We start from the raw sequence: 57,671 nt of genomic DNA, 5'->3' as shown, positions 1-57,671 counted from the left end.
AAGCCGCGGTTTTTGCAGATTAAAACAATAAATTTGCGTTTTACGCTGTTTTTGCACATGAAGAAGTTGTATGTTGTTTTCGCGTTGATGCTTGCCCTTACGGCATGTAAAAAAGCGGCTATAGACAGGACGGCCTATTTTGCGCAAATCGGTATAGACAGTGATAAAATCAGGGCTTACCTCATCGCCAATAAAATACCGATAAAAAAAGTAGGCGATACCATTGGTGTTTATTACCAGATTTTAGATTCGGGTAATGTGGCCAGTCTTTACACACAATCTACTTTGGTTACAGTTGGTGCTTCGGCAAAAATATTAGGCGCAAAAGATACACTGACTAAACCAAGCATTTTCCATCCGTCTTATACTTTGGGAAGTGTGATCCGTGGCTGGCAGGTTGGCATCCCGTTAATCAAAAAAAACGGCAGGATACGACTTTTTGTGCCTTCGCGTTATGCTTATGGCATGTACGATCATCAAAACCCGTATATCCCGGCCAATTCCTGTCTCGATTTTGATATTACATTATATAACGTTACCAATTAAAATTAAAAATTACCTATAATGAAGCAACTTGCTTTCGCCTTTTTATCCGTACTTGCTTTAGCCATGTTTTCCTGTAAAAAGGAGTACGACCAGATTCAAACAGTTGACAACAATACCATACAAAGCTATATTTCTGCCAATGGTTTAAAAATGATGCCCGGCGACAGCGGCATTTACTATCAAATTATCAAGCCCGGCGATACCGGAAACCCGATAACCGATTCGGATGTGATTTTTTACGCTTATTCTGTTAAAACTTTGGATGGAAAAGTTGTTTCTACCGATACCGTTTTAAACCGCGTCAGCAATTACGCAGGGCTTAACCTGTTTAATTACCGTTATTATAGCACTACCACCATGGCTCCAACCACTGCATTTTTCCCGCTGCCTGTTGGCTTGCAGTTTAGCATCAAAAAGTACCTGCAAAAGCGCAACGGTATCATCCGTATGCTTATCCCTTCCAGTCAGGCTTATGGTTTGGCCGGTTATACATTTCCGGATTTAAGGGTTAAAATCCCGGGAAATGAATCTTTGGATTATACCGTTTACCTCTACAATGTGGACAGTCAGTTAGCTTATGATACGGTACAAATCAGAAATTACATCAAAAATAACAACCTGACAGGGTTCCAAAAAACACCTTCCGGTTTGTATTACAAAATTGTTGACCCTGGTTCTGGCACAGACCAGATTTACAGTACTTCAACCGTTACAATTACTTATACAAAGCGTTTGTTGCTAAGCGGAATTGTTACCGAAAATAAAAGTTTAGATGCTGCTGCCTTAGGAGGTTACATTGCCGGCTGGCAGGAAGGTTTACAGAAAATTAATTCCGGAGGGAAAATACGCTTGCTGGTTCCTTCAGGTTTGGCTTATGGTGCTATACCAACATCTACAGTAGAAGGCCAAAGCACTTACAATGTCCCGCCAAACTCTATTATGGATTATGATATTAATGTAACCGCAGTAACAAACTAATTTTTAGGTGATAAAAGAAGCATTAGGAAAGTTGTAAGTTGTAAGTTTTTGACGATAAAAGAAGCATTGTGCTGTCATCCTAAATTTATTTCAAGATCTCTCATGAAAAGTAGAACTAATTTTGCGTAGGCCGAAACAAGTCCGGCATGACAAAAACAAGAACGCACTAATTTTTAGGTGGTAAAAGAAGTATCGCCCTAAACGTTATCCGTTCAGTGCTTTTTTAAATGCTGCCAAACATCGTTCCCGCGCTTCTTTATGATCTACGATTCGTGCTGGATATTTAAATGGATCAAGATATTCGGGCACCCATTTTTTAATGTATTCAAATTTTGGGTCGAAGCGTTTGGTTTGTGCTTCTGGGCTAAATATCCTGAAAAACGGAGATGCATCGGCACCAGTCCCTGCGGCCCATTGCCAGCCGCCTACATTGCTGGCCAAATCATAATCCAGCAGTTTTCGGGCAAAATAATGTTCGCCCCAACGCCAGTCAATCAATAAATGCTTGCATAAAAAACTGGCCGCAACCATGCGCACGCGGTTGTGCATCCAGCCCAAAGCATGCAATTGCCGCATCCCGGCATCCACAATCGGGTAGCCGGTTTCGCCTTTGCACCAGGCTTCAAACTCCTGCTCGTTGTTGCGCCATTGGATTTTATCAAATTCGGGTTTGTAAGCATGGTTGGCTGTTTGCGGGAAATGCCAGATAATCATGGCATAAAAATCTCGCCAGATCAGTTCATTCAGCCAGGTTTTTTCTACTTGTTTATTGGCTTCAGTTGCCAGTTCGCGAATGCTGACCGTGCCAAACCGCAAATGGACGCTGATCCGTGAAGTGCCTTCCAGCCCCGGGAAATCTCGCGTTTTGGCATAATCGGCAATGATGGATTTGTATTCGTTTTTAGGGACTTGGATCGAACTTTTTTCAAAACCAATATCATGTAATGTAGGGAAAGTAAGCTGGGTTTGATACAGGTTTTGCAGGTATTTTTCTACCGGATAAGGCTTTAGGTAAAAATCGTTCAACTTTTCTTTCCATTTGCGCGAATACGGGGTAAAAACAGTGTACGGGCTACCGTCGGGTTTCATCACTTCGTTCCGGTCGAAAATAACATGGTCTTTATAAGTGCAAAATTTGCTGTTTTTAGCTGCTAAAATTTGGGCGATTTCTGTATCGCGCTCTTTGGCGTACGGTTCGTAATCGTGGTTGGTAAAAACAGTATCAACTGCATATTCATTCAAAATTTCGGCAAATGCTTCTTTTGGCGATGTATTTTTAACGAGCATCGAACTGCCCAACCGCTTCAGTTCCTCGTTCATGTTAACAAGCGATTGGTGGATAAAAGTAACGCGCGAATCATCTTTGTCTTCCAGCTTGTCCAGAATTTCGGTATCAAAAATAAACATTGGTAAAACCGGTTTGCCACTTTTGAGCGCGTGGTAAAAACCGGCGTTATCGGTCAGCCTTAAATCGCGGCGGAACCAAAACAAGTTGATGCTTTTTTTATCGGGCATAAATTTCGCGGATGGCTTCTTTTATTGTTGGATATTTAAATACAAAACCGGCTTGTTCTGTTTTTGCTGCCGATACCTTTGTGCTGGCTAAAACCACGGCACTCATTTCGCTCAAAGCTAATTTCAAAGCAAACGCCGGAACTTTGGGCAACCATAATGGTCGGTTTAATTGTTTTGCTGCGGTGATGGTAAGTTTGGCATTGGTTGCCGGGTTTGGCGCAACCATATTATAAACACCGGTCAGCTCTTTTTCAATCCCAAAAAGGTATAAATCAATGGCATCTTGCAAATGGATCCAGGGAACCCATTGCTTGCCTAAATCAAGGATTGTGCCAAAACCAAATTTGATGGGCAAGGCCAATTGTTTCAAAGCACCGCCTTCATCGGTCAAAACCACGCCCGTTCTTAATTTCAAAATTTCCAAACCTAAAGCTGCACCTTCGTCCACCGCTTTTTCCCAAACTACACAGCATTGGCCTAAAAAATCTTTTGCAGAAGGTGAAGTTTCTGTTACCATCTCATTCCCGCAATCACCGTAAAAACCCGTTGCCGAAGCAGAAACTACTTTTTTAATTTGGTGCGGATGCTGTTTCAACAAGTTATAAATCAGTTCAATGGATTTCGTCCGGCTGCTGATGATCTCTTGTTTCCGCTCGTCCGTCCAACGTTTATCGGCCACGCCTGCGCCTGCTAAATGGATGATCAAATCTACACCGTTGATACAATTGGCATCAATACTGCCTTTGGCCACATCCCACAAAAAGGTTTTTACTTTTGAGTTGATGCCTGTTTTTCGGCTCAAATGGCTTACGGTGTAGCCTTTTTCGAGTAGAAGGCTGGTAAGGTGTTTGCCAACCAACCCGGTTCCGCCGGTAATTAAAATATGCTTGCCCATTGGGCTGATTAACTTTTTTTAAAGCTTTAAGTTTGCCGGAACTGAACTTTCATTTTTAGGCCGATGCTTCTTTTAACACATAAAAAAAGAGGGCCGGTAATTAAACTAGCCCTCTTTTAATGTTTTAAAATTAAAACGAAGAACTACATTTTCATCGTAGTATCTTTTTTCATTTTCATTTTTTTGCCCATTTTGCCATGTTTCATTTTGCTTTTTTTCATGGAATCTTGGGTCATGGCAGGAGTGCCTTTTACTGGGGCGGCATTTACAGTTAAACAAGTAGCAACCATCATTGCACCGGCCATCATCATTACTTTAAGAGCTGAAATTTTCATAGTTTTATTTTTAGTTTTTTAGTTTGCATAAATATAGACACATCTGTTTCAATTTATTTAATATTTTAAAAAATATTTTTCAACAAACCCATTATTTGCATTTGATATGAAAGAATTTTTAGAAGCGGCTTATGCCGAAGCTGCGGCCGGTTTTGCCGAAGGCGGTATCCCGATTGGTTCTGTGCTGGTGCATCAGGGCAAAATTATCGGCCGCGGACACAACCGGCGCGTACAAAAAGGCAGCGCAATTTTGCATGGCGAAATGGATGCCTTAGAAAATGCAGGACGCTTGCCTGCAGCTGTTTACCGCGAGTGCGAACTGTATACCACGCTTTCTCCCTGCCCCATGTGTTCCGGCACTATTTTACTGTATGGGATACCTAAAGTTATCATCGGCGAAAACAAAACTTTTATGGGCGAAGAAGAACTGTTGCGCAGCAAAGGCGTAAGTGTAACGGTGGTTGACGATAAGATGTGTTATGAATTGATGCAAAAGTTTATTGCAGAAAGCCCGGAACTTTGGAATGAAGATATTGGTGTGTAAACTGTTTTCACTAATGTAGTTGCTGATTTTAAGGGGATAAAAACAGTAGGGTTGGTTCTTCGGCTGTAATGCTTCTTTTACCCTATATTTTTTTACTTTAAATTTTACGGTTGCCGAGCACTAAATTTTATGTGCTAAAAGAAGCATTTGCTTTTCATTTTCCGGTTACAGCAATTTCAGTTAATGCCTTGTTGAACAAATATTAATTATTTGAATAGAAACAAAACCAAAAGGAAATAACTTCTTATAAAAGGCAATCCTAAGATAAGAAGGTAGGGTTTCTAAACCTCATTTTTTTAAAAAACACTTTGCCTAAACTTCCTCCAAACAAAGCCCACTAATTCTAAAACGAAAATGGAAAACAAAAATCAGCAAAACAGAACCGAAACCAACAAAAAGCTACAAGATCTGGAGCAGGATACTTCTTATTCCGACGGCCAGTTTTTAACCACCAACCAGGGCTTAAAAGTAAACGACGACCATAACTCGCTCAAAGCAGGCGACCGTGGCCCAACACTTTTAGAAGATTTTATCCTGCGGGAAAAAATCACCCATTTTGACCATGAACGCATCCCGGAAAGGGTAGTGCACGCTCGGGGCACCGGTGCGCATGGTTATTTCCAGGTTTACGAACCCATGGCCAAATACACCAAAGCCGGTTTTTTAAATGATCCTTCCCGCAAAACACCCATCTTCGCCCGTTTTTCTACCGTTGGCGGCTCGCGTGGTTCAACCGATCTGGCACGCGATGTCCGTGGTTTCGCAGTTAAATTTTATACCGAAGAAGGGATTTATGATTTTGTGGGAAACAATATACCTGTGTTTTTTATCCAGGATGCGATCAACTTCCCGGATTTGATCCATGCTGTAAAGCCCGAACCACACAACGAAATCCCTCAAGCTTCCTCTGCCCATGATACTTTTTACGATTTTATTTCGCTGATGCCAGAATCCATGCACATGATTATGTGGCTGATGAGCGACCGTGCCATTCCGCGCAGCTATCGTATGATGGAAGGTTTTGGTGTACATACTTTTCGGTTGATTAATGAAGAAGGCAAAGCAACCTTTGTAAAATTTCATTGGAAACCTTTGCAAGGCGTTTTTTCTGTTGCCTGGGACGAAGCACAGAAAATTTCAGGTAAAAACCCCGACTTCCACCGTATGGATTTGTGGGAAGCAATAGAAAACGGTGATTTCCCGGAATGGGAGCTGGGCGTGCAATTGATCTCCGAAGAAGACGAACACAAATTTGATTTTGATATTTTAGATTCGACCAAGATTGTACCAGAAGAATTAGTCCCTGTCCAACGTATTGGTAAAATGGTGCTAAACCGAAACCCGGACAGTTATTTTGCTGAAACAGAGCAAGTGGCTTTTCACCTTGGCCATATTGTCCCTGGTATGGATTTCACCAACGACCCATTGTTGCAAGGCCGCCTATTTTCCTACACGGATACCCAGTTGACACGTTTAGGCAGCCCAAACTTTCATGAAATCCCCATCAACCGTTCTATCGCGCCGGTTGTTAATAACCAACGCGAAGGCCATATGCGCCAAACGATCAACAGTGGCCGGGTGGCATACGAACCAAATAAAATTGCTGACGGTTTCCCAAAACAGGCCAAAGTTTCCGAAGGTGGTTTTACTTCTTACCAAGAACGGATTGATGCCAAAAAAATCAGGGCACGCAGTGATAGTTTCCGCGACCATTTTAGCCAGGCAACCTTGTTTTTTAACAGCATGTCAGAAATAGAGCAGAACCACATCATTGATGCTTTGCGTTTTGAATTGGGCAAAGTAGATATGGAAGAAATACGTATGCGAATGCTGGGTTTATTGTCTCAAATAGATGCAACTTTAGTAAGCAAAGTGGCCGAAGGTTTGGGCATGGCAGTCCCTTCAAAACCGGAATCGCCAATGAATTTTAGCCACGGCGCAGATGCAGACCCGGCAAAATCAGAATCTGTAAAAGGCAAATCGTCGATCAAAAAATCGGAAGCTTTAAGCATGGCCAAAGTGGTGAGCAAAAGCATCAAAACACGGCAAATTGCTTTTTTAGCGGCAAACGGCGTAGATGGCGATGCATTAAATGCCATGAAATCTGCGTTAAAAGCAGCAGGCGCAACGGTAAAAGTTATTGCCCCAAAATTAGGCAAAATCAAAGACAGCAAAGGCAATGCGATTAATGTTGACCAAAGCTTCCTGGTAGCTGCCTCTGTTTTGTTTGATGCGGTTTATATTCCCGGAGGAAAAGACAGCATTGCAGCTTTGGAAAAAGAAGGGGATGCTTTCCATTTTGTGGACGAAGCTTACCGCCATTGCAAACCAATTGCTGCGGATAAAGAAGCGATTGAACTGCTAAAAGGTTCTTATTTGGGCAAAAAGGTATTGGCAGGTACATCAGATGAATCGAAACTGGCAAAAATGGGTTTGGTTTTAAACCAATCGCCTGCTGTTTTCATTGATGCCATCAGCAAACACCGTTTCTGGGAGCGTGAAAAACCGGAAGAGAAGTTTCCGGCATAGTTAAAATTTAGGATACTGTTTTTATCGGTATAAAATCCGCGTTGCTGTTTGTGGCAACGCGGATTTTTTGTTGGTAAAAGAAGTATGTCTCGCGCTGTCATGCCGAACTTGTTTCGGCATGACAAAAACCAAAAAACCCGCGTTACAAACAGTAACGCGGGTTTTTACCGGATAAAATAAGCATACTTCTTTTATCCGGTAAAAATTGGATTACGCTTCCACGGCTTCCAATTCCGGGTGTTTTATTTCCACTTTTTCTTTTTTGCCAAACAACCTGTTTTTTAGGTTTACGCGGATAAGGTACATGCACGGAACCAGGATCAGGGTGATGATGGTTGCAAAGCCTAAACCGAAGATCATGGTCCAAGCAAGCGGTCCCCAAAAGGCAACGTTGTCGCCACCAAAGTAAATATGCGGTTGGAAGTGGGTAAACAAGCCAACAAAATCAATATTTAAACCTACGGCCAAAGGTATTAAACCTAAGATAGCGGCAGTGGCAGTTAACAGTACCGGTGTCATCCGGGTATGGCCGGCTTCTACCACGGCATCATGCACGTTGGTGCCTTGCTCTATCAGCATATCGGTAAACTCAACCAACAAAATCCCGTTCCGTACCACTACGCCTGCCAATGCGATGATCCCGATGCCGGTCATTACAATCGCCATCGTCATCCCGAAAATACTTACGCCAAGCAACACGCCAATGATACTAAAGAAGATTTCGCTGATGATGATAAAGGTTTTGCCGATGGAGTTAAACTGGATCATCAGGATGATCAGGATTAATCCAAAGGAAGTGGCCAAAGCACTGCCCAAAAAGGTAACGGCTTCCAACTGGTCTTCCTGACCGCCGCCCTGGCGGATGATCACGTCATCAGGTTTTTTAAAGTTGTCGATCGCTTTTAAAATATTGGCGTTTACTTCGTTGGCATTATAAGGTTTGATTACGCTTGAACCTAAAGTTAATACACGGCGTTGCTGTTTCCGTTTAATATTGCTGTAAGTATCGGTGTATCGGACATCCGTAAAAGCAGAGATAGGCACCTGCCGAATAATGCCGCCCGAACCCATATCGCGGTAAGTAATTTTCATATTGCGTATTTCGTCAATATTACCGCGTTGGTCCTGTAAGGCCCTCACTTTTATCTGGTAATCATCTTCTTTCGTATTCCTAAAATCACCGGCTTTTGCCCCGAAAACGGCCGTACCTAATGCCTGGCTGATTTGTGCCGTGTTTAAACCTTCCCGGTTTGCCCTTTCGCGGTCAATATCAAACACAATTTCTGGCTTGTCGTTTTGCACATCGGCAGTCAGGTTTTCAATGCCTGCAATATTTTGTTTCGCAATAAAGTTTTTTAGGCGGTTACTGGTTTTGACCAAAGTGTCCAGGTTATCGCCAATAATTTCAATACTGATATCCTTTTGTACCGGTGGCCCGCTGTTTTCCTGTGCCACGGCAATTTTAACACCCGGAATGCCTTGTACTGCATTGCGTATGTTTGTCAACACCTTTTTTGTATCCTTACCGTTGCGCTTGCCAAACTCCACAAAGGCAACTGTTATTTTGCCTTTATTTTCATAATCGCCCTGGTCTTCATCCGTTGGGTCAGTTACGCCTTTGGTAACGTTGGAGATGATAGACGATACAATGTTTTTGTCCGGCTCAACTACTTGTGCCACACGCTGCTCCAGCTTTTTGGTAATTTCGTTTGTGGTAGCCTGGTCTGTACCGATGGGCATGGTAATGTACACATAAGCAAAATTTGGATCGCCGGATGGGAAAAATACCGGTGTTTTGCCTAACACCACCATTAGCACGATAGCCAGTACAAATAAGCCAAAAGTCCCTAACAAAACGGTAACCGGCCTGTGTACAGCACGTTCCAGCCATTTGGCGTACCAGGCCTGGAATCTCGGCCATACATTTTTTTGGAACCTGTCAATTACTTTTAGCAAAAAGAAGTGGTTAAACAGGTACAAAACAATCATCACAACCATAAAATTTCCAAAGCCAATATTGATAAAGTAACCAACGGCAGTAGCTATGGCCAGATAAATAAGCGTACGTTTAACGCCTTTATCAAATTTGGGATGATCGTGTTCCCCTTCTACATGGGCTTTCATAAAATCAACCGCAAAAACAGGGTTCATGATATAAGCAACTACCAAAGAAGCCAGCAAAGTGATAATCAAAGTAATAGGCAAAAAGAACATGAAGTGGCCTATTAAACTGTTCCAGAAAGCCAAAGGGATAAACGGCGCAAGGGTAGTCATGGTGCCGGAAAACACAGGAAGAAAAACTTCGCCTGCCGCCATTTTTGCTGCTTCTTTTATCGGTACTTTTCCGTTATCAAAAATACGGTGTGTGTTTTCAATTACCACAATCGCATCATCCACCACAATACCCAAAGCAAGCAGGAACGAGAACAGCACAATCATGTTTAGCGTAAAGCCGATTGCAGGCATTACCAAAAATGCAATAAAGCAGGACAACGGAACTGATAATGCCACGAAAATAGCGTTGGTTGTACCCATAAAAAACATCAGGATAAGGGTAACCAATATAAAACCAATAATGATGGTGTTGATCAGGTCGTTCAAGGTAGTACGGGTTTTGTCCGATTGATCGCCAGTTACGGTAATGTTTAAGCCTTTTGGGAAAACTGTTTTTTCCTTTAGCTTAATCAGTTCGTTGATCTTATCCGATGCCTGGATCAAATTTTCGCCTGCCCTTTTACTTACGTTTAAGGTGATTACGTTTTTAAACTTCGGGTTATCGTTTGTTTTTAAACGGGCATAACTTTCCTGCTCCAAAAAAGCATCTTTTATTTCGGCAATGTCACGTAAATAAACTGTTTGGCCTTTTGGGTTCCTGATGGCCATGTCGGCTACTTCAGCCGCATTTTTAAAATCCTGTTTGATGTCTATGCTACGGCGTACACCGTCTGTTTTTACGGTGCCTGCTGTTGTTAAAATATTTTCTGAACCGATTGCCTGGATGACATCGCCAAAACTAACTTGTGCCGCGGCCATCTTGTTCAAGTCAACATTCACCTGGATTTCGGGCGTTAAGGCGCCTACTTCATCAACTTTAGAAATTTCCTTATAGCCTTCTATTTCATCTTTCAACAGATCGGCATATTCCTTTAACCGTTTTAAATCGTAGTCGCCAGAAATGTTGATGTATAAAATAGGCAAATCTGCAACGTTGATATCTGATATCACAGATTCTTTCAAGTTGTCATCATTCTGCGGCAAATCCTGTTTGGCTTTGTCCACCGCATCTTTTACATCAATTTTAGCATCTTTGATCTTAATGTTCGCCTGAAATTCCGCGGTGATAATTGATACGTTTTGAACCGAGTTGGACGTAACTTTTTTCAGCCCTTTCAAAGATTTTAATTGTTTTTCAATTTGCCTTGTTACCAAATTCTCAATATTTTGGGGCGATTGGCCGGCAAATGTGGTGGTAACAAACACCTTTGATTGCGCAATATCCGGAAAATTTTCTTTCGGCAAATTGTTATAACTGATTAGCCCTAATACCGTGATCAAAAAGATGAGCACGTAGATAGCCGTTTTGTTGTCAATGGCCCAGCTTGAGGGCGCAAATTCTTTTTTGAGATCTTTCATCATTAACAGATCAAGTGGTAAAATATATTAAGAGCCTGTTTAAATTTTATTCAGTTTATTTCTATGCTTCTTTTATCACATAAAAATCATTGGTTTATTATACTTTTTGTAAGGTCCAACATTTAAAAACAGAATTTACTGGCATAAAAGAAGCATTGTAAATTTTAACGATAAAAGTTTTGAATGCTTCTAATTGGCAGCGTTCAAAACTTTAATTTTATCGCCGTCTTCTATGTCTTCTGCACCTGCGGTTATCAACTGGTCGCCGGCATTTAGGCCCGATATTATTTCAGACTGGCCACCATAAGTAGCGCCAACTTTAACCGTTTTGCGTTTGGCCGTTCCGCTGTTGTTTACAAATACATAATCACCATCTTCTGATTTTTGGATGGCTTTGATCGGGACTGTAATGGCATTGGCTTTAGAATAATCGGCAATTTTTAAAATCGCAGTCATGTTTGGGCGAAGTGTTTTGCGTGTAGGCAATTTAATCTCGACTGCAAAACTGCGCGAAGTCGGGTCAATGGCTTTGGCCGCAAAAGTTACTTTGGTTACCAGCGAATCGTTGGCATCCGGCACTACAATTTTTACATTGTTGCCCGTTCCAACACTGGCAGAATAGGATTCGGGCACATCCGCCTTAACTTTTAAATTATCGGCGTTAACAATCCGGATGCCTGTAGTGCCGGGCTGTGCAACTTGGCCCAGTTTCAAATCCATTTGGTCAATCGTTCCGCTGATTGGCGAAGTTATACGGTACAATCTTGCCTGCTCGTTCAACGCTGCCACTTGTTTTTGGGCACTTTGCAAATTGGTCTGTGCCTGTAAAAACTGCACTTCGGTTCCGATTTTTTGGTCCCAAAGGTTTTTTTGGCGCTGAAACAACGTATTCAAAAGCGATACCTGCGATTGTGCCTGGGCAATTTGCTGCTTTAAAACACTGTTGTCTAATTGTGCCAGTACCTGCCCTCTGGATACGTGCTGGCCAACCCGTGCGTTAATTGCAATTATTGTTCCGGGTGCTTGCGGATAAGCGGTAACGTTGTCTTGCGCATCAATTTTACCCTGTATCTGTACGTAGTTGGTGAAATGGCCAGGTTTAACCTCAATTGTACTTACCTCTGTTGATTTGGTAGAATCTGTACTGCCGGTTTCAGCTTGCAGTTTTGTGATTTTCGAATTTATTTCAGACTGTTGTTTTTGCAAGTCCGCCAATTCTGTTTTTTTATCTTTTGGCTTATTAGAACATGCTGCTAAAAACAGTATGGCGGATAGGTATAATATTTTTTTCATTTTTGCTAAGAAGTTTAAAAAGTAATTTATTTAATTCTGCCGTAAGCCCTGTCAAGGTCAACTTTACTTACCAAGGCATCATACAAGCCTTGGATGTAATCGTTATCTGCCGTTTCAAGGGCCGTTTGTGCCTGGGTAACTTCAATACTCGAACCTACGCCTTGCTGATATTTTATTTTTGAAACACGCAACACTTCTTCTGCCAGTTCGCGGCTTTTTTTCTGGTTGTTTAGTGTTTGCAAGCCGTTAATAAAAATAATTTTAGCTTGGCTTGCCTGTAAACTTAATGCGTTCTTAAGGTTATCTAAGTTATTTCTATTTTTTTGCACAATAATTTGTGCTTGTCTGATTTGATTTATACGCTGCCCGCCAGTGTAAATTGGCAAGCTAAGAGATAGGCCAATGTAAGTAGTAGGAAAAGTAGTTCCGAATAAATTACCAAAATTATTATTTTGATAGGCCAATGCCGTACTTCCGTTAGCACTTAATTTAGGCAGATATTGACTTTTTAAGCGTTTTACATCGTACTCTGTTAACCGCAAATTGCTTTCCAATAAACCGTATTCAATCCTGTTACGGTAAAATGTAGTGTCAACATTCAGTTCTGCCAGATTATCATTAAGGTTAACGTCTGCCAGCTTATCTTTCAACGTTAAGTCGAATTCAATTGGCATCCCCATTTGAAACTTCAATAACTGATAATTTAATGCCAGTAAACGAAGTGTGTTTTCTCTGTTGGTAACCAGATTATTATATTGAACAGTAATCCTGTCAACATCTATCTTCTCTACAAAACCCTGTTTATTTTGGGCTACAGTTTGGTCAAGTTGTTGTTTAAGTTGGTTAATGTTGGCATCTAATAACCTGATTTGCTCATTGCTCACCAAAACCTGATAGTAAGCTTTAGTTACATTTACATCAGTTTGGATTTTTGTACGGGTATAACTGCGGTCAAAAAGTTCTTTGTAGGTTCGTCTCGCTTGTAATCCAACAAAGTAACTGGCATCAAATATAATTTGATTTAACGTTAGACCCAGGTTTGAATTATATTTTTGGGTAAAATTTACGGCCTGATAACCACCGGCACCGTCAGGAACAGTAGTTATTGTATTGCCTGTACCATTCTTCACTTTATTATCTATCAATACGCCATAAACTGCCGGTGTTATAAAATTGGGGAATAAAATTACCGGTGTTTTTAAATAGTCCTGAAAAGACGCTGCACCATTAATTTGGGGTAATCCCTGTGATATTATTTCTTTTACTCTGTAGTCGGCACTTTTAACATCTAATTTCGCGTTAAGGATCGAGTCTTGATGTTCATAAGCATAGTTCACACAATCAGTTATGCTAAAATTGTAGGTTTGATTAGGTGCCTGCGTTTGTGCAAACAGATGAAAACTGGTCAAAAAACAAATCAGCAGTGTAGTAATTTTTTTCATTTAATCGGGTTGGGTAAGGTGCTCTAATTTTTTGTAGTTTACAACTTATTTAATTGTTAATATTGATTTTATGCTGGTCCAATAACTGGTGCCCTTTCAACGTACAAACGCCATAATTAAAATGCTCCAGCAATTGGTATTGCACTTTCCAAGTGCTGAACTGGGAAAGCGGAAAAATAGTATGGTTAAAGCCCATTTCTACCTGGTGCACCCGCATTTTTGCCAAAACTTTAACATCCAAATCAGGCCGGATAAAACCTTGTTCTATGCCTTTGGTTAAAAGTTCTTCCAACGTTTTTATCAAAACGTTTGATTTAAACTTTTGAAACTCGCCCCAGGCCTCGGGATGATATTTTTGTATGTCATGGATTACAATTGGATTGATCCTTGAAAATATTTCTTCCGAACATTTCATCATGTTGATCATTTCGTCTATCACATTGGCCGAATCTTGTATAATCAGTTGCATCTGGCATTCGTCATCACGCAACTTTTTTTTGACCAATGCGATCACCAACTCGTTTTTGTCGCCAAAATAATGGTAAATGGTTTTTTTTGACATGCCCAAATGTTTGGCTATATCGTCCATCGTTACGCTTTTTATCCCGGCCTGCAAAAAAAGCTCGTCGCCGCCCTGCATTATTCTATCGATTTGACTAATTGACATGATAAGTCAAAACTAAAGAAACATTTTTAGGTTCCAAAGTTTCCTTTTCATTTTATTTTTTATTTACATTGTCCCTATTATTTCAGCTTTTACGGCAATGCTTCTTTTATCGCCTAAAAATTAGTTTTTTTATTTAGAGCCTGTTTAAATTTTATTCAATATATTTTCAATGCTTCTTTTATCCCCTAAAAATCATTGGTTTATTATACTTTTTGTATCGGCCAATCATTTAAAAACAGAATTTATAGGCATAAAAGAAGCATTGGAAACTTTTACTGATAGAAATTTAAACAGGCCCTTAATTATGAAAACCTGATTGAAAAAGTGTTTCCATTAGTCTAAAATAAACGGGTAATGTTACAGGCTTATAAATTATTTAAACCTTGCATTAAAATTTGAAGCAACAGCTTTTTTTGTGTATAAATGGTTTCCAATTGCACGGCATCCGGGAAAAAAGGCTGTTTTTGCTTATCGGAAGAATGCTGAACGCTGTCCAACGATTTAAAAACCAATTCGATGATTTCCTGCAGATCGTGTGTTTCGGCAAAAGTATCGCTCACCTGCTTGCGGTAAAGTGCCGTCAACAGGTTTATTTCAGTTTGATGGATTTCGCGTAAAACGTCCCAAATTACATCCGGAATGTTTTGCTGGTTCAACCTAAAATAATCAAAGAAGTTATAGTGGGAAGAGACAGTCCGGTGGATCCGTTGCAGGATAAAATAAAATGCATCGTTTATCGTGCAATTTTGGTCAACTTTATGTTGAAGCGCCAGAAGATATTCGGCAGAAAGTTTCCGGATAACACCGGTGTAAAGCTGGCTTTTATCCGGAAAATAATAATACAGCAATGCTTTTGACATGGACAAATCGCCGGCCAAATCGTTCATCGTGGTTTTAGAATAACCCAATTGCGAAAACCGTTTGTAAGCAGCCTCCAAAATTTGGTTTTTCTTGATTTCCTGCGGATCCGTAGCGTTTTCCATACGATTACTTTAAACGATAAAGCTCTTCTGGCAGTTACCAAAAGAGCTTAAAGATAAGCATACTGTTTTTACCGGCTAAATTTTAGTGTCAGTACTCCAGCAGAACATGCGGCCGGAAAGTATCTGTCCGTACTTCTGCTTTCAATTCATGCAAAATATTGTACAAACCAAAATTTGTACGGTTAACATAGATAAAATGTTTTACGCCGCGTGCTTGTTTAAACTCCGGCATCCGTGCAATTTTTTCTCCGAAAGAGTATAAACGGTCAAAAAATTCTGAATGGCTAAAATCAAAACTGTCCGTCATATAAGGTTTGGCAAAAAGCCCGATCATTTCTTTGTACGCCTGGTAATAAAACTCAATTTGCTGCGGACTGTCGTTCGGCAAAATCATTTCCAACTGGCGGAAAGCTTTGATCGTTTCCTCTTTATTCTGCAACAAATCCGAAGAAGTGGTGGAAAAGAACGGATAATAAAAATCGTCGGGCATTTCTTTGATGCAGCCAAAATCAATTACACCTAATTTGCCTTTCGGCGTGATCATGAAATTTCCAGGATGCGGATCGGCATGTACAGCGCGCAACTCGTGCTGCTGAAAATTGTAAAAATCCCACAACGCCTGGCCAATCAAATTCCGCTCTTCCTGCGAAGGGTTGGTTTGCATATATTCCTTCAAATGTTTGCCTTCCAGCCAGCTCATCGTAATAATGCGTTTCTTGGAAAGTTCGGGATAATAAGTTGGGAAAACCACATTTTTTAAACCGGCGCAAGCCTGCGTAAATTCGATGGAACGGCGCACTTCCAATTCATAATCGGTTTCTTCCAACAGGCGTTCTTCCACTTCGCGCATGTAAATATCCAGTTCCTTTTCGCTCATGCCCAACAAGCGGAAAGCGAAAGGTTTAACGAGTTTTAAATCCGAAGAAATAGAATCGCCAACGCCGGGATATTGTATTTTTACGGCCAGCTTTTGCCCGTTTAGTTCCGCTTCATGTACTTGTCCAATGGAAGCTGCATTGGTTGATTTTAGGTTGAACTTGTCAAAAATCTGGTCCGGCGATTTACCAAAATACTTTCTAAAGGTCTGCACAATCAGCGGGCCCGAAAGTGGCGGCGCATTGTACTGCGATTGCGAGAATTTATCCACATAAGCTGTCGGCAAAATATTTTTGTCCATGCTCAGCATTTGCGCCACTTTCAAGGCTGAACCTTTTAGTTCGCTCAACGATTCGTAAATATCCGCTGCGTTATCTTGGTTCAGCTCATCATTGTTCATGCCCGGGTTAAACAGCTTTTTCGAATAATGCTTTACGTAATTGCCACCAATTTTAAAACCCGTTTTTACAAACTTGGCAGATCGCTGTACTTTGGATGTTGGTATGCTGTTTTGTTCTTTATTTTCTTCGCTCATGCTGTTTTTATCGGCAAAAAATTGGTGTTGTTTTTGTTTTGGGCGTGCCTCTACGGGTCGGGCTATTCGTTCCAAGTCCTCGTTCGTGCCTCACTCCAGGCTTTCCACTACTATCCTTCACGCACCTGCAAGCGGCTCTACTAACGCAATTAATTATTTTCCTGCTTCAAATCACCCGTCTTGTTCCAATAGGATTTAGGAAATAAACCTTTTTGCTGGTTAAAGTATGCAACTACTTGTTCAGTAGTCATGTCTTTTGTTTCGTTATCTATTTGATCGCGAATTTTTCTTAATTGTGCAATCATGGATTCACTTTCTTGAACTTCAGTCTTCATATTCTAAAATTTCTCTTGGTGTCCTTATTTCTAAACTTTTGTGTCCCAACTTTGCATTTACTGCATTGTATCCACGTATTCTGTTCACGTTTACAATATGTTTAAAATTCCAACTAACTAATATATCTGCACGAGTAAGGGTTGCCAAAGCAATGTGGTTACAATCTGTTCTACTTGTGTGGCCAACTACATTTTCACTAAGATACAACTTAGCCAAATTGACTGCTTCAGCAGAATTTAGTATAAATTCTAAGCTATCCTTTGGTACACGTGAAATCAAGTTCTTTACTCTTTCAGGGGCAAGTTCTAACTCTAATTCATTAACTTGGGAATATAGGATTATATACTTCCCTTCTTTTATTTTATCAAACAACAACTTCGTCCAAAACTCAAATTCAACATCAAAGTAGCCGCCGAAAACAGAAGTATCAAGATAAAGCCGTTCCATTAAGTTAAAACTAAAACTTCATCTTTTCTTTAAACCCGCCGTTCTTCACCAAAAATTTGCCGTAATCCAGCAAATTATCAACCGGAGAACGTTGGAATAAATCGAAAGTAACATTTACGCCTTTTTCGATGGCTTCGTCTGTTTTCTCGAAACCTTTGGATTCATCGTTCACCCAAAAATTCAACACAAAACCAAATTGGATCCACAACGCATCTTTGTAACGATTGGCCAAAAATTTACGGTCGGCCAGTTCGCCGGTTTCGATGCCTTCCTGCAAAATCTGCACGCTAAAATTTTCAAATTCCTCTTTCAAACCCGTCCAAATCCTGGGCGTGCCCATGCCTTTGGCGGCGCGTTTGCTGCTGAAAACGGCAAAGCTTCTTTTACCTTTCAATAATTCAAAAAAGCTGTAGAAAAACGACAAAGCTTTTTCGCGCGATGAATATTGCGGCCAAACTTCCTGGGTTTTAATTTCGGCGATGGTTTTCAAGGCGAGGTCTGTCCAAATGCTCTGCTCTAAACCTTCAAACGAGCCAAAATGCTGGTAAAATTCTTCTTCGGAAAACTCGTGCTTTTTGGCAAAAATATAAACGGATTTCGGCTGCTCGCCTTCCGTTAAAACGTAATCAATATAATCGTTCTGGATTTTTTCTGTAGAAATCATAATTTTTATCGGATAAAAGAAGTATCTATTTCTGGTATGAATTTACGTATAATTTTTGGTGCCCAGGCCGCTGTTGTAAGCTTTGATGCTGTGCTGACAAATGCTTCTCTTTACTAAAAAAACATGGGTAAAAGAAGCATCAGTACAATTATTTAACTTGTAATTCTTCCGGAAATTTATCTGGTTTGGCGTAACTTAAACGCGCCAGTTTTTTGGTGGTATGATAAGAATCCAAACCGGAAGCCGTAACAGAACCTGCTTTTTCCAGGTCAACAAAACCATCTTCGCTTACAAACCCTTCATCAACCTTAACCCATTTAATTTCGCCAATGATAATGCTGGTTTCGTTTAAAGTTACCGGCATGATTTCTTTCAGTTCCAAACCGATGGACAAAGAAGATTCTGCAATATAAGGCGCTTTAAAACCAGCCACATAAGCTTCCGTAAAACCGCAATGTTTAAACTCGGAATCGCCGGAAGGATAACGCGCGCTGGCTTGATGTGCTTCCTTATAAAAATCAGCCAAAACGTTATTTAGCGTATAAAATCCAGTTGTTTTGATGTTTTTTAAAGTATCGTGCTGCGGACCGGGCGGCCGTGCAACCATACCAACCAGCGGCGGATTGGCACCGAGATGAAAAATCGAACTAAAAACAGAAAGGTTGGTATTTCCGGCTTCGTCAACCGTGCCCAGCAATTGCAAACTTTTAAACCCGCCCAAACTGTTGATGAACATGGCGCGGTATTGCTTTTCCATCTGCATCAACGCATCGTAATTGTAAATCATAGATTTAAAGTGGTTTTAAAGACGACAGGCCGCCATCTATGCCAATAATTTGTCCCGTAATCCACGAACTTTCATCCGACAATAAAAACCTGGCCGCGTTTGCCATATCGTCCGGCTGGCCGTATTTTCCTAACGGATGCCTTTTGGCCGAAGCTTCCTGCTTTTCTTCGGTGTTCAATAAATGTTGGGCAAGCGGCGTATTGGTCAACGAAGGCGCAATTGCATTGACGCGGATTTTGCTTGATACAAATTCTGCCGCTAAAGAAACCGCCAGACTTTCAATTGCGCCTTTGGAAGCCGCAATGCTGGTGTGGTAACTCATTCCGGTACGTGCTGCAACCGTGCTAAATAAAACCACCGAAGCCATTTCTGCATTTTTTAAAGCCTGAAGCGACTGCTGCACCAGCGTAACCGCGCCCAAAACATTCAGCGTAAAATCATTTAAAAAATCTTCGCGCTGCAAACGCTGAAAAGGTTTTAAATTGATGGAGCCGACCGAATAAACCAGCCCGTGTATTTTATCGGGCAATTGGCTGGCAAAAGCGGTATCCGCATTGGTAAAATCATGCGGGATATGCGTTACGCCCTCCGGCAGTTCTGTTCCTGCGTTCCTGGAAATTACAAAAACTTTGGCGCCTGCTGCAACCAGTTGTTTCACCAAAGCCAGTCCGATGCCCGAACTTCCGCCGGCAACAACCATGTTTTTTTGTTCTAAACCCATACTTCTTTTATCGGCTAAATTTTGTTAGCAGTTGTAAAGTAACATAACTTGTATTTGTTTGTTCATTGATAGTTTAGCTTTCCTTCGGTTAAATTTGCAGATGCCCGAAACCAAAAAATACACCAAAGCCAACCTGCCAGTTAAAATTTGTGTGCAATGCGGCCGTCCTTTTGCGTGGCGAAAAAAGTGGGAGAAATGTTGGGAAGAAGTAAAATATTGCAGCGAACGTTGTCGCCGAGCTAAATAAAGATCACCATAAATAACCATTTTATGCTTAATTTGTACTAAATATATGAGCGGCAAAACGATTTTAGTTTGGTTTAGAAACGATCTTCGGGTTCAGGACAATGAGGTTTTAACAGAGGCCGTGAACAAGGCAGACACTGTTTTGCCGGTTTATTGTTTTGACCCGTTTTATTACCGCAATACTTCTTTTGGCACACAAAAAACAGGGAACTTCAGGGCACGTTTTATCAACGAATCTGTGGCGGATTTGCGTCAGACATTAAAAAATTTAGGCGGAGAATTGCTAATCCGCGTTGGCGATCCGGCTGTGATCATTCCCGAACTGGCGCAGCAATATCAGGTTTCCGAAGTTTATCACCACCGCGAAGTGGCTTTTGAAGAAACCGGTATTTCGGCCAAAGTAGAAGCTGCGTTGTGGAAACAGAAACTGAATCTGAAGCATTTTATCGGCCACACGCTGTACAACAAAGAAGATTTGCCGTTCCCGATCAAAGATATCCCGGATGCTTTTGCTGTTTTCCGCAAAAAAGTAGAACGCGATAGTCAGGTTCGGCGTTGTGCCGTTTCTCCCGAAAAAATAACCACGCCGGAAATTGCCGATGCAGGCGAAATCCCGACTTTGGCCGACTTAGGTTTGACCGAACCTTTTGATGATGAACGTGCCGTAATGCGTTTTGTAGGCGGAGAATCGGAAGGTTTAAAACGCTTGCATAATTTTTCTAAGGCAGAAAATCAGGAAAAAGCCGCACAGGTTGGTGCCGATTTTGCCAATACCATGTCGGTTTGGTTGTCGATGGGCTGTATTTCGCCCCGGCAAATTTATTGGGAAGTGCAGCAGTACGAAAAACTGCATGGCAGCAACGCGACAACCCATGCCATTGTGCTGGAGCTGCTGTGGCGGGATTATTACCGGTTTATGTTTAAAAAGCATGGCGACCAGTTTTTTCAGAAAGAAGGCTTTAAAGGCCAGGCCCCGCCGGAAGCTGCCAACCAGGACGAACTTTTTGAAAAATGGAAAACCGGGCAAACCGGCGTTCCTTTTATTGATGCCGTAATGCGCGAAATCAACGCAACAGGTTATACCAGCATCCGCGGCAGGTACAATGCGGCCAGCTTTTTAGCGAAGGATTTGCAAGTAAACTGGACTTGCGGCGCTGCTTATTTTGAAGAAAAACTAATTGATTACAGCCCGGCAACCAATTGGGGCAATTGGGCTTCCATTGCCGGTGTAGGCAATGATTCGAAGGAAAACCGGGCTTTAAATGTAGTTAAGCAAGCCGGAGAAATTGACCCGAAAGGGCAATACGTAAAGGTTTGGGTGCCAGAGTTAAGCGGTATTTCCGGCAAGCAAATTCATACACCATTTTTTTTAACACCTTCTGAATTAGCTGTTTATGGCATCCAATTGGGGCGCGATTACCCGAAGTTGGTTATCGAACCTAAATGGCAGAAATTGACGGATAAGAATGCGAGTATTTTTTAGGAGGTTTAAGCTTTTGACAATTAGCGAGTTGTACGTGGCTCTAAACAACATCTGACACCTATTTGAACATCCATGATTTTGATAATCATCTATTAAAACTATGTTTGAGACATTCCGAAAATATTTAGAAGACAAGATCGCTTTAACCGATCAGGATTATGAGTTGATCAAATCCGTTTCGTCATTTAAAAAGCTTCGGAAACGTCAATACCTTTTACAGGCAGGGGATGTGTGCCGGTTTAATGCGTTTGTATGCAAGGGTTTTCTGCGCTATTATTATGCGGACGAAAAAGGGCAGGAACATATTATGCAGTTTGTTCCTGAAAATTACTGGACAGGAGACAGGGAAAGCATGGACTCAGGCCTGCCTTCAAAATATAATATTGATGCCATCGAAGACAGCGAAATTTTATTGCTGAAGAAAGAAGATTTTGAAATGATCCGCAAGACAATTCCAGCTTTTAATAATTTTGTAAATGACACGCTTAGAAAAAATATTGTGGTCCTGCAAGAGCGCATTCATGTCAGCATATCTTTTTCTGCCGAAGAAAAATACAGCAACTTTATTCTAAAGTATCCTTCTATTGGCAATCGTGTGCCATTGCACATGATTGCATCTTACCTCGGCGTATCTGCTGAAACTTTAAGCAGGGTAAGAAGTCAATCCACGAAAAAGTAATCAATCTTTATTGACTGCCTTTGACATTTGTCAAGGTTTTTTTCCTTCAAATGTCATTGGAGAAGGGCGGTTCATGCCTGCATCTTTGCATTGTTAAATAATCAAATAAAATGAAAAAAACAATTGGAATTATTGGGGCAGGAAACATCGGGAAAACTGTTGCTGCCCATTTATTAAAAAATAATATCCCTGTTATTATCAGTAATAGCAAGGGACCTGAAACATTGGAAAATACCATATCACAATTAGGGAAAGGGGCAAAAGCGGCAACGACGGCCGAGGCTGCCGATGCCGATATTGTACTATTGGCCTTACCATGGTCAAAAGTCAAAAACCTAACTCCAGTTAGAGATTGGGAAGGCAAAATTATAATTGATGCCACCAACCACTTTACCCCTGATTATCAGGTGGAGGATTTAGGCGGCAGGGCTTCCAGCCAAGTAGTGCAGGATCATCTTCCGGGGGCAAGAATAGTGAAAGCTTTTAATACGCTTGCCGCTAAAGTGCTGGCAGCAGACCCCGTAATGGAAAATGGGCATCGTGTGCTTTTTGTTTCCGGAGACGACAAAGAAGCAAAAGCAGCGGTAAGCGAAATGATAAAGGCTATTGGCTTTGCCCCGGTTGACTTAGGCGAATTAGCTGCCGGCGGTAAACTTCAAGAGGCGAAAGGCCTTTTATCACTTCAAAATTTGATTAAACTCTAATTTAAAACAATAAGTAAACAAAATGAAAAAGAATAAAATCATCTACTGGACAGCTACAGGAATAATTGGAGCTATGATGCTCTTTAGTGCCTTTAGTTACTTAACGAACCAAGAAATGAAAGCTGCTTTTGTACATCTTGGCTTTCCAAATTACTTTAGAATTGAACTCGCAATAGCAAAAATCATCGGTGTTATAGTTTTGTTGCTGCCATTTATCCCGAAGGAAATAAAGGATATGGCTTATGTGGGATTTGGAATAACATTTATTTCAGCGTTTATTGCCCACACATCAAGCGGCGACCCAATATTAGTTGCCATAATGCCATTGATATTTCTGGGTATCCTTGTAGTGTCATTTACTTATAGCAAGAAATATCTAGCTATTAGAAATGTCAGTAGTAATAATCCCTCTAAAGAAATCTTTAGTTTTAAATAAAAAAGCAATGAATACAAAAGCTCAAAGAAAAATAAAAAGAACCTGGAAGGTTTCACTGAAAAAAAACAGTGATATCCATTCGGCAGGTTTAGTGTTACCGTCAGGAAACCTGCAAGAATTTGACCCTTTTTTAATAATGGCAGAGGACGTATTTCAAAAAAATGCTTTTGACTTTCACCCGCACCGCGGAATGGAGACTGTAACGTATATCATTGACGGCGTATTAGAACACTCGGATAATAAAGGGGGAACGGGCATTTTAAAACCGGGAGACGCACAATGGATGACAGCAGGAAGCGGCATTATACACCTGGAAGCGCCACCTGAAAACGTTACCACACATCTCCTTCAATTATGGGTAAACTTACCAAAAGCCAACAAAATGGCAGCACCCCGTTATCAGGACATTTTAAGCAGCAATGTCCCTGTACGAAAAGAAGAAGGCGTTCATTATCGTGTAATTTCCGGTAATTCAGGCAATGTTGTATCAGCAACAAAAAACTATGTTCCGGTAACTTATGTAGAAATAAATATTGATCCCGGCCATACGGCAAAACAGGATTTGCCTTCCGACTACAACGGTTTTATGTATATCCTGGAAGGTTCGGGAACGTTCGGAGACAACCAGGTAAAAGCCGGGAAAGGAGACGTTTTATTATTGGACAATGTAAAAGAAAAAGCCGGAACAAGCGAAACAGTGATTAAAGCCGATGAAAAATTGCGGGTAATCTTTATCGCAGGAAAACCACTGAACGAACCTGTTGTAGCGCGTGGCCCTTTTGTTATGAACACTGAAGAAGAAATTAAGCAGGCATATACAGATTTCAGAAGTGGTAAATTTTAAGCTGTAAAAAATAGCCGATTGCGAAGTCCAACCCTTTTTGCCACACAGAAAACCCAATTGAATAAACTTAAAGCCTGTTTAAATTTGTACAAGCAAAAATTATAATGCTTCTTTTACCGTATAAAAATTGGGGTCTGTGTAGGTTGCCAAACATTATGGCGCTGCTAAAGTTATTGTTACCGGACGAAATGCGAACTCTTTGAAAAAACTAATGGGATTAGGTGCTGACCACATTGTTTCACTTCAACAAAATGATGAATCAATCATTAAACAATTAAAAGAAATCAATAAGGACAGTCCGATTGACATTGTGGTTGATTATTATGGGAACATCCAATAGAGGTAATTATTAAGTCATTATTGGGTGAAAGTATAAGCCTGTTTAATCATCCTGTACGTATAGTAGCTGTTGGCGATATGGCGGGCGAAAGTATTAACATGGCATCGGGAATATTAAGAAGTTCGCCTATTGAAATTTTGGGTTCGGGTTTAGGAAGCTTTTCACAAAACGATTTGATAGCATTTAATAGCCAAATATTGCCTGAATTGTTTCAATTGGCAGCAGACAGAAAACTAATCATAGAAACACAGGTTGAAAAATTAGCTGATATAGAAACAGTTTGGAATAAAGAGATGGAGGCTGGAAAAAGATTAGTTATTAGCATAAATTGATTGAACAGTGCAGACTTCAAACAGATTTTGCTTTGAACAAGCAGTATGATAAAGTAGTTTATAAATCATTGAAAAGTTTACGATTAATTTTGGGCGATCAGCTCATCAGTACACATTCCTGGTTTCAGCAGCAAGAACCTGAAACGGTTTATGTGCTGATGGAAATGATGCAGGAACAGACGTATGTAAAGCACCACATCCAAAAAATCCTGGCGTTTTTTGCGGCCATGCGCAACTTTGCTTTTCAGTTGGAAAAAGCCGGGCACGAAATTATTTACCTCAAATTGGATGATCCGGAAAACGAGCAAACGTTAAACGGCAACCTTCAAAAAATCATAGATAAAAGAAGCATTGAACAATTTGAATATTTGCTGCCGGACGAATATCGGCTGGACGAGCAACTGAAAACGTTTTGCAAATCTTTAACCATCGCCACCAAAGTTTACGATACCGAACATTTTTTTACCTCGCGGGAAGAAGTGGGCGATTTTTTCTCTGGCAAAAACCAATTGATCATGGAGAGCTTTTACCGGCACATGCGGCAAAAGCACGAGCTGTTGATGAACGGAAACGAGCCCATTGGCGGCCAGTGGAACTTCGACCATGACAACCGGAACAAGTTCGACCATAAAGTTTCTTTGCCCGAACCTTTGGTTTTTGAACATGATTTAAGCGAGATCAAAAGCATGATTGACCGCCTCAATGTTCCTTATTTTGGAAATGTAGAAGCCGGAAAAGTTGCTCTTCCGCTTTCCCGGAAAGAAGGTTTAAAGCTGATTGATTACTTCTGCCAAAACCTGTTGCCGCATTTTGGAACTTACGAAGATGCGATGTTGCAGGAACATAAATCGCTTTTTCATTCGCGCTTATCGTTTGCGTTGAATGTTAAATTGATCTCGCCAAAAGAAGTCATCTACCAAGCAATTTTAACCTGGCAGCAAAACCAAAAAGAAATCAGTTTACCGCAAATAGAAGGTTTTACACGGCAAATTTTGGGCTGGCGCGAATACATGCGCGGTTTGTATTGGGCCAAAATGCCGGACTTCGCGGAGAAGAATTTCTTCAACCACCGGGCAAAACTACCGCAATGGTTTTACACCGGCGAAACCAAAATGAACTGTTTAAAACATTGCATCGGCCAATCGTTGGATTTGGCCTGGGCGCACCACATCCAGCGATTGATGGTGATCGGCAATTTCGCCCTGCTTTCGGGTACAAATCCGCACGAGGTGGATGATTGGTATTTGGGCGTTTACATTGATGCCATGCAATGGGTGCAATTGCCCAACACGCACGGCATGAGCCAGTTTGCCGATGGCGGTATCGTTGGCACAAAACCGTATGTGGCTTCGGCGGCCTACATCAACAAAATGAGCAATTATTGCGGCAACTGTTTTTACGACCCTAAAAAAAAGTATGGCGAAAAAGCATGCCCCTACAACAGTTTGTATTGGGATTTTTTCTTCCGGAACGAACATTTGCTTGCTAATAACCAGCGCTTAAAAATGATTTATGGCAATCTGCACCGTTTAAAACCGGATGATTTGGAAAAGATTTTGGAACAGGCGGCAGTTTATAAAAGTAAGGTTGATGAGTTGTAGGTGTGAGGCAATGCTTTGTCTATCATTAAACGACTAGAGAGCGTAAAAGAGTTTTCGGAAAAATATTTTGGAGAAGCAGGTTTTGTACTATTATCAGTTTAAAACAGCAATAGGATGATGTTGAAAGCGTTTTTGCAAGGGCTGATTATTCTTATATTTGCTGCATGAAAAAGCCGCATTCTTTACCGGTTACATTTATTCTGGATTATGACAAAGAGTCCGGATATTATGCTTCTCAAATTAAAGAATATCCGCATGTAATTTCCCAAGGTAAAACAAAAGAAGAAGCAGTGGAAAATGCAATTGACGCATTTATGGAATTTGTTGAAATGTATAAACAAAAACCTATTGGCCGTGTCCGTTCTTCAAAAACACGTATTGTTTTACCGTCAAATCTACTCATTCATGCTTAATACGTGGTAAAGTACAAAGACTTTATTACACATTTAAAAGCTAACGGTTGCATTTTTTTGCGGCAAGGGAGCAAGCACGAAATTTGGGAAAAAGGAACGAAGCAAACTTCTGTACCGCGGCACCCTTCCATCAACAAACTCACTTGTTGGGCAATTTGTAAACAACTGGAAATTCCTAAATATCCGGTTAGATAATGCTGCTTAAACCGCTTTTGAAAACATATTTGAGCGGCAAAAATTTTATAAACAACCTGAATTTATACCGATAAAAGAAGCATCACCCATAAAACCATCCACCAAAACCACAACCCAAATTTTTGCCGACAAAAGAAGCATTAACTATTCAGCACTTGTTTCCCATTTGCATAGCCGATAGCTGATAGCCTCCAATTAATTAACCCACAAAACTAATCAGTTTCTCTATTAAATTCTTACTTTTGTGGTGTTTCACTGATTGGATTTTCCATGAATACTCTTTCGTACCTAAACAACGCTAACGCAGCGTACATAGATTCACTTTATCAAAGTTACCAGCAAGACCCGGAATCGGTTGACTTTGGCTGGCAAAAGTTTTTCGAAGGGTTTGATTTCGGCCGTTCGGAGCAACCTGCGCCATTAGATGATGCAACGGCTGCCCTGACATCAGCAGACAACACGCACTTTTTGAAAGAAATTAATGTGCTCAACATGATTGACGGTTATCGTACCCGCGGCCATTTGTTCACCAAAACCAACCCCGTTCGCGAACGCCGCAAATACAAACCGGGCAAAGAACTGGCAACTTTTGGCTTGAGCGATGCCGATTTGGATACGGTTTTTAACGCCGGTGTTGAAGTTGGCTTAGGGCCGGCAAAACTGCGCGACATCCGCGATTTGTTGGAGCAAACTTACTGCCAGTCCATCGGTGCCGAGTACCGCTATTTGCGCGACCCAGATAAAATCACTTGGTTTGAAGAACGAATGGAAAGAAGCCGCAACACGCCGCATTTTTCTATTGATGAAAAAAAACAGTTGTTAAAAAAGCTAAACGAAGCGGTTGTTTTTGAAAGCTTTTTGGGGACAAAATTTTTAGGACAAAAACGTTTTTCTTTAGAAGGCGCTGAATCTTTAATCCCGGCTTTGGATTCTGTGATCGAAAAAGGATCGAAGTTGGGCATCGAAGAATTTGTGATCGGTATGGCACACCGCGGCCGTTTAAACGTGCTGGTCAACATCCTCAAAAAATCGTATAAAAGTATTTTTTCTGAGTTTGAAGGAAAAGGTTTCGACGAGCACGAATCTTTCAGCGGCGACGTAAAATATCACTTGGGTTTTTCTACCGATGTAGAAACTTCAAACGGAAAAACGGTGCATTTAAGCCTTTGTCCAAACCCGTCTCATTTGGAAGCGGTTGACCCGGTTGTTGAAGGTTTAACGCGTTCTAAAATAGATTTTAAATATGGCGGCAATGACAAACGCATTGCGCCAATTTTAATCCACGGCGATGCTTCAGTTGCCGGTCAAGGCATTATTTATGAAGTTTTGCAGATGTCGAAATTGGAAGGTTACCGTACTGGCGGAACCGTTCATTTGGTCATCAACAATCAAATTGGTTTCACCACCAATTATAAAGATGCACGTTCCAGCACGTATTGCACGGATATTGCAAAAACGGTTTTGTCGCCGGTTTTTCACGTAAACGGCGATGATGTAGAGGCTTTAACTTACGCCATTAATTTGGCGATGGAATACCGGCAGGCTTTCCACAAAGATGTTTTTATTGATATTTTGTGTTACAGAAGGTTTGGCCACAACGAATCCGACGAGCCAAAATTTACGCAGCCGCTGTTGTACAAAGCGATTGAAAGCCATCCAAACCCAAAAGAAATTTACAATCAAAAGCTGGTTGCCGAAGGAAGTGTGGATGCAGAATTTGCCAAGCAGTTGGAAAAAGATTTCCGCGCCATGTTGCAGGAAAAACTGAACGAATCTAAATCCGACGAGCAGTTTTCGGAAGTAAAACCGGTTTTTGCAGGTGCCTGGAAAGGGCTGCGCATGGCATCAGAAAAAGATTTTCTGGCTTCGCCGAATACTTCGGTTTCTGCGGAAGAATTTGAAATGATCGGCCAGAAAATCACGGAATTGCCCCAAGGAAAGCAGTTTTTTAAAAAGATCGAAAAGCTGTTTCAAGACCGCCAGAAAATGGTGAATGAAACCAAAACTTTTGATTGGGCCATGGGCGAACTGATGGCTTACGGCACGTTGCTGAACGAAGGCCACGTGGTCCGTTTAAGCGGAGAAGACGTAAAAAGAGGGACATTTTCGCACCGTCATGCTGTTTTAACCTTAGAAGATTCGGAAGAAGAATACGTGCCTTTGCGCAATATTTCTGCTCAGCAGGCGGATTTTAAAATCTACAATTCGCACCTTTCCGAATATGGTGTTTTAGGTTTTGATTATGGTTATGCTTTAGCTAATCCAAACGCTTTAACCATTTGGGAAGCACAGTTTGGCGATTTTGCAAACGGTGCGCAAATTATTATTGACCAATATATTGCCAGTGCCGAAACCAAATGGCAGCGTGGCAATGGTTTGGTAATGTTGCTACCGCATGGTTACGAAGGACAAGGGCCGGAACATTCATCGGCAAGGATCGAACGTTTTATGGAACTTTGTGCGGAGAACAATATTCAGGTTGCGGATTGTACAACGCCGGCCAACTTTTTCCATATTTTACGCCGGCAAATCAAAAATGAATTCCGTAAACCGCTGGTGGTTTTTACGCCAAAAAGTTTGCTGCGTAATCCGCAGTGCGTTTCTAACATCACGGAATTTACAGAAGGAAAATTCCAGGAAGTGATTGATGACAAGTTTGCAGATGCAGCCGAAGTAAAACGCGTGTTGTTTTGCACGGGGAAAATCTATTACGATTTGTTGGAAAAACAGCAAACCGACCAGCGTAAAGATGTGGCGGTTATCCGGTTAGAGCAGTTGTACCCAACGCCAATTGTTCAAATGCAAAAAATAAAAGCGAAATACAACCAAGCCGAAAGCTGGATTTGGGTTCAGGAAGAACCGGAAAACATGGGCGCTTGGCCGTATTTATGCCGGAAATTGCGCCATACCGAACTGGAATTTGATGTGATTTCGCGCAAAGAAGGCAGCAGCACGGCAACCGGCTATGCCAAACAGCATACGGCACAACAGTTGTACATTGTAAGCAAAGCTTTTGAAGCGCCGGCCGGAAAAGCAGTGAAACAAGAAGTGGAAGAAACAACAGCGCATATGGCCAACGCCGGTGCTGATTAAACATAAAAATTTTTATAAAAATATGAGTTTAGAGATTAAAGTTCCGCCGGTGGGCGAATCCATTTCTGAAGTTACCTTATCAAACTGGGTAAAAAATGATGGTGACCATGTAGAAATGGATGATGTGATTGCCGAACTGGAATCAGACAAAGCTACGTTTGAATTAACTGCCGAAGCAGCCGGAACACTTCGGACCACTGCCAAAGAAGGCGATGTACTGGCAATTGGCGCTGTGGTTTGCAGCATTGATTCTGGTGATGGCGAAACCGTTGCCGCACCTGTTGCCGAAAAAGTATCGGTAAAAGAAGCATCAGCAGACACAACCAAAACGGTAGCTGCGGAAACAGCAGTAGCACCGAAAGCGGAACCTGCAAAGGCAGAAACATCAGCTTCCACAGAAATTGAAATCCATATTCCGCCGGTTGGCGAATCCATTCAAGAAGTTACGTTGACCAATTGGATTAAAAAAGACGGCGAGCAGGTAGAAATGGACGAGCCGATTGCCGAACTGGAATCAGACAAAGCTACATTTGAACTGAACGCCGAAAGTGCAGGAACGCTTCAAACTTTGGTTAAAGAAGGCGATGTTTTGCCAATCGGCACTTTGGTTGCTAAAATTAAAGCCGGTGCCGGTGCACCGCAAACTGAAAAAACACCGGTAAAAGAAGTAGAGGAACATGCAGCAATTTCTGCCGATGGTGCCAATCAACCTAAAACGTATGCTTCAGGCGTTCCTTCGCCAGCGGCAGCAAAAATTTTGGCTGAAAGAGGATTAGATCCGAAAAACATCAACGGAAACGGTGTTGCCGGAAGGATCACGAAAGAAGACGCCTTAAAAGCAGAAGCCCCAAAACCAGTTGCAAAAACAGAAAGCAAACCAGTTGCGCCGGCCCAGGCAAAACCTGTTGTTCAGGCACAGCCAGCAGTTGCCGGAAGCAGGGGAGAACGTCGTGAGAAAATGTCATCACTGCGCAAAACAGTTGCTAAACGATTGGTTTCTGTAAAAAATGAAACGGCCATGCTCACTACTTTTAACGAGGTAGATATGCAGCCGATCATGGAGTTACGTTCTAAATACAAGGATAAATTCAAAGAAAAGTACGGTGTTGGTTTAGGCTTTATGTCGTTTTTTACGAAAGCCGTAACCGAAGCTTTGAAAGATTGGCCGGCAGTTGGCGCACGCATCGAAGGCGAAGAAGTAGTTTACAACGATTTTGCCGATATTTCCATCGCGGTTTCTGCGCCAAAAGGTTTGGTTGTGCCGATCATTCGCAATGCTGATGCCATGAGTTTGGCAGAAATTGAAAAAGCGATTGTGGTACTGGCTGGCAAAGCGCGCGAAAGCAAATTAACGATTGATGAAATGACTGGCGGAACCTTTACCATCACCAACGGCGGTGTTTTTGGTTCGATGTTATCTACACCGATTATCAATTCGCCGCAATCTGCTATTTTAGGGATGCACAATATTATTGAGCGGCCAGTGGCGGTAAACGGGCAAGTGGTTATCCGCCCAATGATGTACCTGGCTTTGTCCTACGATCACCGGATTGTGGACGGACGAGAATCGGTAAGTTTCTTAGTCCGCGTAAAACAATTGCTGGAAGACCCGGCAAGATTGCTGCTTGGCGTATAGAACGAAATTTTAACAGTGATAAAAGAGGCCCGAAAAATTTGGGCCTCTTTTTATATATGCTTCTTTTATAGGCAAAAATTTAGCGAAATGATTTGTTATATTTCCTGTAATGTAAAAGTTATGCCTAAAAGTAGTTGCCATAAGTTTATCAAAATATTCCCTCAATAATTATTTATAATTGTTAAATTGACACCCTCAAACCTAAGTTAAAAATATGAATAGACTTCAAACGCCGGATTACGCGGTATTCCTGATTTACTTTTTAATTGTAGCCTTGTATGGTTGGTGGGTTTACCAACGCAAAAAAACGGCTGTTTCTTCTTCTAAAGATTATTTTTTGGCCGAAGGTTCTTTAACCTGGTGGGCGATCGGTTCTTCGTTAATTGCTTCCAATATTTCTGCCGAACAATTTATCGGCATGAGTGGTTCCGGCTTCAAAATGGGCCTGGCCATTTCCTCTTACGAATTTATGGCTGCCTTAACGCTCGTTATTGTCGCCGTGTTTTTTATCCCGGTTTACCTCAAAAATAAAATTTTTACCATGCCGCAGTTCCTGCACCAGCGGTACAACGGCACGGTGGCCATGATCATGGCTATCTTCTGGTTGTTGCTGTATATTGTGGTAAATTTAATGTCGATATTATATCTTGGTGCGCTGGCTATCAGCGGAATATCCGGCTTTAATGTGGTTTTATGTATCATACTGCTAGCTGTATTTTCTATCGTCATTGCTTTGGGCGGAATGAAGGTAATAGGTTATACCGATGTAATCCAGGTTTTCTTTTTGATACTTGGCGGGTTGGTTGCTTCTTATATCGCTTTAAATTTAGTAAGTGAGAAAGCTGGTACAACAGGTTTAGTTAACGGATTAAAGTTGTTAACCAGCGAAGCCGGTGATCACTTCCATATGATCTTTAAACGCGATAACCCTAATTATATGGATTTGCCCGGACTGAGTGTTTTACTGGGCGGCTTGTGGATTACCAACTTAAACTATTGGGGCTGTAACCAGTACATTACGCAACGTGCTTTGGGCGCCGACTTAAAAACAGCCCGCGGCGGTTTGCTTTTTGCCGCTTTCCTTAAAATTTTAATGCCCGTGATCGTGGTAATCCCCGGGATTGCGGCCTATGTGTTGTACCAAAAAGGCATGTTTCATACAGAAATGCTGACTTCAACCGGCGCTACCGATGTGAACAAAGCCTATCCGGCCATTCTAAATTTGTTGCCTGTTGGGATGAAAGGTTTAGCTTTTGCTGCCTTAACTGCAGCTATCGTTGCTTCATTAGCTGGTAAAGCAAACAGTATTGCCACTATTTTTACCTTGGATATTTATAAAAAAGTGATCCGCCCAAATGCAAGCGAAGGCAACTTGGTTTTATTGGGGAAATTTGCGGTAGTGGTGGCCATGGTTTTAGGCGTGATCTTATCCTTATTAATCGGTAATAATTTAATGGGCGAAGGCAAACAAGGTTTCCAATACATCCAGGAATATACAGGTTTTGTATCGCCGGGTATTTTTGCGATGTTTTTGCTGGGTTTCTTCTGGCGGAAAACCACTTCCAACGCTGCTTTATTTGCTACGATTGGCGGTTTTGCCTTGTCTGTACTGTTCAAATTCCTGCCGCAGTTTGCTGATTTGCATTTCTTGGCTTCAACCGGTTTTTCCAAAGATAACGGACAAGGCATTTACGAAATCCCTTTTTTAGACCGCATGGGTTTTGTGTTTATCATTTGCATCATTGGCATGTACATCATCAGCATGATCGAAAACAGCAAAGGCTTACGCGTAAACGCTTTGGAAGTAGATACCAAAATGTTCCGTGTTACGCCTGCTTTTACGGCCGGAAGTTTAATTATCTGCGGGATTTTGGTTGCTATTTATTCTGTGTTCTGGTAGCAGATACTTCTTTTATCGGCATAAATTTTAAGCCTCCTGATTTGTTTCAGGAGGCTTTTTTGTTTCACATAATTTATACCGATAAAAGAAGTATCAACTCAAACTACCAACTGAATCTTTTACCGCAATAATCTATCTTTGGCTTTTCTAATATTATTCCGATGGATTACAACCTCCTCCAAACCAAACCCTTTTTTATTGTTGGCCCATGCGTAATGGAAAACCGCGAACTGCTGTTTTTAGTGGCAGAAAAACTGGTTGCTATCCGCGAAAAATTAGGTGTAACCATCATTTTTAAATCGTCTTTTGATAAAGCCAACCGCACGTCTATCAAATCTTACCGCGGGCCGGGAATAGAAAAAGGGATGGAAATGTTGCAGGCCGTAAAAGCAGAATTTGGTTTGCCGATTACCACCGATATCCATGAACCTTTTCAGGCTAAAATTGCTGCCGAAGTGGTGGATGTTTTGCAAATTCCCGCTTTCCTTTGTCGCCAAACCGATCTTTTGGTTGCTGCTGCTGAAACCGGTAAAATTGTGAACATCAAAAAAGCACAGTTTCTGTCAGGTCAGGATATGTTTTATCCGGCACAAAAAGTAGCGGAAGCGGGCAATAACCAGATCATTTTAACCGAACGTGGCAACTCTTTTGGCTATAATAATTTGGTGGTTGATTTTAGGAATTTGGACGATATGAAAGCTTTTGGCCATCCGGTTTGTATGGATTGCACGCATTCTGTTCAACGGCCGGGTGGTGCAGGAGGCAAAACCGGCGGCGACCGCAAGTTTGTTCCTTCCATGGCGCGGGCGGCAAAAGCATTTGGTGCAAACGGGTATTTTATGGAAGCGCATCCCGATCCGGACCATGCTTTAAGCGACGGGCCAAATATGCTTTATTTAAACGATGTGGAAAGCTTAATCAGGGAGTTGGCCGATGCAGAATAGCAGGTTAGCAGTTGCCCGGCGCGTTTTTCAAACCGAAATCGAATCGTTGCAACAAGTTATTAGTCAATTAGATGGAGCTTTTGACCAGGCTGTAGAACTGATTTTAAATTCAAAAGGAAAAGTTATCGTTTCCGGAATCGGCAAATCCGGTTTGATCGGAAAAAAAATGGTCGCCACACTTTCCAGCACCGGCACGCCGGCTTATTTTTTGCATCCGAGTGAAGCTTTTCACGGCGATTTGGGCATCATCAGCCAACACGATATTTTAATTTTGATCTCTTTTTCGGGCGAAACAGATGAAGTGCTTAAAATTATCCCTTTCCTCAAATGGCATCAAAATAAAATTATCGGTATTACCGGCAACCCAAATTCTACTTTAGCCAAAAATGCCGATTGCTGTTTAAAGTTGATGATTACGCAGGAAGCTTGTCCGCTTTTGCTTGCGCCAACTTCTTCTACCACAGCTATGTTGGTTTTGGGCGATGCTTTGGCGATTGCTTTGATGGAAGCACGCAACTTTTTACAGGAAGATTTTGCCCGTTTTCATCCCGGCGGAAGTTTAGGCCGGAAATTGGTAACGCGCGTAAAAGATTTCATGCGGACGGATAATTTGCCGTTCATCAAATCCGATGCTTCTTTTACCGACCTAATTTTATTGATGTCGGCCGGACGTTTGGGTTTGGTCATTATCGGTAACAAAGAAAAAGCAGAAGGCATTTTAACCGACGGCGATTTGCGGCGCGGCCTGCTGCGTTTTCCGGATACATCAACCTTAAAAATCTCTGATATTTTCAACCCAAACCCCATTATTATTGCCGAAGATGAGTTTATCAGCGAAGCAGAAAACCTGATGATCGAAAAAAAAATCGCCACGATTTTGGTTGGCGATGCTGAAAAATGTATGGTAAAAGGAGTATATCAAATCTACAATTCCTAATTTTTTCTTCGGATACTGTTTTTACCACATAATTTTTTGCGTCCCTAAATTAATATATTTGCCCAATCTGTCTAAATCAATGCCCGAAACTGACTCTACAAAACTCGATTCCATTTACCAAAAACCAGCTCAAATTAAAATTGCAGTTATCGGTTTGGGTTACGTCGGTTTGCCGTTGGCGGTAGAATTTGCAGCGAAACATGAGGTGGTTGGTTTTGATGTAAACGCCAAACGAATACAAGGTTTGCTGACTGGTTTTGATCGCACACGCGAAGTGGAAGCGGAACGTTTGCAAGCGGTTTTATCTCCCAATGGAAAACTTTTTTGTACTCCGGAAGCAGAGCATCTAACAGATTGTAATGTTTTTATTGTTGCCGTGCCAACGCCGACTGATAAACATAATCGGCCTGATTTAAGGCTGATAAAAGAAGCATCGGTTTTGGTTGGCAAAGCTTTAAAAAAAGGTGATCTGGTAATTTATGAATCCACCGTTTATCCCGGCGTTACTGAAGATGAATGTGTTCCGGTTTTGGAAGCAACTTCGGATTTAACGTTTAATCAGGATTTTTTTGCAGGATATTCTCCTGAGAGAATTAATCCCGGCGATAAAGAACATATGCTGGTTAACATTAAAAAAATAACTTCCGGTTCTACACCCGAAGCTGCTGCTTTTGTTAACGAATTATATCAATCTATCGTAACTGCCGGAACGCATTTGGCGCCAAGCATCCGCGTTGCCGAAGCTGCAAAAGTGATTGAAAATTCGCAGCGCGACATCAATATTGCTTTTGTAAACGAATTGGCCAAAATTTTTAATTTAATGGGCATTGATACCGGCGAAGTTTTGGAAGCGGCCAGCACCAAATGGAACTTTTTGAGGTTTAAACCGGGTTTGGTTGGCGGACATTGTACCGGCATAGACCCCTATTATCTGGCACAAAAAGCGCAGGAAGTTGGTTATCACCCCGAAATTATTTTGGCAGGCCGCCGCTTAAACGACGGCATGGGCGCTTACATTGCTTTGGAAGTGATCAAGCTGATGGTGAAAAAAGATATTCCGGTAAAAAATGCCAAAGTTTTAATTTTGGGTTTTACTTTTAAAGAGAATTGCCCCGATGTTCGGAACACACGTGTGATTGATATTGTGAAAGTTTTTAATGAGTTTGAAACCGAATTAACGGTTTTTGATCCTTGGGCCGATCCGGAAGAAGTGAAGCAGGAATATGGTTTTGCAACGTTGAATCAATCCGAACAATTGAAAAATAATTATGATGCAATTGTTTTGGCCGTGGCCCATCAGGATTTTCAATCGTTGGATTTGAACAAGCTGAAAAACCAGCAGCGCGCTATTATTTATGATATAAAAGGAGCATTGGAAGCGGGCGTTGCAGATGGCCGGCTTTAATACTGAAACAAGTTCGGCATGACGACATCTGTGTTTTTTCTGAAACCTTTTACTGCTAAATTTCATACAACAAAGCTGATACTTATCGAATGAAAAAATTATTGGTAACCGGTTCTTCCGGCTTAATTGGTTCCGAAGTTTGCCTCCATTTTGCAGATTTGGGTTGGGAAATCCATGGCATTGATAACAACCAACGCGCTGTTTTTTTTGGCGCCAATGGCGATACGCGCTGGAACGAAAGCCGCTTGAGAAGCAAGATCAGCAATTTTCACCACCACGAATTGGATATCCGTAACCGAAACGGCGTGATTGATCTTATCCAAACCATTAAACCAGATGCCATTGTGCATACTGCCGCACAACCAAGTCATGACCGTGCCGCGGCCATCCCGTTTGATGATTTTGACACGAATGCCGTTGGCACTTTTAATTTGTTGGAGGCGACCAGAAGGTACAATACCGAAATTCCGTTCGTCCACATGTCCACCAATAAAGTTTATGGCGATGCGCCAAATGAAATCGAAATGACAGAACTGGAAAAGCGCTGGGATTATGCCGACGCGGATTTTGAACATGGCATTGCCGAGCATTTTCGCATAGACCAAACCAAACATTCGCTTTTTGGCGCTTCCAAGGTTTCGGCAGATATTTCGGTGCAGGAATACGGACGTTATTTTAACATGCCAACCGCTTGTTTGCGTGGTGGTTGCTTGACCGGGCCAAACCATACCGGAGTTGAGTTGCACGGCTTTTTAAGTTATCTCATCAAATGCAATTTGGAAGAAAAGCCTTATACCGTTTTTGGTTATAAGGGGAAACAGGTTCGGGACAACATCCATTCGTATGATGTGGCGCGTTTTATCGAAGAATTTATCAAAGCGCCGCGCATTGCCGAAGTGTATAATTTAGGCGGCGGAAAAGATAATACTTGTTCTATTTTAGAAGCTTTCGATATGATTTCTGAAATCAGCGGAAAGCAAATGCAATATACTTACAGTGACACGAACCGCATCGGCGATCATATTTGTTATTACAGCGATTTGCGGAAGATGAAGTCCCATTATCCAAACTGGCAAATCACCAAATCCTTACAAACCGTTTTTGAAGAGATTTATCAATCCTGGATCGTCCGGAACGAAAAGTAATTGCAATGCTTCTTTTATCAACAAAAAAATTGGTTGTGCGTTAACTGTTTACTAAACAAAATCAAAATGAAAAAGACCTTTTTAAAAACAGCAACTGTAATGCTGGTTGCCTTAATTTTCTCCGCTTGTTCCACTTTGAAAAAGGACCCGAATGCTATTTCGCGTGGCAATATTTCGGGTAATTGGGGAATCAGTGCGGTTACTTTAGAAGGGTTGCTGCCGGGTGCCGTTCAGTCTGTTTTCAATACTGCGCCTTATAAATGCTTTGAAAACAGCAACTGGAAACTGACCAACAGCGGGAGCGGTTCGTTCATGATCAACAATACGCAAAACGGCTGTCAAGTTGGTTTTACGCAAAATATTTTCTGGTCGTTTGCCAATGGTGCCAATGGGCCGGAGTTTCAATTTAAAATGTTGTTTGATAAAGACAAGCCAAAAAATGTGGAAGATGGTTACCGTTTGCTGATTACTGCCATGACGGCCAACACCATGACGTTAAAATCTCCTGTGCAATACGGCGGGAAAACAGGTTACGTAGTTTATAATTTTGTGAAACAGTAAGAAAAACTTCTTTTATTCAATTACGCGATACTGTTTTTATCGGCATAAAAACAGTATCGCTTTTTTGTTTAAAACTGCACATTAACCCCCGCAAACCAATTGCGCAAAGGCGCAGCATTATAAAACCTATTTCCAACAGCGTTCAAATCGTTGCCCAAACTGTAATGCTGGTTCAATATATTATCAATGCCGGTATATAAATTCAAACTTGTTTTTTGGCTGAGGTTTTTGTTCCAGCCGGTTTTTAATTGCACTAAATGATAAGCATTAGCAAAAGCAGTATTTTCATCATTTAAAGGAAGTTTAGAAGTGTAGTTATATTGCGCGAAGAAATAGATTTTGACAGGAAAATTAATAGTTAGCTGACTTACCGAAACTACATTTGGTACGCCTGTTAGCTTATTTCCCGAATAATTATTTGTTGCATTAAAATAATCCCGAAAGCGGAACTTGCTCAAAGCCAAACTATTGCTCAGTTCCAAACTTCTGAAAAAATCAGTTCCGTTTGGTTGGATAAACTGATAGCTTGTCCTTGCTTCCAAACCAAGCTGGTTGGTTCCGCCAGCATTTAAATAATATTCCGTTCCGTCATCGTTTAAACGGCGGACGATGGCATTGTTTAAGCGGTAATAAAACACGGAAGCATCCAAATTAAAACGCGTGTTTTGGTTTTGTCTGCGGAAACCGATCTCGTAATTCCAACCTTTTTCGGCCTGCAAACTGTTGTTGATGATGTTGCTGGTTGGCCTCACCTCGGCGGTAGAAGGTGTAGAATAACCGCGGCTAACGGTTGCGCGCCAGGCAAAACTATTGCTGACCTGGTACGATAAAGCCAGCCGCGGCATCAGCACAGGTTTAAATTTATTGTTGCCTGCGGTAGAACCAACATCCGTAAAATCATACTGGTAATTGTTCAAACTCAATGCTGCTTCGGCATGGATTTTTTTGAGAAGCGTAGCTGCAAAGCGCGAAAAATAAAAAGACTGTTTGGTGAGGATATTACTGGCCGCCTGCAAATTGCCGCGCGTCCCTTTATTGTTGTCGTAATTGTTGATGTTGGATCGGGTTTGCTGCAGTTCTGTGCCGAGGTTAAATTTCCAGTCAAAATTCTCTTTTGGTTTGCCGCTTAGTTCAAAATAAGTCCGTAAACCAACCGTGTTTTCCAACCGAACTTCCTCATTTGTAATATAAGGGTTATCAAAATTGGTGTGCATCCCATAAACTGAAACTACATGTTTTAAATTGGGCAGATAAAAAGCCTCGTTAGAAATTCCGCCAAAAACAGTTTTATTATAAACGGCTGCATGTTGTTCTATCACGCCCGGAATTGTTGCCGTTGCCGGCCGTGCCGCTTCCGGTTTTTGCAGAAATTGGGCAAGCGTTAAGCCGCCGGGCGTTTGATAATCCAGATCCGAATAAAGCAACAAAGCTTTCAATTGTCCTTTTGCCGAATAAGCAAAGTTATCAGCAGCCTGGATAAATTTCCGGGTCAACGCGCTGTTTTGCCGGTAACCATCCGAATGCTGCCAGCTTTGGCTGAGGTTGAGCTGGTTATTTTTCGATGCTTCTTTTAGCACTATATTTTCGCGATAGCTGTTGTAAGATCCGGCATCAAAACCAACGGAAGCCGTACTTTGCTGCTGGCGCGCGCCAAAAGGGTCAATCAAAACCACACCGCCGGAATTTGCGCCATACAAACTGCCGTCAGGCCCGCGCAAAACCGTGATGTTTTGGATGGCATTTAAATCGAGCAAATTGAGATAGGTATTTCCGCCGGCATCAGTCAGCGAAAATTCATCCATATAAACCTTAACGTTTCTAATGCCAAAAGGCGAACGCAGCAAACTGCCGCGGATAGACAAGCGGTAACTTCCCGGCGAACGTTCTTCCATCCGAACACCAGGAATGGTATTCATCGCCGTGACTAAAGAAAAGCTGGACTGCATTTGTAATTGCTGCGCGTTTAGCGTTCCAACGGCTGCCGGAACGGTTAACAGTGGTTGTTGCGAAAGGTAAGCTTTGATGGTTACTTCGTGCAAGTTTTTGGAAGTATCGGTTTGTGCCGAAGCCGAACCCGCAAATAGCAAAGTGAGGATAAAAAAGATAAAATTTTTATACATAGAATTATCAAAAGGAAATTGCCGGACTGGTTTTGCTGTTAAAAAGGTACGGCTGGAGTTGTGGCAAATGCAGGCAATACTTCTTTTACAACCTAATTTTAAGCAAATAGTTAAAGATTATTTTATTTAAATCAAAAACTTTAAAAAGAGGTTAGTAGAAGCAAAACGATCAGCTTAAACTAAATGGAAATTTTTAAGTGTACACATTGCGAACAAATCTTATATTTTGAAAACATTAGTTGTGTGCAATGTAATTATCCGTTGGGGTTTGATGCGGAGGATTTAAAGCTTTATCCTTTAGTTATCATCAGCACCGGTATTTACAGCATCTACGATAAAACCGGCCAAACCTACCGTTATTGCTTAAACCACCAGTTTGGCGTTTGCAACTGGCTGGTTAAAAACGACAGTCCAAATCCGTATTGTGAGGCTTGTGATTTAAACAGCACCATTCCAAACTTGAGCAAGCCTGAAGCCGCGCGGCAATGGCTGCTCATCGAAAATGCCAAACACCGCTTAGTTTACAGTTTATTAAAGATGAAACTGCCTTTGATAAGCAAAAATACAGACGCGGAAAAAGGCTTGACTTTTGATTTTCTGGCCGATTTAAAAGGACAACCGCGCATTTTAACCGGGCACGATAATGGTTTGATTACTTTAAATATTGTGGAAGCCGATGACGTGGAACGCGAAAAATCGCGTAAAGCCATGAAAGAACCTTACCGCACTTTGATTGGCCATTTTCGGCATGAGGTTGGCCACTATTATTGGGACAGGCTGATTGACAATTCCGTTTATTTAGAAGAGTTTAGAAATTTGTTTGGCGATGACCGGGAAGATTACGGCCAAGCTTTGCAAAAACACTACGACCAGAGCGCACCTGCTGATTGGAACAACCGTTTCATCAGTTCTTACGCCAGTTCGCACGCTTGGGAAGACTGGGCCGAAACCTGGGCGCATTATTTGCATATTATGGATACACTGCAAACCGGTTATGCTTTTGGTTTAAGTGTGCATCCGCAAATCGCAAAATCGGAAGACCATTTGGATGTGGACGTAAAGCAGGAACCTTATGAAACACCTAATTTTAACGACATTATTGCTGCCTGGCTGCCCATGAGTTTTGCCATGAACAGCATCAACCGCAGCATGGGGCATATTGATCTTTATCCTTTTGTGATTACACCCGCCGTAATGGAGAAGCTGGGCTTTATCCACAAAATTTGTTATGCGGGCAAGGTTGGATGATTTTATAGGGGTAAAAGAAGTATTGTTGTTTTCGATTTATAGCATCTAATTCTTTAGGTTTTAACTTGCAATAAATGTATATTCGTTTAACCTGTTAAACTTAACAATAAGCCTTTCTTTGTAAAAACTGTAGAGTTATAAAAGGCATAAAGTAATGTGTGGACTGCATCTGTTTTTGTAAAATTTTTATTAATTGTTTGTCATGAAAGCAATTCCAACTTTAATCATATTATCATTGATGATTTCTTTGTTGTCATGTAAGAGAAGTGCAACAGTTACAATTGTTGGCATGGTGGATAGTGCCAACGGGACTTTGGTGAGGGTAACAAACAATAATTATACAGAGGTTTATGATTCGACTGTTGTAAAAGACAACAAGTTTATACTACATGGAACTGTTCCTAAAAACGGCTTTTATATATTAGATTTTAATTGCAAGTTTCCAGTACCAATAAATCATTTGATAGGGTGGATGCATCCTTGCCCAATTTATATTGAAAACAATGCAAATTATATGTTTGCTGCAAATGGGCCATCAACTTTGTTACACAATAGATACAAATTGCAATCTGCTTCTTATAACCAAACAAAACTAAACGAGTACAATAATTTATATCAACTGATAAGAGATTCTTTAATTTATAAAAAGAAACTGTATTTAAACCTGGCCGACAAAGCCCTATCAAGCAACAAAATTCATCTTTATAATGCATATAGCGATACGATAATTATGATGGACAATAAAATTTCTCTTTCCTACCGTACAGCCATCCAGCAATTTATTAAAGCTAACCCCAAAACCGTTGTTACCCCTTATTTGATCGCCAAGCTTTCTGATCTGTTTGAGAATTACGCCTTATATAAAAACGTACTAGACAAACTAAGCCCGGAAGTAAAAAGGTCAAAAGAGTACGATGAGGCAGACGGACTGTTACAATCAGTCAAAAATATTTATGTAGGAGCGCAAGTCCCTGCTGTTTCTGGGAAAGATGTAAACGGCAACCCTTTAAACATTGATTACAAGAAGAACAAAATAACTTTGATTGATTTTTGGGCATCCTATTGCGGCCCATGCCGGGAGCAGGTGCCGGAGCTTAAACAGTTGTACAACCAATACAAAGCATCAGGCCTTGAAATTGTATCTGTCTCTATTGACGAGGACCCAAAAAAGTGGCAGCATGCATCAAAAATTGACCAGTTGCCCTGGTATAACATCTGTGAACTGAAGGAACAGGAGGACTCGAAAAATATCCTCAACTTTGTTATAAAAAGTATCCCGTCAAATTATTTAGTAAACAGCGAGGGCAGGTTTATTGGCAGGGATGTAAGCATTGATAGTATCAAAAAAATTATGGGATTGAATAGAACAAGATTAAAAAAATCTTAGAATTTTTATAGGATAAAAGAAGCATTACAATTCTACACCAAAACCTTTTCCCTAACCTCCTCCGAGATTTCCCGCGTAACCCGAATAATATCTTCCGCAACCTGCGTGTTGTTTACCACAATTTTATGGCAAACTGGTTTGTATGGAAGTAAAAATTCTTTATAAGCCGGCAAAACGTGGTTGGTCCATTTGTAGCGAACATCCTCTTCCGAGTAGCCGCGTTCCAGCAAGTCGCGTTTTAAGCGGCGGTGCAAAGCCACTTCTTCTTCGGTATCAATAAAAATTTTAAGGTCCAGCATTTTTGTCATTTCTTTAAAATGCAGGATAAACAAACCTTCAATAATGATGACTGGCGCCGGTTTAATTTCCAGCATTTTTGGCACAGCCGTCGGATTGTTAAACGTGTATTCCTTTTTGTAAACCGTTTCGTGGTTCAGCAGCTTTTGTGCATCGGCAATAAAAGCGGCTTCATCAATCGTGCTTGGCAAATCAAAGTTGTACAGTTTATTTTCTTCAGCCGTCATTCCCTCGGCAACCGGAATATAATAATCGTCCTGCGAGATCAGGCACACTTCTTCCCTCGAAAAATGGGCTAAAAAGCAGTTCAAAAAAAAAGTTTTACCAGATCCGCTGCCGCCGGCAATGCCAATTACATAAGGCTTATTTTTCATTACGGATTCGGACTGCCGTAGCTTAAATTGACGTAGAAGCGTTTATCAATGGCGCCTAAAGATTCGGCCACATCTTTCGTCATCACCACAATGGCATCTTTATTGGTTTCGTTTTCGGTGAAACTGCCCACCACTTTAGCAAAAGTAGTACGGTTGGTATTTGGGTTGGTGATTTTGATGATCGTACCAACCGGGGCCGTGCGGTGCAGCACATACTTCTTTTTAGGGTCTAAATTTGGGTCGTTGATCCAAACGGCTGTTCCTTTTTCATTTTTCTCCGTTAAACCGTAACGGTTATTGGGCAAACGACGATTGCTCCCGGAACTGTCTGATCCGATAACTCGTGTCGAATCCCTTTTCATCGTATTATCTTTTACTACCGTGGCCGAAGTTTCTGCCGGTGTTGTGTTGATTACAGGCGGCGCAGTTACAGCCGGTTTTGGTTCTTCCCGTTTAATTTGCAGCATCTGGCCGGCATTCAAATTGTTGCTTTTTAAATTGTTCCAGGCAATAATATCATCTACCTTAACCTGAAAACGTTTGGAAATGGCGTAAAGCGTTTCTCCCTGGGAAACCTTGTATTGCGTGTATTCTGGGTTTGCCGAAGCGGATGTATTGCTGGTTGTTATATTTGCTGCTGCGTTTTGTGCCGATTTTATGTTCGGTTGATTTGCTGGCGATACTGTTTTTACCGATGTAAAATTGGAGTTGAAAGGACGGTCAGTCGGCACTTTGATAATCGCACCAATCTGCATTTTAGCGTTGTTGTTATAATCCATCACTTCTTTCGGCCTCACGTTGTAGCGGCGTGCGATAGAATAATAATTGTCTTTCGGGTCTAATTTATGCAAAATAACCATCTTGCCGTTCTGGTTTTCCACACCTACAGAATCTGTTAATGTGCGTGCAAAAAGCGGACTGCAAAAGCTTGACAAAAGAAGTACAACGGCTAAATTTTTAATCTTTATCATTTTTAAATTCCTATTGTTCAAGATTTAATACTTTCAAAACGGTTTTATTTTTCAGGTAAACCAAATAATTTTTAATCATTACAAACGCTTCCGGCTGCAATTTTTGTATCTGTTCGTTCAATAAATCCTGGTAGATAATTGCTTCGTTTTCAACTACAAAAAGCTGCTGCAAAAGCTCACCGTGATTTTGCGTGTGCAAAGATATAATTAAGTACGTATTGTAGTTAAAACAGCTAATCCCACCGGTTATTGTTCCGGTAATCAAGGCAGACAGATTTTGTGGCAGTAAAAGAAGCATCTGCGGGATTTGGATCGGCTGCACATCGTCCGCCAAATCATCCAAATTAATACCGGTTTTTAAATTTCCGGTCTGTTCATCCATTAAAACCAAACGCTTGGATTGAAAACGCTGATCGGCGGCAAGCAAACCTTTTTCGGTAAAAGTTTCGAGCGATAAATTATAGTTTGCCCAAAGTTGTTTTCCAGTTGTCCCGTCCAAAGCTATAATTGCTTTATGTTCCGGCGTTTGATCGGATAAATAGCCATGTAAAAACAGTATGCCTTTGCGGCCGCCGCTCAAACCAACCAGCCATTTTTCTTCGGGAACCAATTCCAAAAAATTCAGTTTTCCGGTTTTTAAGTTGAGGGAAGAAAAGCCTGCCGAATGTTCTTTTTCGTTTCGGATTTCGATGTAGATCAGGTCGTTTTCGGTATCAGTTTCTAATTTCCAAATCAAACCTACAAAAGGCTGATTGATAATTGTGGTGAGTTGTTTTGCCATTGGTTTGCAAAGTAGAAGATAAAATTCGGGTTGCCTCTTTTTAAAACAATAGCTTGAGGACTAATGTTGAAGCTAAAAATATTAAACCATGGAAGCAGAAGCAATAAGCCTGGAAGAAAAAAAAGTGAGGCCGGTAGTAGATCATTTAAACGATTTGCTGGCGAATTACCATATCCACTATCAAAAAATAAGGGGCTGCCATTGGAATGTAAAAGGGCACAATTTTTTTACACTACATGTGAAGTTTGAAGAGTTGTACACTACGGCCTTAACCACTATTGATGAGCTGGCAGAGCGTATTTTAACTTTAGGCAAACCACCGTACAGCACTTTCAACGATTACATTACCAAATCCCAAATTAAAGAAATCAATACAATCGGATTAAACCCGGATGCGATGGTAAAAGCTTTGGTTGACGATATGGCAATTTTGATTGAATTGGAACGCGCAATTTTGGATATTACCGATAGCGCGGAAGACCAGGGAACCAACGATATGGTGAACGGTTTTATGCAATACAAAGAGAAAAACACCTGGATGCTGCGTTCGTTTTTAAACCAGGATTAGGAGCTGTGAATTAGGAGCGGGGAGCGGGATAGCGTTGCATTTGCTGATACCTCAAACCTGACAATACTTCTTTTAGCACATAAAAAACCTCGTCTGCAAATAGGCGAGGTTTTTTGTTTTTGACTGGCACCTCGTTTCTCACTCGCTCACCACCGCGCCGCCTTTATACAGTTGTTTTTGATATTTCAAGGAAGGCGATTTGATGAATTTGCCTAAACCTAAGCGCGGCCACATTTCGTCAACTTTTTCGATTACTTCTGTTGTGTTGGCCAGGATGTTTGGCCAGTCGCGTTCAAAACCGTCCAGTTCTTTGGTTTTTCGTGTGCCATCAAAACCGATATGAGAAAGGCTTTGTCCGTTCTTGGCTTTTACCACAAAAGCATCACGTTTTGGATCAATGTTATTGGCAAAACGCCAAACCGCATCGGCCGTATCTGTAATATCAATGGTATGATCTAAGTAAATAACCACTTTAACTTCGTCCAGCAAACCTTGTTTAAACAGGTTTTGGTTGAGGTTTTCAATTTGATTAAGTTCTGTTTTTTCAACAGCAATAAAGATCAAAGAAATACCCATTTCCAACAACGAATCATTGATGGCGGTGATTGCCGGGTTTTGGATTTTAACCGCTTCTTTGTTTAAGGTTGATGCTTCTTTTACCGGTACTTTTTCATTGTTCGTTCTTAATTCTTCGGGAAGTTTTTGCGTAGCATCAATCCCCATTTTTCCGCCAAAAGCAGCTTTAGAGCAGGAATGGTCCAGCACATCCATTGGCCCGGAAGTAAAAACAAAATCTTGCTGGGGGTCAACATTTTCAGAAATGTACTTCGCAACTTCAGCATTGTTTTGAATATCCACATCACCATCCACCACCACAATCATTTTGGTAAACATCATTTGGCCGGCGCCCCAAAGCGAATTCATCACTTTCATGGCTTGTCCGGGATAATCTTTTTTGATTTTTACGATTGCCAAATTATGGAAAACGCCTTCCATCGGTAACACCATATCTACAATTTCCGGCACCATTGTCATTTTTATCGGGGCGAGAAAAATACGTTCGGTTGCTTTGCCAATCCAGGCATCTTCCTGCGGCGGAATACCCACAATCGTTGCCGGATAAACTGCATTTTTTCGATGCGTAATTGCCGTGATGTGAAAACGAGGATACCAATCGGCTAAGGAATAATAACCGGTATGATCGCCAAACGGGCCTTCCCAAATGTAATCTTCTTCCGGATCTACATATCCTTCGATGATAAAATCAGCATCAGCAGGAACTTGTACATCCTGCGTTAAACATTGAACCAACTCTACTTTTTTCTTTCGAAGAAAACCGGCCAGCATATATTCGTCAATGCCATCGGGCAGGGGAGCAGTTGCGGCATAAGTATAAACCGGATCGCCGCCTAAAGCAACGGCAACCGGCATTTTTTGTCCTAATTTTTTATATTCCTGAAAATGTCGCGCCGAAACTTTGTGTTTGTGCCAGTGCATGCCGGTCAGTTTTGGTTCGAAAACCTGCATCCGGTACATGCCCACATTTCGGATTCCGGTTAAAGGATCTTTGGTGTGGATAACGGGAAGTGTAACAAACGGGCCACCATCTTCGGGCCAACAGGTTAAAACCGGCAGTTTGGTGATATCGGGGTTTTGCACCACCACTTCCTGACAAGCGCCTTTGCCGGAAACGGTTTTTGGCATCCAGGAAGAAATTTGCCCTAACTTCGGCAGCATTTTCAGCTTATCTAAAATACTGTCTTTCGGGCCAGTTAGGGTTTTAAACAAACCTTCAATTTCTTTGGAAATATCATCCATCGAATCAACGCCCAAAGCCATGCACATGCGTTTGTAATTTCCCATAGAATTGATGAGAACAGGAAAATCATAACCCGTATTTTCAAACAGCAAAGCCGGGCCGTATTGTTTAGAAACACGGTCGGTAATTTCTGTGATCTCTAATTTAGGATCAACTTTTTCCTTGATGCGTACCAATTCTCCGGCTTTTTCAAGCGTTTCAATAAAGTGTTGCAGGTTTTTGTAAGCCATAATTTTTTTCGTTCTGCTAAGGTCTTGTTAATTGCTGATACTTCTTTTATGGCATAAAAAAAGGCCACTGTTTTTTACAGCGGCCTTACATTATGTTTAGAAGTTTTGTTTTTAAAAACGCATTCCTAAAGTCAGGAAAGCATTGTTATAAGTGTTCTTTAAGTTTGCAGCCGGACTAACGGATGTAGAATATATCGGATCAAACTGGTAAGGATAAATTGTTGTGTTTCGTGTGATGTATTGATAGGTAGCATCAACATAATACTTGCCAAAACGGTAACCTAAACCGGCACTGGTTGTTTTTATCGGGCTGCCGATACCCACCTGCGGGTTTCCCTGATAGTTAAAGCCACCCCGTATAAAGAAATCTTCCAGTTTTGCCTCAGCACCAACACGTGCGTTTACAGTTGATTTGTAAAGGGTAGAAAGATCTGTATTGTCCTGGCTGTTGTCATAATCGCCGCTGCTTAAATGCATCCCTTTATAGTCTACATATTCCACATCGCCAGAGATAAAACCGTATTTTCCAACAAACACCGCTACACCGCCACTAACTTTCATAGGTGTACGCAGGTTGTAAGTAACATCATAATCGCCGGGGTTTGTGCTATTGGATAGCACCCCACTTTGTGCGTATTGAGTTTGTAAGCCTTCTAAATAACTATCATTAACCGTCATCCAGGTTGGCGAAGTATAAGTGGCACCGATCCGAACTGCTTCAATCGGTTTGTAAATAAAACCTACCTTAGCATTAAACCCGGTACCAGTAGTTATCTGGTCTTGAAAAAATTGGGAAGCATAACCAGCAGAAACAGGTGTGTTAGAGTTATTAGGCAATATGGAAGCCGTACCAGTTTCATTAAATGTGCTTGTTCTGTTAAACCTCAAATCGGTTATGCCAATACCAAAACCTAAGTATAACTTATTACTGTAATTGGCACCCCCTGATAAACTAATTTCGGACTGGCCGCCACTGGTAACAATATTTTGCGCCTGACTATTGTTTGCAGAAGTTACGTTAGAATAGTAACCCGCGGGTGTATTAGTACCAGCACTATAAAAAGCAATTTGTTGTTGGTTTGCAGCAAAAGATTGTAAAGTACCATTCGATAAACCAAGTTTATTACCAGGATCATCAATGTTTGCTAATTGCGCATAATAATCAGAGATAGAACCATTTGGGTTTCTACCAGCGTAATAAGTATTCTGATAAAAATTATTAGTGCGGTTATAAGAAGCACCCAGGTTAAAACTTAACCAGCCTTTAGTTTTATCACGGCCGCGAGGCGTGCTTAAACGGTTGTAAAATACAACAGATGCGTTGTTTAAGTTAACCTGATTTTTACTGCTGCTATTGTTTTGGCCGAAATAGTTAGAATTAACTTTAGAACCATCATATTCTGGTGTTACACTCAGTTCTGATTTGGTAAAAAAACCAAGACCGGCCGGATTGCCACTTATCGAACTTAAATCTCCGCCAACTGCGGTAGAAGCACCGCCAATGGCTTTGATACGTGCCGTGGCACCAGTTTGTGTTTGCGAAAAGCGAAAAGCATCGCCGCTGTATTGGGCATAGGAAACCTGAGAGGCCGCTACTATAGCGACCCCTGTTAAGGCATATTTTAAATTCATATTATTTTATAAGAGAAAGAAGAAAGCTTGAGTGTTTTTTATCCTCTGCCTGGGCGACCACCGCCACCGCCCATACGGCCGCCACCGCCACCAAAACCACCACCTCCGCCAAAAGAAGACGGGGCCGGAGTATTGTAAGTAGGGTTAGAACGTTGAGGGATTTCTTGCCTGGTTGGTCTTTGGCTATAACCACCGTTATTGTTATAAGTGTTTCCGCCTATTGAGTTTCTTCCGTTGATTACAGAAGAACCACGGTTCATGCCATTATAAACACCGTTATATCCGGCATTTGGGTTGCCATTGCCCCTGTTTGGCCTTCCGTTGCCACTAACTATGCCGTAAGCAGAATACAAACCTCCGTAGCCATAACCACCACCAATACCGTAACCATAACCACCACCATAAAAAGAGTATGGGGAATAAATAGAATATGGTGAGTAAAAAGAGTATGGGGAATAGAACGGCGAATACAAAGAACCTAACCCGTAACCCAAGCCTAAGCCCAAACCGGCACCATAGTAAGAGTTGTAAAAGCCATCATAAGCAAATGGCGAATAACTGCCGAAGCGGTTGATGCGCGAGGCATAATTGTCGTAATAACCGTCGTTGCGGTAAGAGCGGTCATTGCTGGCATATTCAACCTGATCGCCGGCTTTTGCTTTAGAAAAATACACATCATCGTTGTAATCTTTTTGCTGAGCAGCATATTTGGTAGTTGTACAAGCCCCCAATACAACTGCACTCATCATTACAATACCTTTTAAGATTCTCGTTTTCATTGTGTTAACATATTTAAGTGTAAAAGTTTTTAGTACTTATAAATTTATAAATTTGGATTCAATAAATATAATTTTTTCTCTGTCAAAATTCATTCCATTTTATGAGCAGAAGTATTATTAGTAAAGACGAAGATTATTCGCAATGGTTTAATGAATTAGTAATAAAATCTGATTTAGCCGAACATTCTGCCGTGCGTGGCTGCATGGTAATCAAACCTTACGGTTATTCTATCTGGGAAAAAATGCAGGCAGCTTTAGACCAGATGTTTAAAGACACTGGCCACAGCAATGCTTATTTCCCTTTGTTTATCCCGAAATCTTTTTTTTCCAAAGAGGCCAGCCACGTAGAAGGCTTTGCCAAAGAGTGTGCCGTAGTAACACATTACCGTCTTAAAAACGATGCAGATGGACAAATTGTCGTAGATGAAGATGCCAAGCTGGAAGAAGAACTGATCGTGCGTCCAACTTCGGAAACAATTATCTGGAACACGTACCGCGGCTGGATCCAATCTTACCGAGACCTGCCGCTGCTGATCAACCAATGGGCAAACGTAGTGCGCTGGGAAATGCGCACCCGCTTATTTTTACGGACCACCGAGTTTTTATGGCAGGAAGGACATACTGCACACGCAACAGCCGAAGAAGCCATTGCCGAAACCGAACAAATGCTAAACGTTTATGCTGATTTTGCCGAAAACTGGCTGGCTTTGCCGGTTATAAAAGGCCGGAAAACTGCCAACGAACGTTTTGCCGGTGCTTTGGATACTTTTTGTATCGAAGCTTTGATGCAGGACGGAAAAGCCTTGCAAGCCGGGACTTCGCATTTCCTCGGGCAAAATTTTGCCAAAGCTTTTGATGTGAAGTTTTCTGATAAAGAGAATAAGTTGGATTACGTTTGGGCAACTTCCTGGGGCGTTTCTACCCGTTTGATGGGCGCTTTGGTGATGGCACATTCGGACGATGCCGGTTTGGTTTTACCGCCAAAACTGGCGCCCATCCAAGTAGTTGTGGTGCCGATTTACAAGCACCAGGAAGAACTGGACAATATTTCGGCCTTTGTAAAAGAACTCACAAAAGAACTTCGTAAAAAAAGCATCAGCCTGAAATTTGATAACCGCGACACGCAACGGCCAGGCTTTAAATTTGCCGAATACGAACTGAAAGGCGTGCCTTTGCGCGTGGCCATCGGCAGCCGTGATATGCAAAACAGGACTGTAGAACTTGCCCGCCGCGATACCAAAACCAAAGAAACTGTTCCGCAGCAAGGTTTGGCCGAACGGATTGAAGCTTTGCTGGAAGAAATCCAACAAAACATTTACCAAAAAGCTTTAAAATTCCGTGATGAAAACATTACTTTGGTAGATACTTATGAAGAATTTAAACGCTTGCTGGACGAAAAAGGCGGTTTCCTCTCGGCCCATTGGGATGGTACCAGCGAGACCGAACAACGCATCAAAGAAGAAACCAAAGCCACCATCCGTTGCATCCCGCTAAACAACCCGCAGGAAGAAGGCCGGTGTATCCTTACCGGAAAACCTTCTGTACAACGTGTTTTGTTTGCCAGGGCATATTAAACCGGTTGCAGGTTGCCAGTTGTGCGTTCATGCTGCTTTTACCGCTATAAATTTGGAGAACCTGTTTAAAATTATAGCGTAAAGGTTTACAATGCTTCTTTTATGCCGGTAATTTTTGGCTCGGATGTTTTTATTGGTGCAAAAAGCATGGTAGGCCAACAATTTTTAGGTGCTAAAAGAAGCATTGAAAATAATTGAACTAAATTTAAACAAGCTCTGAATTATTATTTAATTTTATAAAATTTAAATTAAACAGTTTATAACCACAATTAGCAGCAATACTTCTTTTATAAGGCAAAAGTTAATGTTGCCATAATCAAATAGGTTGTTGACCAGCAAAGCAACTTACAACCTAACAACCCAAAAACACGAACGAACTAATGAGATTCGCTACAAAAGCCATACACGCAGGCCAGAAACCTGACCCGACAACCGGTGCCGTCATGACGCCGATTTATCAAACTTCCACTTACTGGCAAAAATCTCCCGGCGAACACCAAGGCTACGAGTATTCGCGCGGCACAAACCCAACCCGTACAGCTTTAGAAGATTGTTTGGCCGCACTCGAAAACGGCAGATATGGTTTAGCTTTCTCCAGCGGTATGGGCGCTACGGATGCCGTGATGAAACTGCTTCGCCCCGGCGACGAAGTGATCAGCGGAAACGATCTGTACGGCGGTTCTTACCGCATGTTTACCCAACTGTATGCCCATTACGGTATTAAGTTTCATTTTGTTGATTTTACCGATCCTGAAAACATCGTCCCTTTTATTAACGAAAACACGAAGCAAATTTGGTTGGAAACACCAAGCAACCCAACCTTACAGGTTTTTGATATTGAAGCCGTGGCAAAAATAGCCAAAGCACACCAACTGCTTTTTACGGTAGACAGTACCTTTGCTTCGCCCTATTTGCAAAACCCTTTGAACCTGGGTGCCGATATCGTGATGCACTCGGTTACCAAATATTTGGGCGGCCACTCGGATGTGATAATGGGCGCCTTGATCATGAACGACGAGAAGCTGTACAAAGACCTGTTTTTTATCTATAATGCAACCGGCGCAACACCTGGCCCACAAGATTGCTTTTTGGTGCTTCGCGGAATCAAAACCCTGCATTTACGCATGCGCGCACATTGCGACAACACACGCACCGTTGCAGCTTATTTGATGTACCATCCCAAAATCGAAAAACTTTACTGGCCTGGCCTTTATGACAACGCAAATTACCTGGTTGCCAAAAAGCAGATGCGCGATTTTGGCGGCATGATTTCTTTTGCCATAAAAGGGGCATCGCTGGAAGAAACGATGCGCGTGGCTTCCGCTTTTAAACTTTTTACTTTGGCCGAATCCCTGGGCGGCGTAGAATCATTGGTCAACCATCCGGTAACGATGACGCACGCTTCCATCCCAAAAGCCGAACGCGACAAAGCCGGCGTAACCGATAACCTACTGCGTTTAAGCGTCGGGATTGAAGATATAGAAGATTTGCTTGCAGATTTGAAACAGGCGTTGGGTTAGGTTTGAGGGAAGAGGTATCAGGTTTTAGGCAAGAAGGTTTGTTTCCTTTCTCGCTGTGGCAACTTAATTTTATTTTAAACAAGCCTTGATACCTGATACCTCAAACCTAATATCCTTATTAAAGGCGCATGCTCAACAACCTCAAGCTTTTCCTCGATGCTAAAGTAAACCAATACAACCGCCCGGAGTTTATCGAGAACGATCCGATTGTGATACCGCATCAATTTATCCGAAAGCAGGACATTGAAATTATTGGGTTTTTTGCCGCCATTTTAGCTTGGGGGCAACGCAAAACGATCATCAACAAATGCCGGGAACTGATCGTTCGGATGGACAACGCGCCTTTTGATTTTATCAAAAACCACCAGGAAACCGATTTAAAAGCCTTGTTGGGTTTTAAGCACCGTACCTTCAACGATACCGACCTGTTGTATTTCGTGTCTTTTTTCCGGCAGCATTATCAGCAATATGAATCTTTGGAAGATGCTTTCCTGCCTTCCGTTACCGTGGCCAGAGAACAGCCTGTTTTTAGGGAAGACTTTATGGACGAAAACACAAATGCTTCTTTTACCTTGCAAAATTCATCCTCCGTTTGTTATGTGCATCATCTGGTTTGGCCTGAGAGCAATATTGAAACAATGCTGAACCATTTCCGTAGCTACTTTTTTTCGCTGCCCGATTTTCCGCACCGCAGCAAAAAGCATGTTTCTTCTCCGCAGCAAAAATCTACCTGCAAACGCTTAAACATGTTTTTGCGCTGGATGGTTCGGAAAGATAATTGCGGTGTTGATTTTGGGATTTGGACAAGGATCAAACCCGCCGATCTGATTTGCCCCTGCGATTTGCATGTGGACCGTGTTGCCCGCAAACTCAAACTTATTGCCCGAAAACAAAACGACTGGCAAACGGCCGTAGAACTGACCGAACGGTTGCGGGAATTTGATCCGCAAGACCCGGTTAAGTATGATTTTGCTTTGTTTGGGTTGGGCATTGAAGAGAAGTTTTGATTTGTAAGTTTTAAACTATCTTTAGCCAACCAATTTTTACCCCATGAAAAAAAGTTTTTTTGTTTCGGCGTTCCTGGTTTTCGCTGCTGTTGCTGCCTTTAAATTTACCGCTGCTGCGCAGGATGTCCCGGTTATCAACCACATTACGGTTTATGTGGTTGATTTAAAAAAGAGCAGCGATTTTTATAAAAACGCGATGCTGTTTAAAGAAATCCCCGAACCTTTTCATGATGGAAGGCATGTTTGGCTGCGGATGGGCCCACATGCACAACTGCATGTTGTGCAAGGCGCAAAAGCGGTAACCGAACACGATATTAATGTCCACATGGCTTTCACCGTTCCTAATTTGCAAAAGTTTACGGCGCATTTAGACCAACTGCACGTAAAATACGGCAACTGGAAAGGCGACAGCAAAGAGCCCCAATTGCGGCCGGACGGTGTTAAACAAATTTACTTTCAAGACCCAGACAATAACTGGATTGAGGTAAACGACGATAAGTTTTAGCAGAAGTCGGGAAAGTCTGGAAGTTGGGAAGACCGAAAGATGAAAAACAGGCGGTAAAAGAAGCATCAAAATCAAACCATGCTTCTTTTACCGGTGTTTTTTAGGTGAACGCTTGCTAGGTAGGCGCTTTGCCGCGTGAGGGATTGCAGCGGAAAGCCCGGAGCGAGGCACGAGCGAGGACTTGGAGCGGAAAGCCCGACCCGTAGGGGCACGCCCAAATTTTTCAGAAGGAGCGGGGACCGGGAAAAAGAGCGAAGAGCAAGTGGCGAAAAATGGGATCGGTGCCGCTCTCTAATCTTCGCTTCCATATCAAATAGCACTAATTTTAGGTTGATAAAAGAAGCATTCACATAAAAACCAGTTAATTTAAAGTGATGGTCGAACTAAACGCAACTTTACAACAGTTTGCAGAAAAAGGCGAAAAAACGGGCTGGACTTACTTAGATATTCCTGCAACAATTGCCCACGAAATCAAACCCAATAACAAATTAAGCTTTCGGGTAAAAGGGTTTTTAGACGGCGCGGCAATCAACGGAATTGCTTTGCTGCCGATGGGCGAAGGCGAATTTATTTTGCCGGTAAAAGCAGCATTGCGCAAAGTTTTAGGCAAACAAAAAGGCGCGATGGTGAAAATGCAATTGGAATTGGACACTGCTTTTAAAATAACAATGCCCGAAGATTTGACCGCCTGTTTTGCCGACGAACCGGAAGCGTTGCAGAATTTTAACCGCTTGCCCAAATCGCACCAGCATTATTATTTTAAGTGGATAAACGAAGCAAAAACAGAAGCCACGCGCGTTAAACGGATTGCAGCAACTTTAAATGCCAGCAGTAAAGGTTTGGGTTATGGGGAAATGATGCGGGAGATGAAGGCTTGGTGGTGAGATTTTCAAAAAATTTAGGTTGTTTTTTGGCTAAAGCCTTTACCTGCGTGCTTGGTTCACGGCCTAAAGGCCGTGGCAATTGAAACAAAAACAGCTTAAATTACAGAAAAAGCAGCAGTAGAATAAAGCAGGTCAATTGCCACGGCCTTTAGGGCGTGGACTTGTAATTTGAGTATTGGCTTTAGCCAAAACCTAAATTTCTTCACTTCAATTTCCGCACAAACCGCATCCCGCAAACCAAATTGCGCATACTGTTTTTACCGGTATAAAATTGGTGTTTACAGTTACGTTTGCTTCCGTTTTGTAATCTTAGCTGATTCTAAAATCCTTAAACCAAATCATTTCGCGAAATTTGTAGGAATGATAAACGATTCCATCCCAACACAAAACCAAACAGAAGATACCATTGTAGCTTTGGCTACGGCAAACGGCGTTGGTGCTATTGCCGTCATCCGGCTTTCCGGCCCGCAAGCTATCCAAATTGCAAATGCTGTTTTTAGGGGTAAAAATTTGTTGAAGCAGACTTCGCATACGCTTCATTTTGGTTCAATTGTAGATGGCGATGTGGTTTTGGACGAAGTGGTGGTTTCGCTTTTTATCGCGCCAAAATCGTACACCAAAGAAAACGTGGTCGAAATTTCTTGTCATGGTTCGCCGTACATCATTCAATCCATCATCAAATTGTTGATGGCAAAAGGAGCACGCGCCGCCAAACCCGGCGAATTTACGTTGCGTGCTTTTTTAAACGGACAATTGGATCTTTCTCAGGCAGAAGCAGTGGCCGATCTGATTGCCTCGGATTCTAAAGCTTCGCACCAAATAGCGATGCAGCAACTGCGCGGCGGTTTTAGCAACCAGTTGCAGGTTTTGCGCGATCAGTTGATCCATTTTGCTTCGCTGATAGAACTTGAACTGGATTTTGCCGAAGAAGATGTGGAGTTTGCCAACCGCGATCAGCTTAAGACTTTGATCCTGGAAATCAACAAAGTTATTTTTGAGCTGATCCGTTCTTTTGAGTTGGGAAACGTGATCAAACAAGGCGTAAATACCGTGATTGCCGGAAGGCCAAACGCCGGGAAATCAACTTTATTAAATGCTTTGCTGAACGAAGACCGCGCGATTATCAGCGAAATTCCCGGAACAACGCGCGATACGATTGAAGAAATTTTAAACATCAACGGCGTTAATTTCCGTTTGATTGATACGGCCGGCATCCGCGAAGCAACCGATGCCATTGAAGCGATTGGCGTGCAAAAAACAATGGATAAAATAAGCACTTCGGCTTTGCTGGTTTATGTTTTTGATGTGAACGAATTATCCGAAGCCGAAATTAAAAGCGACATTGAAAGTTTGCA

Annotated in this window: 52 protein-coding genes and 1 pseudogene; 32 read left to right on the top strand and 21 right to left on the bottom strand. The window is 41.7% G+C overall.

The window, feature by feature from the left end:
- Window positions 1-12: 12 nt before the first annotated feature.
- Window positions 13-546 carry an FKBP-type peptidyl-prolyl cis-trans isomerase gene (locus tag Q0192_RS09900; RefSeq protein ID WP_299289320.1) on the top strand — a complete coding sequence of 178 codons (534 nt, stop codon included), beginning with the start codon at window positions 13-15 and terminating at the stop codon, window positions 544-546.
- Between the two features lie 18 nt (window positions 547-564).
- The gene (locus tag Q0192_RS09895) at window positions 565-1,524 is read left to right on the top strand and encodes an FKBP-type peptidyl-prolyl cis-trans isomerase (RefSeq protein WP_299289319.1); all 960 of its coding nucleotides are present in this window, start codon (window positions 565-567) and stop codon (window positions 1,522-1,524) included.
- Window positions 1,525-1,728: 204 nt separating this feature from the next.
- On the opposite strand, the gene Q0192_RS09890 is transcribed toward Q0192_RS09895, so the two are convergent.
- From Q0192_RS09890 to Q0192_RS09880, 3 genes are all read right to left on the bottom strand, one after another.
- Window positions 1,729-3,039 carry a deoxyribodipyrimidine photo-lyase gene (locus Q0192_RS09890; protein WP_299289318.1) on the bottom strand — a complete coding sequence of 437 codons (1,311 nt, stop codon included), beginning with the start codon at window positions 3,037-3,039 and terminating at the stop codon, window positions 1,729-1,731.
- The gene (locus Q0192_RS09885) at window positions 3,029-3,934 is read right to left on the bottom strand and encodes a TIGR01777 family oxidoreductase (RefSeq protein WP_299289317.1); all 906 of its coding nucleotides are present in this window, start codon (window positions 3,932-3,934) and stop codon (window positions 3,029-3,031) included. The genes Q0192_RS09890 and Q0192_RS09885 overlap by 11 nt, the downstream gene beginning before the upstream one ends.
- 143 nt (window positions 3,935-4,077) lie before the next feature.
- Window positions 4,078-4,269 carry a hypothetical protein gene (locus Q0192_RS09880; protein WP_299289316.1) on the bottom strand — a complete coding sequence of 64 codons (192 nt, stop codon included), beginning with the start codon at window positions 4,267-4,269 and terminating at the stop codon, window positions 4,078-4,080.
- A 106-nt stretch (window positions 4,270-4,375) separates the two neighbouring features.
- Here Q0192_RS09880 and Q0192_RS09875 point away from each other — a divergent pair, with 106 nt between their 5' ends.
- Both Q0192_RS09875 and Q0192_RS09870 read left to right on the top strand, forming a co-directional pair.
- Complete coding sequence (locus tag Q0192_RS09875; RefSeq protein WP_299289315.1) at window positions 4,376-4,813, top strand: nucleoside deaminase; 438 nt, start codon at window positions 4,376-4,378, stop codon at window positions 4,811-4,813.
- 354 nt (window positions 4,814-5,167) lie between these two features.
- A complete protein-coding gene (locus Q0192_RS09870; protein ID WP_299289314.1) occupies window positions 5,168-7,342 on the top strand; it encodes a catalase in 2,175 nt (724 codons plus the stop codon).
- Between the two features lie 210 nt (window positions 7,343-7,552).
- Here the strand turns inward: Q0192_RS09870 and Q0192_RS09865 are convergent, their stop codons facing one another.
- The 11 genes from Q0192_RS09865 to Q0192_RS09815 form a co-directional block, all read right to left on the bottom strand.
- Entirely contained in the window at window positions 7,553-10,978 is a 3,426-nt protein-coding gene (locus Q0192_RS09865) for an efflux RND transporter permease subunit (protein ID WP_299289313.1), read from the bottom strand.
- A gap of 186 nt (window positions 10,979-11,164) precedes the next feature.
- Window positions 11,165-12,268 (bottom strand): efflux RND transporter periplasmic adaptor subunit, encoded by a 1,104-nt coding sequence (locus Q0192_RS09860; RefSeq protein WP_299289312.1) that lies wholly within the window; start codon window positions 12,266-12,268, stop codon window positions 11,165-11,167.
- A gap of 26 nt (window positions 12,269-12,294) precedes the next feature.
- A complete protein-coding gene (locus Q0192_RS09855; protein WP_299289311.1) occupies window positions 12,295-13,710 on the bottom strand; it encodes a TolC family protein in 1,416 nt (471 codons plus the stop codon).
- 49 nt (window positions 13,711-13,759) lie between these two features.
- Entirely contained in the window at window positions 13,760-14,377 is a 618-nt protein-coding gene (locus Q0192_RS09850; RefSeq protein WP_299289310.1) for a TetR/AcrR family transcriptional regulator, read from the bottom strand.
- A gap of 365 nt (window positions 14,378-14,742) precedes the next feature.
- Window positions 14,743-15,360 carry a TetR/AcrR family transcriptional regulator gene (locus Q0192_RS09845; protein WP_299289309.1) on the bottom strand — a complete coding sequence of 206 codons (618 nt, stop codon included), beginning with the start codon at window positions 15,358-15,360 and terminating at the stop codon, window positions 14,743-14,745.
- Between the two features lie 88 nt (window positions 15,361-15,448).
- Window positions 15,449-16,771, bottom strand: coding sequence for an AarF/UbiB family protein (locus tag Q0192_RS09840; RefSeq protein WP_299289308.1), 1,323 nt, complete (start codon window positions 16,769-16,771; stop codon window positions 15,449-15,451).
- 149 nt (window positions 16,772-16,920) lie between these two features.
- On the bottom strand, window positions 16,921-17,106 hold the full coding sequence (locus Q0192_RS09835) for a hypothetical protein (protein WP_299289307.1): 186 nt from the start codon (window positions 17,104-17,106) through the stop codon (window positions 16,921-16,923).
- Window positions 17,096-17,554, bottom strand: a complete 459-nt coding sequence (locus tag Q0192_RS09830) for a PIN domain protein (protein ID WP_299289306.1) — start codon at window positions 17,552-17,554, stop codon at window positions 17,096-17,098. The genes Q0192_RS09835 and Q0192_RS09830 overlap by 11 nt, the downstream gene beginning before the upstream one ends.
- Before the next feature lie 10 nt (window positions 17,555-17,564).
- The gene (locus Q0192_RS09825; protein WP_299289305.1) at window positions 17,565-18,218 is read right to left on the bottom strand and encodes a TetR family transcriptional regulator C-terminal domain-containing protein; all 654 of its coding nucleotides are present in this window, start codon (window positions 18,216-18,218) and stop codon (window positions 17,565-17,567) included.
- A 148-nt stretch (window positions 18,219-18,366) separates the two neighbouring features.
- Window positions 18,367-19,005 (bottom strand): flavin reductase, encoded by a 639-nt coding sequence (locus Q0192_RS09820; protein WP_299289304.1) that lies wholly within the window; start codon window positions 19,003-19,005, stop codon window positions 18,367-18,369.
- Window positions 19,006-19,009: 4 nt separating this feature from the next.
- The gene (locus tag Q0192_RS09815) at window positions 19,010-19,726 is read right to left on the bottom strand and encodes an SDR family oxidoreductase (RefSeq protein ID WP_299289303.1); all 717 of its coding nucleotides are present in this window, start codon (window positions 19,724-19,726) and stop codon (window positions 19,010-19,012) included.
- A 100-nt stretch (window positions 19,727-19,826) separates the two neighbouring features.
- Here Q0192_RS09815 and Q0192_RS09810 point away from each other — a divergent pair, with 100 nt between their 5' ends.
- From Q0192_RS09810 to Q0192_RS09730, 19 genes and pseudogenes are all read left to right on the top strand, one after another.
- Window positions 19,827-19,973, top strand: a complete 147-nt coding sequence (locus tag Q0192_RS09810; RefSeq protein ID WP_299289302.1) for a DUF2256 domain-containing protein — start codon at window positions 19,827-19,829, stop codon at window positions 19,971-19,973.
- Window positions 19,974-20,018: 45 nt separating this feature from the next.
- Entirely contained in the window at window positions 20,019-21,455 is a 1,437-nt protein-coding gene (locus Q0192_RS09805) for a DASH family cryptochrome (RefSeq protein WP_299289301.1), read from the top strand.
- 100 nt (window positions 21,456-21,555) lie between these two features.
- Complete coding sequence (locus Q0192_RS09800) at window positions 21,556-22,134, top strand: Crp/Fnr family transcriptional regulator (protein WP_299289300.1); 579 nt, start codon at window positions 21,556-21,558, stop codon at window positions 22,132-22,134.
- A gap of 110 nt (window positions 22,135-22,244) precedes the next feature.
- A complete protein-coding gene (locus tag Q0192_RS09795; RefSeq protein ID WP_299289299.1) occupies window positions 22,245-22,838 on the top strand; it encodes an NAD(P)-binding domain-containing protein in 594 nt (197 codons plus the stop codon).
- A gap of 22 nt (window positions 22,839-22,860) precedes the next feature.
- The gene (locus Q0192_RS09790) at window positions 22,861-23,274 is read left to right on the top strand and encodes a DoxX family protein (RefSeq protein ID WP_299289298.1); all 414 of its coding nucleotides are present in this window, start codon (window positions 22,861-22,863) and stop codon (window positions 23,272-23,274) included.
- A gap of 136 nt (window positions 23,275-23,410) precedes the next feature.
- A complete protein-coding gene (locus Q0192_RS09785) occupies window positions 23,411-24,118 on the top strand; it encodes a pirin family protein (protein WP_299289297.1) in 708 nt (235 codons plus the stop codon).
- Window positions 24,119-24,272: 154 nt separating this feature from the next.
- A pseudogene (locus tag Q0192_RS18790) lies at window positions 24,273-24,458 on the top strand (zinc-binding dehydrogenase); the annotation flags it as partial.
- A gap of 20 nt (window positions 24,459-24,478) precedes the next feature.
- Entirely contained in the window at window positions 24,479-24,790 is a 312-nt protein-coding gene (locus tag Q0192_RS09780; protein WP_299289296.1) for a hypothetical protein, read from the top strand.
- A gap of 32 nt (window positions 24,791-24,822) precedes the next feature.
- A complete protein-coding gene (locus tag Q0192_RS09775; protein ID WP_299289295.1) occupies window positions 24,823-26,391 on the top strand; it encodes a cryptochrome/photolyase family protein in 1,569 nt (522 codons plus the stop codon).
- A gap of 164 nt (window positions 26,392-26,555) precedes the next feature.
- The gene (locus tag Q0192_RS09770; RefSeq protein ID WP_299289294.1) at window positions 26,556-26,804 is read left to right on the top strand and encodes a type II toxin-antitoxin system HicB family antitoxin; all 249 of its coding nucleotides are present in this window, start codon (window positions 26,556-26,558) and stop codon (window positions 26,802-26,804) included.
- A gap of 3 nt (window positions 26,805-26,807) precedes the next feature.
- Window positions 26,808-26,999 (top strand): type II toxin-antitoxin system HicA family toxin, encoded by a 192-nt coding sequence (locus tag Q0192_RS18785; RefSeq protein WP_366518168.1) that lies wholly within the window; start codon window positions 26,808-26,810, stop codon window positions 26,997-26,999.
- Window positions 27,000-27,269: 270 nt separating this feature from the next.
- Window positions 27,270-30,092, top strand: a complete 2,823-nt coding sequence (locus Q0192_RS09765; protein ID WP_299289293.1) for a 2-oxoglutarate dehydrogenase E1 component — start codon at window positions 27,270-27,272, stop codon at window positions 30,090-30,092.
- Window positions 30,093-30,114: 22 nt separating this feature from the next.
- Complete coding sequence (gene odhB, locus Q0192_RS09760) at window positions 30,115-31,728, top strand: 2-oxoglutarate dehydrogenase complex dihydrolipoyllysine-residue succinyltransferase (RefSeq protein ID WP_299289292.1); 1,614 nt, start codon at window positions 30,115-30,117, stop codon at window positions 31,726-31,728.
- Window positions 31,729-31,942: 214 nt separating this feature from the next.
- Entirely contained in the window at window positions 31,943-33,628 is a 1,686-nt protein-coding gene (locus Q0192_RS09755; protein ID WP_299289291.1) for a sodium/sugar symporter, read from the top strand.
- Between the two features lie 161 nt (window positions 33,629-33,789).
- Entirely contained in the window at window positions 33,790-34,572 is a 783-nt protein-coding gene (kdsA, locus tag Q0192_RS09750; RefSeq protein ID WP_299289290.1) for a 3-deoxy-8-phosphooctulonate synthase, read from the top strand.
- Window positions 34,562-35,509 (top strand): KpsF/GutQ family sugar-phosphate isomerase, encoded by a 948-nt coding sequence (locus Q0192_RS09745; protein WP_299289289.1) that lies wholly within the window; start codon window positions 34,562-34,564, stop codon window positions 35,507-35,509. Before kdsA ends, Q0192_RS09745 begins: the two co-directional genes overlap by 11 nt.
- 79 nt (window positions 35,510-35,588) lie before the next feature.
- Window positions 35,589-36,914 carry a nucleotide sugar dehydrogenase gene (locus tag Q0192_RS09740; RefSeq protein WP_299289288.1) on the top strand — a complete coding sequence of 442 codons (1,326 nt, stop codon included), beginning with the start codon at window positions 35,589-35,591 and terminating at the stop codon, window positions 36,912-36,914.
- Window positions 36,915-37,003: 89 nt separating this feature from the next.
- The gene (locus tag Q0192_RS09735; RefSeq protein WP_299289287.1) at window positions 37,004-38,059 is read left to right on the top strand and encodes an NAD-dependent epimerase/dehydratase family protein; all 1,056 of its coding nucleotides are present in this window, start codon (window positions 37,004-37,006) and stop codon (window positions 38,057-38,059) included.
- Between the two features lie 66 nt (window positions 38,060-38,125).
- The gene (locus Q0192_RS09730) at window positions 38,126-38,620 is read left to right on the top strand and encodes a hypothetical protein (RefSeq protein WP_299289286.1); all 495 of its coding nucleotides are present in this window, start codon (window positions 38,126-38,128) and stop codon (window positions 38,618-38,620) included.
- A 68-nt stretch (window positions 38,621-38,688) separates the two neighbouring features.
- On the opposite strand, the gene Q0192_RS09725 is transcribed toward Q0192_RS09730, so the two are convergent.
- Window positions 38,689-40,740: a TonB-dependent receptor gene (locus Q0192_RS09725; protein ID WP_299289285.1), complete on the bottom strand. Its 2,052-nt coding sequence runs from the start codon at window positions 40,738-40,740 to the stop codon at window positions 38,689-38,691.
- Between the two features lie 183 nt (window positions 40,741-40,923).
- Between Q0192_RS09725 and Q0192_RS09720 the strand changes: the two genes are divergently transcribed.
- Together Q0192_RS09720 and Q0192_RS09715 are read left to right on the top strand one after the other, a co-directional pair.
- Entirely contained in the window at window positions 40,924-41,988 is a 1,065-nt protein-coding gene (locus tag Q0192_RS09720) for a putative zinc-binding metallopeptidase (RefSeq protein ID WP_299289284.1), read from the top strand.
- A 202-nt stretch (window positions 41,989-42,190) separates the two neighbouring features.
- On the top strand, window positions 42,191-43,375 hold the full coding sequence (locus Q0192_RS09715; RefSeq protein ID WP_299289283.1) for a TlpA disulfide reductase family protein: 1,185 nt from the start codon (window positions 42,191-42,193) through the stop codon (window positions 43,373-43,375).
- Window positions 43,376-43,407: 32 nt separating this feature from the next.
- Here the strand turns inward: Q0192_RS09715 and Q0192_RS09710 are convergent, their stop codons facing one another.
- The 3 genes from Q0192_RS09710 to Q0192_RS09700 are packed head-to-tail and all read right to left on the bottom strand — an operon-like array spanning window position 43,408 to window position 45,798.
- A complete protein-coding gene (locus Q0192_RS09710) occupies window positions 43,408-44,046 on the bottom strand; it encodes a uridine kinase (RefSeq protein ID WP_299289282.1) in 639 nt (212 codons plus the stop codon).
- The gene (locus Q0192_RS09705; RefSeq protein ID WP_299289281.1) at window positions 44,046-45,017 is read right to left on the bottom strand and encodes a LysM peptidoglycan-binding domain-containing protein; all 972 of its coding nucleotides are present in this window, start codon (window positions 45,015-45,017) and stop codon (window positions 44,046-44,048) included. The genes Q0192_RS09710 and Q0192_RS09705 overlap by 1 nt, the downstream gene beginning before the upstream one ends.
- A 10-nt stretch (window positions 45,018-45,027) precedes the next feature.
- Window positions 45,028-45,798, bottom strand: coding sequence for a DUF4905 domain-containing protein (locus Q0192_RS09700; RefSeq protein WP_299289280.1), 771 nt, complete (start codon window positions 45,796-45,798; stop codon window positions 45,028-45,030).
- Between the two features lie 88 nt (window positions 45,799-45,886).
- Here Q0192_RS09700 and Q0192_RS09695 point away from each other — a divergent pair, with 88 nt between their 5' ends.
- Window positions 45,887-46,366, top strand: a complete 480-nt coding sequence (locus Q0192_RS09695) for a DNA starvation/stationary phase protection protein (protein WP_299289279.1) — start codon at window positions 45,887-45,889, stop codon at window positions 46,364-46,366.
- 138 nt (window positions 46,367-46,504) lie between these two features.
- Here the strand turns inward: Q0192_RS09695 and Q0192_RS09690 are convergent, their stop codons facing one another.
- The 3 genes from Q0192_RS09690 to Q0192_RS09680 all read right to left on the bottom strand — a co-directional run bounded on the left by Q0192_RS09690 (window position 46,505) and on the right by Q0192_RS09680 (window position 50,826).
- On the bottom strand, window positions 46,505-48,415 hold the full coding sequence (locus tag Q0192_RS09690) for a menaquinone biosynthesis decarboxylase (RefSeq protein ID WP_299289278.1): 1,911 nt from the start codon (window positions 48,413-48,415) through the stop codon (window positions 46,505-46,507).
- 111 nt (window positions 48,416-48,526) lie between these two features.
- Window positions 48,527-50,047 (bottom strand): hypothetical protein, encoded by a 1,521-nt coding sequence (locus tag Q0192_RS09685; RefSeq protein ID WP_299289277.1) that lies wholly within the window; start codon window positions 50,045-50,047, stop codon window positions 48,527-48,529.
- Window positions 50,048-50,085: 38 nt separating this feature from the next.
- The gene (locus Q0192_RS09680) at window positions 50,086-50,826 is read right to left on the bottom strand and encodes a hypothetical protein (protein WP_299289276.1); all 741 of its coding nucleotides are present in this window, start codon (window positions 50,824-50,826) and stop codon (window positions 50,086-50,088) included.
- 101 nt (window positions 50,827-50,927) lie between these two features.
- Between Q0192_RS09680 and proS the strand changes: the two genes are divergently transcribed.
- From proS to mnmE, 6 genes are all read left to right on the top strand, one after another.
- Window positions 50,928-52,400, top strand: coding sequence for a proline--tRNA ligase (gene proS, locus Q0192_RS09675; RefSeq protein WP_299289275.1), 1,473 nt, complete (start codon window positions 50,928-50,930; stop codon window positions 52,398-52,400).
- A 380-nt stretch (window positions 52,401-52,780) separates the two neighbouring features.
- On the top strand, window positions 52,781-53,920 hold the full coding sequence (locus tag Q0192_RS09670; RefSeq protein ID WP_299289274.1) for a PLP-dependent aspartate aminotransferase family protein: 1,140 nt from the start codon (window positions 52,781-52,783) through the stop codon (window positions 53,918-53,920).
- Between the two features lie 128 nt (window positions 53,921-54,048).
- Window positions 54,049-54,927 carry a TIGR02757 family protein gene (locus Q0192_RS09665; RefSeq protein WP_299289273.1) on the top strand — a complete coding sequence of 293 codons (879 nt, stop codon included), beginning with the start codon at window positions 54,049-54,051 and terminating at the stop codon, window positions 54,925-54,927.
- Between the two features lie 43 nt (window positions 54,928-54,970).
- Window positions 54,971-55,432, top strand: a complete 462-nt coding sequence (locus tag Q0192_RS09660) for a VOC family protein (RefSeq protein ID WP_299289272.1) — start codon at window positions 54,971-54,973, stop codon at window positions 55,430-55,432.
- Window positions 55,433-55,806: 374 nt separating this feature from the next.
- Window positions 55,807-56,316, top strand: a complete 510-nt coding sequence (locus Q0192_RS09655; protein ID WP_299289271.1) for a YdeI/OmpD-associated family protein — start codon at window positions 55,807-55,809, stop codon at window positions 56,314-56,316.
- A gap of 360 nt (window positions 56,317-56,676) precedes the next feature.
- Window positions 56,677-57,671 (top strand): tRNA uridine-5-carboxymethylaminomethyl(34) synthesis GTPase MnmE (gene mnmE, locus Q0192_RS09650; RefSeq protein WP_299289270.1); only part of this gene is annotated, 995 nt, incomplete at its 3' end.

The organism is uncultured Mucilaginibacter sp., from assembly GCF_937859865.1.
In the GTDB taxonomy this organism is placed as follows: Bacteria; Bacteroidota; Bacteroidia; order Sphingobacteriales; family Sphingobacteriaceae; genus Mucilaginibacter_A.
The sequence above is the reverse complement of the archived record's forward strand: the minus strand, read 5'-3'. Positions and strand labels throughout refer to the sequence as shown.

What these genes read in the sequence shown, in the direction of transcription:
- Q0192_RS09845 (WP_299289309.1), bottom strand. Translation starts at nt 15,360, where the DNA reads ATGGAAAACGCTACGGATCCGCAGGAAATCAAGAAAAACCAAATTTTG.
- odhB (WP_299289292.1), top strand. Translation starts at nt 30,115, where the DNA reads ATGAGTTTAGAGATTAAAGTTCCGCCGGTGGGCGAATCCATTTCTGAA.
- Q0192_RS09830 (WP_299289306.1), bottom strand. Translation starts at nt 17,554, where the DNA reads ATGGAACGGCTTTATCTTGATACTTCTGTTTTCGGCGGCTACTTTGAT.
- Q0192_RS09725 (WP_299289285.1), bottom strand. Translation starts at nt 40,740, where the DNA reads ATGTATAAAAATTTTATCTTTTTTATCCTCACTTTGCTATTTGCGGGT.
- Q0192_RS09815 (WP_299289303.1), bottom strand. Translation starts at nt 19,726, where the DNA reads ATGGGTTTAGAACAAAAAAACATGGTTGTTGCCGGCGGAAGTTCGGGC.
- Q0192_RS09680 (WP_299289276.1), bottom strand. Translation starts at nt 50,826, where the DNA reads ATGAAAACGAGAATCTTAAAAGGTATTGTAATGATGAGTGCAGTTGTA.
- Q0192_RS09740 (WP_299289288.1), top strand. Translation starts at nt 35,589, where the DNA reads ATGCCCGAAACTGACTCTACAAAACTCGATTCCATTTACCAAAAACCA.
- Q0192_RS09890 (WP_299289318.1), bottom strand. Translation starts at nt 3,039, where the DNA reads ATGCCCGATAAAAAAAGCATCAACTTGTTTTGGTTCCGCCGCGATTTA.
- Q0192_RS09885 (WP_299289317.1), bottom strand. Translation starts at nt 3,934, where the DNA reads ATGGGCAAGCATATTTTAATTACCGGCGGAACCGGGTTGGTTGGCAAA.
- Q0192_RS09865 (WP_299289313.1), bottom strand. Translation starts at nt 10,978, where the DNA reads ATGATGAAAGATCTCAAAAAAGAATTTGCGCCCTCAAGCTGGGCCATT.
- Q0192_RS09810 (WP_299289302.1), top strand. Translation starts at nt 19,827, where the DNA reads ATGCCCGAAACCAAAAAATACACCAAAGCCAACCTGCCAGTTAAAATT.
- Q0192_RS09860 (WP_299289312.1), bottom strand. Translation starts at nt 12,268, where the DNA reads ATGAAAAAAATATTATACCTATCCGCCATACTGTTTTTAGCAGCATGT.
- Q0192_RS09770 (WP_299289294.1), top strand. Translation starts at nt 26,556, where the DNA reads ATGAAAAAGCCGCATTCTTTACCGGTTACATTTATTCTGGATTATGAC.
- Q0192_RS09840 (WP_299289308.1), bottom strand. Translation starts at nt 16,771, where the DNA reads ATGAGCGAAGAAAATAAAGAACAAAACAGCATACCAACATCCAAAGTA.
- Q0192_RS09880 (WP_299289316.1), bottom strand. Translation starts at nt 4,269, where the DNA reads ATGAAAATTTCAGCTCTTAAAGTAATGATGATGGCCGGTGCAATGATG.
- Q0192_RS09850 (WP_299289310.1), bottom strand. Translation starts at nt 14,377, where the DNA reads ATGTCAATTAGTCAAATCGATAGAATAATGCAGGGCGGCGACGAGCTT.
- Q0192_RS09785 (WP_299289297.1), top strand. Translation starts at nt 23,411, where the DNA reads ATGGCAGAGGACGTATTTCAAAAAAATGCTTTTGACTTTCACCCGCAC.
- Q0192_RS09710 (WP_299289282.1), bottom strand. Translation starts at nt 44,046, where the DNA reads ATGAAAAATAAGCCTTATGTAATTGGCATTGCCGGCGGCAGCGGATCT.
- Q0192_RS09790 (WP_299289298.1), top strand. Translation starts at nt 22,861, where the DNA reads ATGAAAAAGAATAAAATCATCTACTGGACAGCTACAGGAATAATTGGA.
- Q0192_RS09695 (WP_299289279.1), top strand. Translation starts at nt 45,887, where the DNA reads ATGGAAGCAGAAGCAATAAGCCTGGAAGAAAAAAAAGTGAGGCCGGTA.
- Q0192_RS09720 (WP_299289284.1), top strand. Translation starts at nt 40,924, where the DNA reads ATGGAAATTTTTAAGTGTACACATTGCGAACAAATCTTATATTTTGAA.
- Q0192_RS09730 (WP_299289286.1), top strand. Translation starts at nt 38,126, where the DNA reads ATGAAAAAGACCTTTTTAAAAACAGCAACTGTAATGCTGGTTGCCTTA.
- Q0192_RS09655 (WP_299289271.1), top strand. Translation starts at nt 55,807, where the DNA reads ATGGTCGAACTAAACGCAACTTTACAACAGTTTGCAGAAAAAGGCGAA.
- Q0192_RS09705 (WP_299289281.1), bottom strand. Translation starts at nt 45,017, where the DNA reads ATGATAAAGATTAAAAATTTAGCCGTTGTACTTCTTTTGTCAAGCTTT.
- Q0192_RS09855 (WP_299289311.1), bottom strand. Translation starts at nt 13,710, where the DNA reads ATGAAAAAAATTACTACACTGCTGATTTGTTTTTTGACCAGTTTTCAT.
- Q0192_RS09665 (WP_299289273.1), top strand. Translation starts at nt 54,049, where the DNA reads ATGCTCAACAACCTCAAGCTTTTCCTCGATGCTAAAGTAAACCAATAC.
- Q0192_RS09805 (WP_299289301.1), top strand. Translation starts at nt 20,019, where the DNA reads ATGAGCGGCAAAACGATTTTAGTTTGGTTTAGAAACGATCTTCGGGTT.
- Q0192_RS09800 (WP_299289300.1), top strand. Translation starts at nt 21,556, where the DNA reads ATGTTTGAGACATTCCGAAAATATTTAGAAGACAAGATCGCTTTAACC.
- Q0192_RS09690 (WP_299289278.1), bottom strand. Translation starts at nt 48,415, where the DNA reads ATGGCTTACAAAAACCTGCAACACTTTATTGAAACGCTTGAAAAAGCC.
- Q0192_RS09735 (WP_299289287.1), top strand. Translation starts at nt 37,004, where the DNA reads ATGAAAAAATTATTGGTAACCGGTTCTTCCGGCTTAATTGGTTCCGAA.
- Q0192_RS09875 (WP_299289315.1), top strand. Translation starts at nt 4,376, where the DNA reads ATGAAAGAATTTTTAGAAGCGGCTTATGCCGAAGCTGCGGCCGGTTTT.
- kdsA (WP_299289290.1), top strand. Translation starts at nt 33,790, where the DNA reads ATGGATTACAACCTCCTCCAAACCAAACCCTTTTTTATTGTTGGCCCA.
- Q0192_RS09745 (WP_299289289.1), top strand. Translation starts at nt 34,562, where the DNA reads ATGCAGAATAGCAGGTTAGCAGTTGCCCGGCGCGTTTTTCAAACCGAA.
- Q0192_RS09755 (WP_299289291.1), top strand. Translation starts at nt 31,943, where the DNA reads ATGAATAGACTTCAAACGCCGGATTACGCGGTATTCCTGATTTACTTT.
- Q0192_RS09685 (WP_299289277.1), bottom strand. Translation starts at nt 50,047, where the DNA reads ATGAATTTAAAATATGCCTTAACAGGGGTCGCTATAGTAGCGGCCTCT.
- Q0192_RS09765 (WP_299289293.1), top strand. Translation starts at nt 27,270, where the DNA reads ATGAATACTCTTTCGTACCTAAACAACGCTAACGCAGCGTACATAGAT.
- Q0192_RS09895 (WP_299289319.1), top strand. Translation starts at nt 565, where the DNA reads ATGAAGCAACTTGCTTTCGCCTTTTTATCCGTACTTGCTTTAGCCATG.
- Q0192_RS09835 (WP_299289307.1), bottom strand. Translation starts at nt 17,106, where the DNA reads ATGAAGACTGAAGTTCAAGAAAGTGAATCCATGATTGCACAATTAAGA.
- Q0192_RS09795 (WP_299289299.1), top strand. Translation starts at nt 22,245, where the DNA reads ATGAAAAAAACAATTGGAATTATTGGGGCAGGAAACATCGGGAAAACT.
- Q0192_RS09870 (WP_299289314.1), top strand. Translation starts at nt 5,168, where the DNA reads ATGGAAAACAAAAATCAGCAAAACAGAACCGAAACCAACAAAAAGCTA.
- Q0192_RS09660 (WP_299289272.1), top strand. Translation starts at nt 54,971, where the DNA reads ATGAAAAAAAGTTTTTTTGTTTCGGCGTTCCTGGTTTTCGCTGCTGTT.
- Q0192_RS09825 (WP_299289305.1), bottom strand. Translation starts at nt 18,218, where the DNA reads ATGATTTCTACAGAAAAAATCCAGAACGATTATATTGATTACGTTTTA.
- Q0192_RS09715 (WP_299289283.1), top strand. Translation starts at nt 42,191, where the DNA reads ATGAAAGCAATTCCAACTTTAATCATATTATCATTGATGATTTCTTTG.
- Q0192_RS09700 (WP_299289280.1), bottom strand. Translation starts at nt 45,798, where the DNA reads ATGGCAAAACAACTCACCACAATTATCAATCAGCCTTTTGTAGGTTTG.
- Q0192_RS09670 (WP_299289274.1), top strand. Translation starts at nt 52,781, where the DNA reads ATGAGATTCGCTACAAAAGCCATACACGCAGGCCAGAAACCTGACCCG.
- proS (WP_299289275.1), top strand. Translation starts at nt 50,928, where the DNA reads ATGAGCAGAAGTATTATTAGTAAAGACGAAGATTATTCGCAATGGTTT.
- Q0192_RS09820 (WP_299289304.1), bottom strand. Translation starts at nt 19,005, where the DNA reads ATGATTTACAATTACGATGCGTTGATGCAGATGGAAAAGCAATACCGC.